Origin of the sequence: Methanosarcina sp. UBA411 (assembly GCF_002495725.1) — an archaeon.
Taxonomy (GTDB): domain Archaea; phylum Halobacteriota; class Methanosarcinia; order Methanosarcinales; family Methanosarcinaceae; genus Methanosarcina.
Genome location: NZ_DAGK01000015.1, coordinates 1 through 57,671, shown reverse-complemented (window position 1 = coordinate 57,671; position 57,671 = coordinate 1). Strand labels below are relative to the sequence as shown.

Genomic DNA, 57,671 nt, shown 5'->3' with positions numbered 1-57,671 from the left:
TGCCATTGAACTCAATGCTGTTGCGATTGAACGCCCTTCACCAATTGCAGGCGCGATAACTCCAATAGCTATCGTGATGCCAGAGGTAGCAATTGATGCCACCGCAATTGTAGTCGTATAAGTGTCCAAAGCCATAGTGTTTCCTCCTGTTGCTATTATTGTTGCTTCATTCACCTACTCCCTGATCAGCCTTCTTTTGCTCCTGTTTCGGCCTGTGCTTGTGCTCACGTGTAGCAGCTGCGATGTAAACTGTGGCTAGAACGCTGAAGATATAGGCCTGCACCGTACCAACGAGCAGACCAAGAACAGTCATGACAATTGGAAAGATGAACGGAGTAATAGTCAGCAGAATGGCGACAATCATCGACCCGCTCATTATATTACCAAACAAACGAATTGCAAGAGCCAGAGTGCGAGATAATTCGCTGATAATATTAAATGGCAGCATGATGATTGTCGGCTCTGTGTACGTCTTAAGGTAGTTACCAACTCCTTGCTCTTCTATGCCGAAAAGTGGCACTGCTACAAACACACATAATGCGAGCGCAGCCGTAGTTGAAAGAGATCCGGTTGGTGGTTCATATCCTGGAATAATAATGCAAAGATTAGCCATGCCAATAAACAGAAAAAGCGTGCCTAAAAAGCCTAGATACTTCTTCGGCTGATCCAGACCAATGTCTTCGATTTGTTCTAATATGCTTGTAACAATAATTTCCAAAATACTTTGCCAGCGAGAACGTTCCAGACCTGTGGAGAGTTTGCTTGTAATTATTTTTGAACCAACAACCATTACCAGCATCAGACCCCATGTGTATACAATCGTGGCATTGAGTTTGATAAATCCATACTGCCAGAAAACCAGTTCATCAGGACTAAGTCGCATTACTGGCCTCCTTTGTCAGTTGATTCGGATCTTCATCCGGCAGTCTGGTGAGTCTAACTACTACCTGACGCATTACAAAAAACCCAAACATGCATATTAGCAGCCTCTCCCAATGGCCGTCAGAAGCAAAGTAGAATCCAGATATGGCGATGCTGGTCCGTATCAATAGGCTGCCAAGGAACCAGAATGCAGGCCTTCTGGATGAAAGTCCCTTCTGAACTGTCCACCAGAGCCCGCCGAAGAAAGCAGCTCCAAGCAGAAAACCAGCTACCAGAGCCAGGAGAAGATTCAATATTTCATTCATTGTAATCCTCCTGTTCTTCTTGCATTTCCCTACGCTCCTTAGTCACCCAATGCCATGCATTCAAGCAGCCGATAAACAGGCCGATGATCAGCATTGTGAGTGTCCAGGAAAAACTTGCTGGATAGTGCTTATCTAACCAGAGCCCAAGTGCAGCACCAACTAGTGTTGGAACTGCTACAGACCAGCCTATGAGCCCCATCATGCCTAGACCAAGCCAGACAGTTCGGTTAACATGACGTTGTGCCCTGAGTTTGCGTTCAGCTTTTGTCCCAACCTGACGGGCCAGAGGAGACTCGTCCTTCAAAGGTTTCTCTGAGGGTCTGTCAGACATTCTGAAACTCCGCTAAGCGACGTATAAGCCCTATTTCCAATTTTGCCATTACTGAGCGAATTTTTTGCTCAGTCTCATCTAAGGTCAAAAACTCTTTTTCTACTGCCTCGTGCAGTTGGCTTAAGTCTGTTCCGAAAATAGCGTCACGTGCCGAGACAAGCACATCCTGACCAATCTTGATAAGTACACCTTCATCGACTGCCACATAAACCTCGCCCTCTGATTCGGTTTCGTAGGTTAGAATTCCAGGTTCCAAAGCCGCAACGCAATCAAGTCGGTGTGGTAAGAGTCCAAATGAGCCTTCGCGTCCCTCTGCAACTATACGTGATACGCCTTTCTTTTCGGCAAAGACCTGGAAAGGCAGAAGAATTGTAAGATTCATGAGTGCTGAATTCATGATTTGTCCCGGCTTGATTTTTTGGCTATTGCTTCGTCAATCGTTCCAATCATATAGAGGTCGCCTTCTGGGTAGTCTTTGAATTCGTCACGCAAGATACGTTCGCAGCCGTCGAGCGCATCTGAAAGACTTACGGATTTGCCTTTAATGCCTGTGAACTGTTCGGTAGTGAAAAATGGCTGCGTCAGGAAACGTTCGAGGCGGCGGGCGCGAGCAACTACATTGCGATCCTCCGGCGATAATTGCTCTAGGCCAAGCATTGAGATAATATCCTTGAGTTCTGAGTATTGAGCAAGCGTCTGCCGAATTTCCTGGGCAAGGCGATAATGCTTTTCGCCAATAATACCAGGTGTTGCCATTTTCGAGTTTGACTGCAAAGGATCAATGGCCGGATAAAGCCCTTCACTTGCTCTTTTGCGAGAGAGAACAATTGATGCTGAGAGATGTGAGAATGTGTGCACTGCCGAAGGGTCAGTGAAATCGTCAGCAGGCACATACACTGCTTGAATTGACATTATGGCTCCAGCATCGGTAGTAGATATGCGCTCTTCCAGTTCAGATAATTCAGTACCTAATGTCGGCTGATATCCCAGGCGTGAAGGCATCTGCCCCATCAAGCCGGAAACTTCTGAGCCAGCCTGAATAAACCGGAAAATATTATCTATAAGCAGTAGTACATCGCGGCGCTCATCATCCCTGAAGTACTCTGCCATTGTCAGTGCTGTATGACCTACACGAAAACGGGCTCCAGGTGGCTCGTTCATCTGGCCGAACACCATAACCGTATTCGGAAGCACACCCGCATCTTTCATATCACGATAAAGCTCTTCCCCTTCTCGGCAACGCTCGCCTATTCCGCAAAATATGCTCACTCCCTGGTGTTGTTTGACTACGTTGTGAATCATCTCGGTTAGCAACACTGTCTTGCCAACGCCTGCTCCTCCGAATAGACCCGCTTTACCTCCGCGCTCAAGCGGTACCAGTACATCTATAGCTTTGATACCAGTCTCGAATATTTCAGAAGTAGTGGACCGACGAATCAGCGGCGGCGGAGCTTGATGGATTGAACGCCACTGGACATTAGATGGAGGCTTACTGCGGTCTATGGTATCTCCAAACACATCGAACATTCGCGAAAGGATTTCCCTACCAACAGGAGCTTTCAAAGGTCCGCCTGTATCTTCCACTGCCATGCCTCGCGCAAGACCTTCGGTGGGGGTCAGAGCAATTCCACGAACGCGATGTGTGTCAAGCTGGGCCAAAACCTCTATGGCAATTTGACTTTCTTTTCCTGCACGTAGCAGTGTATATACAGCTGGCAAGTGTCTCTCGAACAATACGTCTACGATGCTGCCACGCACCGAGATGACTGTACCGAGATTTAAGGGACTATTTTTATCTTCCATATTGCCTTAACAGCTCCCCCATGCTTGCATCATATTCTGTTTTAGAGTTTCCTTTTGATGATGCCTGGTTCGTAAGAACTAAGAATGTAGTGAAAACTCCTTTCTACCCATGCCACAAAACCCACATTGACCAGGAAATGTTAAAGAAAAACTATAACGGCATAGAGTTTCAAAGAATAACTTCGTAAAGCAGTTTTTATGTTGGTTTATAAATCTTGTCTTACGAGTGAATCATTCTTCACTTGATTTCCCCTTCCCATAAAGAAATATATCATTTCCATATATTAATATGACTTTAATATATTTCTAATTTTATTACAAAATCTAATCTCAGGTCTTAAATTAGCTCTTAATATTAGGTTTTGAAATCAGAATTTAAAATAGGATTTTATGTTTGATCTAATTTTGAAAATTTATTATTAATTCCTGAGATTTTCCAGATTCCGTACGAGAAATCTTTTTTGTAATCATTCGGCCTGTTATCCTTCGGGAAAATGCCCAATATGGGAGAGTATCCAGTACATTCTACTCTAAATAGGTACTCTAAAGGAGTAGTCTGGAAAAAATACACTGCTTTCGCAGAACAAAATAGATAGGTAAAAATAGTAAACGGGCCCGCCGCGATTCGAACACGAGTCAATGGGTGTCTTCGTAAGTATCTTACTTCGAAGCCCATTAGGATATCCTGGCTACCCTACGAGCCCTCGGTGCAGCACTATTGATAGAAGCTATCCATATTAAACTTTTCTCTCAAAACTAAGGCAGCAGGAAATACAGGCCGATAGAAATAGGCTAGGAAGAAGGTAGAAGGTAAAGAAAAGTAGTTAAAGGGAACAGACGATAAAAGAAAGTAGCATAGAAACCAGAAAATAAAGAAAAGAGCCAGACGAGACTAAAAAAGTTGAAAAGAGGTTAAGAGAGGCAGAAACGAGTAAAAAAAGTAGAGAAGTACAACAAGAGGAAGAAATGAGTAAAAAAGACTAGAATTTGTAGAAAGTAAGCCTGAAAAAATCTGTAATGGCAGAAAAAGCTAAGAAAAGTACAGAAAGTAAAAATTTGAAACTTAATTACGTGACTTCGGAAAAGATCATCTGGAAATTCAGTACAGAAAGTTCAAATTGAATAGGATAACAAAAGAGTGAATAAAAATATATAGTAAGTGGGACAGAATTAGCAGTGCAAACTGGAATAATAAACTATAACAGATAAGCTTTCGTAAAGATTACTGTAAATCTAACGAAATATAATAGACGTTTCTTTAATTATAAACAGCTTCTAAATTTCAGGGTCATTTAGAGACTGTTCTAAGCCTTCAAATTAACATATATAGATTCATAGTGTGGGAATCTATAAGGGGAAAATACCGAAAGAGTGAGGATTTGAAAAAATGGAAAGGGTTTCAACAGGCATAGAGGAGCTGGACAGGAAGCTGAGTGGGGGTTATCCTGTAAATAAAGTTACACTTATTACCGGTATAGCAGGAAGTGGGAAAACAATCTTCGGAATTCATTTCATTCATAAAAACTGTTTTGAAGGCAGAAAATGTATGATTATCGCAACCGAGGAAACTCCTGAAGACATTATCTATCAGGCAAGCCTGCTAGGGCACGACCTTGCACCGTACTATGAGAGCGGACAGCTTATTATAGAAAATATCTTCGAGAGCCGTTCGGAAATAATAGCAAAGACAAGATACGGGTTCAAGCCTGAAAGCCTGGATCTCGAGATTCCGAGTCTTATAGAATTAATACGTGAAGGAACGGAATGCCTTGTTATAGATAATATAGGAACCTTTGTTCTCAGGATTTCCATAAAAAAGCTTAGAGACCAGTTTGACGCACTTAACTACCTGGTAAGGAAAAAAGGATGTACTGCTCTTTTAATCATGGACGAGTCCGCACACAATATGACTTACCAACTTGCTGAATACTCAGTATACGGGTCCATCCGCCTGCTGGTAAGGGAAAATTCATATCTCGGAAAAATGGAGCGCTACCTGAGTATACCCAAAATGCGTAGTACCCCAATTTCTCCTGAAATGTCTGTTTTTGAAATCACATCCGAAGGAATCGTAATTCGTGAATCTGGGGGATGAAGCCTTGCAGATTGAAAAGGGCAAACCTAAAATCCTGATCGTCGATGATATTCCTGAGAATGTAGAGCTTATAGAAGCTTACCTTTCAGTAGAGCCATATGATGTTATTACCGCCAGCAGCGGAAAGGAAGTTATTCAGAAATTAAAGGAAGAAAGGCTTGATCTGATCTTGCTTGATGTCATGATGCCTGAAATAAGCGGTTATGAAGTCTGTAAAATTGTCAAAAACGACCCTGAAACCCAGTTCATCCCGATTTTGATGCTTACGGCTCTTTCTGAAATTGAAGACAGAATAAAGGGGATTGAAGCCGGGGCTGATGATTTCCTTACAAAACCGATAAACAGGCTTGAGCTAAAGACAAGAGTTAAATCTTTGCTCAGGGTGAAATGTCTGCATGATCGGCTGGTGGCTGACCGTAATAGTCTTGAAATAAAAAATCGGGTACAGAGTATCCTTACTGCAATCATCCCAACTCTACTTCGGTGTGTTTCCAATGAGGAAAAGAAGGTCATAATTAACCAGATGACAAGCATGGTCGAAAAAACGCTGCTTGACATATACCACCTTGAGAATAGAGAATTGGACTTCGCTTATGCAGGCAATGTTTGTGCTGAGATAATGAACCAGCTGGGCGGAAACTTTTCCTCTGAAAAGGGTGAAAAAGAAAATTTTTGGATAATTAGGGGAACAAAATGCCCATGGAAAGGAGAAGAAGCGCGGAAAAACCCTATTTTGTGTACATTGACCCGGAAAATTTTTTCAGATATAATTTTAAAAGTGGATTCTGATTTCAGTGTAGAGGCGCTGAAGACTATAGGGAACAGGAATAATTGCTGTGAATTCCTAATAAAAGCAGAGTAAAATTCCTTTTTTGCCTAAAGGCCTGAAAGAGGTTTCTTCCGCAAATGTTGGGTTCAGGAAATAGCCAGAACCCTAAAGTGGTTTGTTTAACATTTTAGGTAGTTGATTCATACTGCTGTAGATCATTCATGCCTGTAATAATTCTCATTCCTTTAGGAGTAATATCGAACCGGGAATACTTGACCGGAACAGCCTTATCTCGCATTTTCTCGATGTAAAGATATTTTTTTGTCTTTCCGGAGTTGAAATTCTCCTGCGAGGTGAGCCGGATAAGCCCGAAAACCATATAGCCGGTAAGCCTGTGGGTAAGCTCGTAAGAATCCTCATCCATGACAAAAAGGCTTGTGCACCCATTTTTTAAAAGTATAATGCTGATTGAACTGAATTCATCGGCAAACTCTCTTATGTCATGATTTATGGCCATTACTCCTATGTTGTCGATAACTATGACATCAACTTCCGAAGATATGGAACTCAGATACTCAATTATGTCCGTGTCCACAGCGCAGAGCCCTTTCCCGAATTTGGAAGCACTTTTGATTTTGTTCATTTTGTCTTCAAAAATATTCTTAATACTTAGTTTTCCACTCTCCACAAAAGGCTTGAGGTCAAGGTTAAGGCTTCGGGATTGGCTGAGGATATCTTCCGTAAGCTCTCTTGTAAGAATCAATATGCATTTCTTACCTTCCTTGCAGCTCCTGTGCAGAAAGTGAATCCCGAGAATAGTTTTTCCGGCTCCAGGAGGACCCGTAACAAGAATACTTTTTCCTTTAGGGAAGCCGCCATCCATCAGCGTATCCAGCCCTTCGATCCCTGTAGACAAACTCTCCATACAATCACACCTTAAACGCAGATATATTTCGTAATTATTGTAATATGTCTTAAGTGATATACTCTTCATCAGAAAAATAAATAAGTTTCGAAAAAAGTTAACTTGGTTTTAAGCAAAGAGTTGAAGTTTCAGTATTTGCTCCAAAGTTTTTATTTTCGATAGTATTTGAGAGCAATACCTATTTTGTAGAAACTCGTTTGAAATAGGTCAAACATTTATAAAATATTAAAAACTTGTAAAATAAGTTAAAATGATAGTTGATCTCAAAACCAGCTTTATTTTTAATTGTTAAGAGTTTCAGAACTACTTATCACGATCAAAAACTTGGTTGATTATTCTGAAGATGAACCTTGGAAAAAGTAAGGTGGACTGAATTGAGGTGGACTGAATTGAGGTGGACTGTTTACTGCTGTAATTACATGCAACTAAAGAAACGGATTTTCCCGTCTCGAGGCAAAACTCAGGCGAGATGCAACTCGGGGCGGAGAAATCCTCTTATTTCTAGTTATCTTGCTTAAATTTTCGATTTAATTACTACTTAATTACAGTTTAATTACCATTTACCATTTAATTACTCTTTTTAATGGTATTCCTCTGCTGATCTCAGTAAACGCGACTTTCAATTGTGCTTTTCCTGAGGTAGGACTGCAGGGAAGTCAGAAGCATTCTTTTAAGGTTTCAGCTCGATTGTTTTTTCTGAATTCCCGATCTTTACAGTATACTTGCCTGCTGGCAATCCAGAAGTGGGGTAATTGAAATTAAATTTCCCTTTTTGATTAGTTTTCAGGGTCTGAGATGCCGTAACTTTAAGTTTTACAGAAGAGTGTTTACCTGGGGTACTCAGAGCATCACCACTAATAATAATCTTATATTTTAAGGGGGGGACATGTCCCTGAGAAATGGTTGCAGTTCCACCGGATGCATCAGAAGACAAGTCTATCCAGATTAATTTCTTTACGCTTAAGTTTAGGTTCTCTACTCCCTCACCTGTGACAGTAAAGAGGTTATCTTTACCTCTCGGGATCTTTATTTTTTCAAGCGAATACTGGTACCTACCCCCGGTAACAGGTAGATCCTTTACAAAAGAAACTTCGGCTATGAGCTTCTCTTCCGGAGAAGCAGTGCCTTTTACTTTTAGAGTATCTCCCACACTCGGATTAGAGGGAGAAATCTTCCAGTCAGTCTTAGCTGCTGCCGGAGAAATAAAGAGACCAAGCAAAAAAAACGCAGACAGCAACCCGAGAACAAGTTTTGTTCTTTTTGATTTTATAGATTTTGTATTGTTTACACAGCTTTTAGTTTTCACAAGAAATTCCTCTTTTTAAACCTAATAATTTCCAATTAAACTAAAATATAACGTTTTTATAGAATCAAGTTAATATTAATATTAAACTTAGACAAGAGATTGTTACCTTTATCTAAATTTTATATAATATATTCTTTTCATAGGGATTAACATTTATTATTAATAATCTTTTTGTTTTTTAGAAACAATTAATTAAATTAAATAAATTATCTATATTTTTGGTCTTGTTTATAATAATAAACTATTATTAGACTTTAAATATTAAAGTATGTAAATATACATTCTTATCCGCCATTTACTTGATTGTATAATCAGCTTTCTAGAGATTGAGAACATAAATGAAAATAGCAGACTTGAAATAATAGTAGGATATTGATAAAAACTCAAATAATACCATTAAAAGTAAGAATTAGTAAAGTCCTTAATTCGAAGCTGTAGACACTACCAAAGGAAATTTTGAAAACAGATTTGAGAGACTGATTCATTTTCAGAATTGAAACGTCTTTGAGAAGGAAAAAGGTAAACTTATTCGTCAGAATTGAGTAGGTTAAAAATTTCTAAATCCTAAATAGCTCCATATCACTATTTGTAAATAGAGCTTATCCCAAAATGAGTTTTAACCTCAAATCAATAAAAATATTAGAAATATTTTCTGTGATCAAAAACGTATCAATTATTCCAAGTTAGAGATTCAGAAAAATATATTTATAGACCATTTTTTACCTTTAACGAATTTTCGTCAGTTTCGTAAAAATTTCAATTAAATGAGTTTTTAAGTCCATTAAATAAGTTTTAAGCCCTTTAAATAAGTTTTAAATTTCTTAAATAAGCTCTGAGTCATTTAGCCAATATACCTTTCCTTAAACTCTGAAATCTGTTTGCTGCTTCCTACGACTGCAATAGTATCTCCTGCTCTTATTATTGTCTGCCTTTCAATAATGGTTATGACGAGTTTTCCACGTTTAATGCCTACTATGGTACACCCGATTTGTTCTTCGAGATCAAGCTCTTCTATTGACCTATTTTCAAGGAGAGAGCCCCTTTCAACATGGTGTTTTTCGATTTCTATTCCCTCGTAAAGCATTATGTCCTCATCTATACTACAGATTTTTCCCATGCAGTTTGCAGTCATTTTTGCAAGCATCTGGCCAGCCACTTATGGAAAGAGAACCTACGTAGTTAGCTCCTGCCTTGTAGATCTTGTCAATGGATTTTACGGAATTTGCCCTTGCCACAATGGTAAGTTCCGGGTTCATATTCCTGGAAATAAGAGTTGAGAAAATAACATTGGTATCATCATTAAGAGCTACAAATTCAATAGAAGCGGTTTTTACTCCGGCTGCAAGCAGTACGTCTTCATCCGTCCCGTTCCCGACCAGGTGCTCGAAATCAACATTCTCAAAAACCTTTTCATTAGAATCCACAACTACAAAGCGAAAAGGGCCTTCAGAGAGTATCTCAATTATGCTCTTTCCGACATCTCCATATCCAAGTACAATAAGATGTCCTTTTGGCTCCATTTTTGATCACAGACCTGTAAATTACACTCGCCAAGTTCAGCTTCGAGTTTTTATATTTAGATCTCGCCTTTTTACCAGTCTATACAGATAAATTTGTTATTATATCAGATAATCTGATAATTTCACCAATTTATTTCATGTTTAAATATTAAATTGGTATGTCAATTTTTTCAGCTTAGAAAGTTCCTCACGGCTTCCTATAGCCAGCAAAACGGAATTCTCCCGAACAATATCCTCTTCTTTGGGATCAAAGGTCAGAGTACCGCTAGTCCAAGTTCCTACAATCTTTGCACCGGTGAGTTGCTGACTGGAAATTTCCTTAAGCGTCTTGCCTATAAGAGGGCTTTTTGTGTAAACAGGAAACTCGACAATATTAATGCCTTCAAAAATTTCAGTCGCCTCCGTAATCCGACTCACAAGCCTGTCCAATGCCTTTTTTCCAATGAACTGCCCGAACATTGATTTGGGAGATACAACCGTATCGGCTCCTGCGTATTTTAGATATCTTGATTTAGATAAGTCCTCAACGATGGCAATGATGTTGATATACTGAAATTCCCTTGCAGTTAAAACGATATTCGCATTTCTTTTATCCGATTTATTTGCAATAAGAAGTTTGGCTCTCTCTATACCTGCGCCCATAAGGGTCTGCTTATCACTCGGAGACCCGAAAATCCAGGAAATGTTTTTATAAACAAGTTCCTTGATGAGCTCATCTTCATCCTCTACTACTACGAAGAGAATATCCTGCTCGGTCAATTCGTCTATCAAGGTTTCAACCAGTTGATTGTATCCGCAGATAATTATGTGGTCTTTCATGCTGGAGGGGACCTTTCTTGGAAGCCTGAACTTGATAAACCTGTCCATCCAGGGAGTAACAACATAGGTTACAAGAAAATCCGAAATCAGTATTATGCCTAAAACTTGCACGATTATAGTAAAAAGCCTTCCTTCCATGGAAGTAAAAACGACATCGCCATAACCCACCGTTGCAACGGTGGTTGTAGTCCAGTAGATAGCAGTAATAAGGTTTGCATTTTTAGGCTGGTTCTCAAAAATCATAAGAAACTCGAAAATCAGAATATATATGACAAACAGAAACACAGCCGCTGTTTTGTATGCAAAATAAGGATGCTTTTGGAGCACCTTCTGAAATCCTGTTCTGAAACCGACTTTCTTTATCCAGAAAGTGAACATTTTTGAAGTCCTGCCTGAATTTTCCTGATTAGATTAAGCTGAAGCGTCTTATAGTTGTTATTAATGAAAAATCTACGGTTATTACTGATAGATCCGTATACTCAGTTTTATAGAAAAGACTATGCAAAAGAATTTTATGAAATATAAATTTTTGAAGAATAGTTTTCGGGATTAAACATGAGAAATGGACTTAAAAGCTAAAAAGAAAAGGTAATTGAACTCTCCATTTGAACAAAAGATAGAAAAATGGAAGTAAACCCTAACCTTTATGATTTTCGCGATGGTCAGGGTTCAGTCTGAAGCTTCGATGTCAATCAAATCCATTGCCCTACAAAAGGCCCGAATATCATGAAGACAAACGAGAACAGAATCAACATCGAAAAGCTTGCTGTAATAGAGTTTGAGACCTTTTCCGAGATCGAATCATTCCTTGTAAGTCTGTATACAAGGGAATAGGTATAGTCCTTAAATACATGCCCTCCGTCAAGGGGCACGGCAGGCAAACAGTTAAACAGTCCGACATAAAAGTTCAGCCAGCCAATCCAGAGCAGGGTATTTGCAATCCAGAAAATCCCTATTCCCAAGGGTTCTGCCCAGCCCACGGGCTGATAAAACTGCATTATAGTACCTGAAAAGCCTCGGAATCCCTCACCTGCAAATCCGTAAATAGGAAGTCCGAAGAGAATGATCCAGCCTGCAGGCATGGTCAATAAGGATGGGATTTGTTTCAGGGCTTCAAGATACAATTTTGCCTGAGGCATCCATACTGAGATTCCAAGCATCGGAAATTCCATAACTCCCCTATTCTCATAAATAACTCCAAGGAAACCACGGTCATTTTCCTGAGAATTAGATGACAGTTGCACATCGAAAACAACAGTTCCTTTTTCAGTAAGGTTTCCTGTGTAGTTTTCAGAAGGGAGCAGTTCTACTTCTACAGTCTGGTTTGCCTTGGTGGTTTCCATGAAGCTAACAAAACTTGAAATGTTTTTCATTTCCGTATTGTTGATCCTTATCATGGTCATTCCGGTTTCGATCCCTGCAGCTTCTGCAGGACTTCCCGAAACAACACCTCCTACGAGCACTCCGCCAATATAATCCTTAGGTGCTGAGGTAACCTGTAAATCATGCACGGAGGATGTATCGTTTTTCACGGCGTGAACGCGAATAGTATCTCCGGGCTGGGTTTTTTCAAGGTATGTTTGCATATCTACGGCTGTTGTGATATTCGTATCATTAATCTGAGTTATTATCATACCTTTCTCAAGCCCTGCGTGGTAAGCCGGAGAACTTTCATTTACACTTAAGATCATGGCGTCACTTAAGGGCGCGATTGCCCCGAGTACAGGTCCGAAGAAGAGCAGGAGAGCGATAAAAGCTACACTGAAATTGGCCATAACGCCTGCCGCAAGAATCCGGGCTCTTTGAGTTCTTGTTGCACCTACTACAGGATCGGATTTTGATTCCTCAGGCCTTGCTTCTTCATTTTCTAGCCTTAGTTTTTCTTCCTTTTCCCATTCCTCGATTTCCTCGATCGTGGCTGTCAGAGGAAGTTCTCTTTCTGTTTTCTCTTTCGGCCCGAAAAGCTGTTCATCATCAGGCTCCGCAAAACCACCAATTGGAACTAGAGCATATAGGATGCCCATTGATTTGACTCTGATGTTTTCAACTCTGCAAAGAATTGCATGGGAAAATTCATGCACGACAAGCGTGACTATAAGGGCAATAACTCCCCAAGTCAAAGGAATGAATTCGTTTACTCCCGGAATAAGAAAGATATTTCTCAAAGAATTATATTTTCCCGGTTCCGGTACGTTTTTGTTAAGGAATGAAGTATACAGTGCAATGTCCGAGAGGGCTATGACTAAGAACATTGCAATCATGCCTGCAAACATCAATAAGATTCCAAGGTTTGCAAAGTTTCTCCAGTAAAACTTCGGACGGGCAAGTACATCCAGTAATTTAAGACCCTTAGTTGTCCTGATCATAAGGATGGGAAGAGGTCCGAATGTGCTTATGTTATACTTCTCCAGAATGCCTTTCCTGTCAAGAACAGAAACTGCGAACCAGTACAGTAAAAAAATACTTAGTACAATGCTTGTGCCATTCAAGGGGATTCTCCAAATTATTAAGCTGAACCAATTATAATAAGCTTAACCAATAATGGGTTAAGTATAACACATTTATGAATTAAGCTGGACCGGCTGTAAATTAACTTAAACCGGTATGAATTAAGCTAAATTAATATGAATCTTGACTCTGACTCTAGAAATCTAGGACTGTTAAGATCATACAGCTCTAAATTAAAACCTGTTGATGTTACAATACGCGTGATTCTGCGCCAATTAATTCGTTATGTTGGTTTTAAGTGCTTCATATGATATATAAATGTTATATGCACCTTATTACTTTAAATCGAGATATATTGCCATTCCTTTTAAAATAGACTCCTATTGCGAAAACGGTACGTAGTAATACATCAGAATTATATAAAAATATATATGGAAATTTAGATAAAATGCCTATAAAAGTTAAATTTTGCTTTCCTAAAAGCCAATTTTATAGCTAAGACCAAGAATTCTATAGCAAAGAGCTATAAATTCTATGGCCAAAAACGATAGATACTAGTCATATAGGAAGTAATGTGCTTTCATTAAATACATTGTTCACGATATCAGGTTTCCGTGAGGTGTCTGTTCATGCTTGGAATTGTGTATATAACGGCTGGAAATATGGAGAATGCATCACAGATCGCAAGAGAGCTGGTTTCAAGGAGGCTTGCAGCCTGCGTGAATATGTTTCCAGTATCTTCGGTTTATAGATGGAAAGAAAAGCTTGAAGAAGATAATGAGATTGCCATGTTTGTAAAAACCGATTCTTCACGCTTTGAAGAAATCACAAGGCTCGTAAAGTCATTACACACATATGAAATGCCTGCAATAGAATTCTGGGGAATTGAAGGAGAAAAGGAGTATCTTGATTGGATTCATGTTAACAGTTCAGGCGAAGGAGACTGAAAATCAGGCAAGGCTTAAATGCTAAAGTAATAAGAGATTTGCAACAGGAAAAACTGAAGCTAAAAAAATCTGAAGTCAAAAATCTGAAGCCAGAAAAATTGCAGGTTAAAAATCTAGCCACCAAGAGTTAAATCCTGAATAATATCTGGATATCTCCCTAAGTTTAATTCTACAGATAATTTACTTACAGGATTAGCTTTATATGCTAGTTCTATCTTTACCTAATTGGATTCCGTAAAATGCGGGAGTAACCAAGCGGTCAACGGTGGCAGACTCAAGATCTGTTCGTGCAGACGTTCAGGGGTTCGAATCCCTTCTCCCGCACTAAATTTATTAGAGTTTCTTTTTTCATTTGAGCGTTCGTCTTCGCTTAACTTCTAATCCTATTTATACTTCTTTTAAGTTGCGGCGAGGAGCTAGGTCATAAGTGCCAGATTCAGAGTATAAAGTAGAGGACTATATTTTATTAAAGAGTAAATAACCCAACATGCGAGAGTTGCCCAGCCAGGTCAAAGGCGATAGGTTCAGAGCCTATTCTCGTAAGAGTTCGTGCATTCAAATCTTACTTTTTGCATCAAACTTCTGTTATTCACTTTCTTGCGATTTTAAGCTGAATGAGCCAGATTATCTATTTCTGTCACTGAAAATCTCATAGTGAACTCTGTATTATTGTTCCTTTTCAGCTCAAGCTTGCCATATACTGGTCGACAGGGAAGTTACGAGCTGAAGCCACAGATAATCCACGTTTTCAATACCTATTTCTTCCATAATCCCTTTTTTGTTATCAGATATCAAGTAGCCATGTACGATTTTCTGTTCTTACATGAAGTCTCCCCCGGGGAAAAGTAAGGTTGTTTATATAATTTCAGAACAATTGCTGGATTGAGCAAGATGTTTTTAGTAGATCAGATTCCAATCGGTAAGTTTTCTTTCATGACCCGCCTCTCGCAAAAAGCTCTCAGGCTCTATGACCGAAAAGGGCTGCTTGTTCCGGAAGCAAAGGACCCTTTTACCGGATATCGCTACTACACTGTATCCCAGCTGGAAAGAGGAATGAAAATTAAGACCTTGTCCCTCCTGGGTTTTTCCCTCGAGGAGATTTCAAGGTTCCTGGATGCGGAAAATAAGGGAGACTACGAGCATATAGGGGCATGTTTAAGAAAAAAGGTTGAGGAAACTCAATTAGAGATTGGGAAGCTGCAAAGAATTGAAGGCATCTTGCAGGGCGCCTGCAACTATAATGGAACGAACGGAATGATTATGGAGTTATTTAAGATGTCTGTTACAGAACCTGTTATTAAAGAACTACCTGAAATGAGAGTAATTAGCAAGCGTGAAAAAGGAACTTTTGCCGTAACAATTGGAAGATTCATAGGCGAAATCTGTGCATGCGTCACCAGCCCTGAAAACCAGCGGAACCATATGAAGGTCACTGGCCCAATTATGTTTCTCTGCCATGATGAAGAGTATAAAGAAACTGATGCCGATATCGAGGTAGCACTTCCGGTTACTGGCAGGATTTCAATAGAAGACCCACAAATGGAGGTAAAGATCTTGCCTGCAGTTAGAGCAGTCTCTGCAGTTTATAGGGGTCCATATAGTGGAGTTGAAGCCGCCTACAGTAGGATCTTTTCATTTATAGAAGAGAATAACCTGGAACTTTACAGTCCGAGCAGGGAACTGTATTTGAACGACCCTGCAATGGTTCCTGAAGAGGAACTCATAACTGAGGTTCAGATTCAGGTCAGGAAAAATAATTAATAAACAAGAAAATAACCGATGTCCTGCTCCAGAAATCAGGAGCAACTAATTTTTTCCAGAACTAAGACCATCACTTTTCGGATAGGCTCAATCGACAATAGATCGAGCTACTCTGATTTGGATATAACACAAGATCACATTCTGTATCTGTGTAGAAGCGAACGCAATTATCCGTCACTTTAAGCATATCAACACGCTTTAACACTCCCAAGTCGCACCCTTCACGGGTGTGTGGGTTGAAATAAACTACATCCAGATAATGTTTATTTGTGAATGGTCGCACCCTTCACGGGTGTGTGGATTGAAATGTCAAGATAATACTCAAGATATAATCAGGAAGATTAGATAATATTTAGACTAAATAGATAATTTGGCAACAAGCGAGAGTAATCAAGCGGCCAACGGTGAACGACTCAAGATCGTGTCGCGCAGGCGTTCAGGGGTTTGAATCCCTCCTCCCGCACTAAATTTATTAGAGTTTCTTTTTTCATTTGAGCGTTCGTCTTCGCTTAATTTCTAATCCTATTTACACTTCTTTTAAGTTGCGGTGAGGAGCCAGGTCATAAGTGCCAGATTCAGAGTATAACGTAGAGGACTAAATGTCATTACAAAATTCAAGAGAAAAGATTTGAATAGGGGAGGAGGAACATATTACAGGAGACTTGACTTATTCTTAACCTCGCTGTTAAGTTTTTTGTAATAACCAAGGTATTAATTGAATGTGTTTTAAAAGTGCCTTGAATCGACCCTAAATTGTTCAGTACTTATTCTTGAAGGCGGAAATTTTAGAATATATTTTGAACCCGCAGTTTTGATGTTTTTTCTTCCTTCTTATTAAGTCTCACGTTGTTATACAATGAGTATATAGTAAAAAATTTATGGTAAGCTAAAATCAGTTAATTAAAAAAGAATAACTCGGAAAAACATAATTTAAAACAAAATGGAGCATTGCAATAAATACTGTTAATCAATTCATAAGAAATCAAATCTATGAATTAGGTTAAAAGTTTAAAAAATCAAAAGTTGCCTACAAAGCAGCAACCGTGTAAGTTCTAACTTACTTAATACAGTGTATGATTTAGTGCTATTGATTTTCCAGTTCAACCCCTTATTAAGTCTTAGTCCTAACAGTTATTATACTGGTTGTTGAGTTAATACCATTTCCATTTATTGCAGTAAGATTTACTGTGTAATTTCCTGCTACAGAATAGTTATGAGCTGGATACCGCTTAGTTGAATTAAATCCCTCTCCAAAATCCCATTTCCGATCAGTTGCATTTGTCGAGAGATCTGTAAATTGTACAACAAGAGGAGCATAACCAGTATTGACATTGGTGCTGAAGTTCGCTACAGGATAAACCGGTGTCACATTGGGATCATCAATATGGTTCAGCCCAACGTTCAAGTCATAAACTGGTGGTGGTATGTATACTACAGAACTGTTACTCAGTTCATATCCAGGCGCTTCTACATGCACTCTATAATATCCATTAAGAACATCCCAGTGATACATACCATTTTGGTCAGAGATTAATGGGTTTATATCGGGTTGACAAGCTGGTGGATTTTCGCCTGTTTTAACATTTTCCCATTCTCCTATACCATTAGGACGTTGCAGCCAAACAGACGCATTGGCTATGCGTGCTCCAGTATCAATATCATAAATGTATCCTGCGGGGTCAATGTAAATAACAGTACTTTTGTTTGAGTTGGAACAGTTATTTACTATATAAGTTACTGTTGCTTCTCCGTGGCGCGGAAAGAATGTTATATTAAAGGTCCATTTTGATGGTCCTCCAGTCATATTTCCAATGATATCTGAACCACCATCATCAACATGAATCTTTATGTCAACAGCCGTTGCATTCTGACAGCTATAATAAGTAAACATTGTAGGGGTTCCGAAGAAAATAGAAGGTATGCCTTCTTCTGTAAGATGATATGGCTGAATTTCAATGCCTGGCGGAAAATTACGATCACAAGCAGAAATTATTCCTACGCTTGATATCGCAATTAAAGCTGCAATCACAATCGTTATCATCCATCGCTTAATGTTGTGGATCATATTGCCCACCTCATTTTGTTTAAAGTACGATTCTTATATTTCATTGTGTGACCTCAACCTCATATGGTGATTTATCATTTATTTCAAAAACAATGAAAAATAACTGAAAAGCATATTTTTCGTGGAATTATTTACTGGGTTAAAATTCATTGAATAAATGAGTTTTACTCTCTTTGTGCATTTTCCAAGCTGAACAATCTTTTTCTTTAAATCAAAATAAACTACCAACCTCCTTTAAACTCTGATCTTTTTGAATAAAATCACAATATACAGAAAAGTACATGCAACATATTGTATTATTTTACACAGTAAATCGCCAAAACTAACTGATAAATCTTTTGGTTATATATTTGAATTTCACTATGAGCAGTGTTGCAAATTTGATATTATACATCGAGTACAGTTAGTAATCATATTTTTTTGATAACGTAATAATCGATATCATACGACTGATTTCAGGCAGGAATGGTAGTTACAAAAGTTACAATGTAAGTTTAAAGTTACTTTGACCATTATCCAGTTGTAAAAGTTGTTTGAATATTAGACACGTTCTAACAAAAAATTTATTAAGTATAAGTTAGTTAATCACGAACTTATTAAAAATAAGTATAAAGTTTTAGTCATTAAACAGTGAACATGAGTTAAAATGTACGTTAATAGATTGAGAATGTTCTATGTAATTATCAGCTAATCAAATTCGTAATAATATTTAGTATCAGGTATAATATGATTTCCAGCAAAAACGCTATCGTTTAAACTAATACTAAAAACAGGTTGCCTACAGAAAGCAGGTTTCATTTAGATTTTTCTAGGGTTTAAAACGTCAATAAGTATTATTTTTTACGCTATATATCTTAGAATTATTTTGGATAATCGGTATATTGGCATTCAAACTTGTGTATCAATTCGTTAATCAATGCTAAAAGAAGTAAATTTTCGGAAAATAATTCTGAGTTTTAGGATTTGAAATCTGTTACTGCTTAATGAAGAAGCACCAAACTATAGAAGAGATAATTATGGCCAAGGTTCAAATTCTCAATATAAGTTGTGAACGCCGATCTTTTGAGATTCAACAAATAAAAGAATTTTTTGTGAAGAATGGTTATTCTATCTCAAATAGATACAAAGATATTGATTCAAATGCAGATCTAATATTATTAACAAGTTGTGGGCGTACCAAATATTCAGAAGATCGGACATTTGAGACATATCATTTAATTAAAAAGAAAAAGAAACCAGAAGCGAAAATTATACTTGGTGGTTGTCTCACTGAAATCAATCCTGAAAGGCTGTCTAAAGAGTTTGACGGCCCATCATTTAGTTTTCACTCTTTATCTAAGTTGGATCAAATGATTAATGCAAAATATAAATGTAGAGATTGTAAGCGACCAAATACTTTTGTATCTAATCTTCTAAAGGTGTCAACAATTACTTGTTTACAACAGACATCTGATGTTTTTAAACAATTTGATGGCAACTTATCCGGACTGAGAAATATTCTCTATCGAATGAAAAATGGAATTGAGATAAGACAAAATCTTAATCAAAGAACTTATTTTATCCAAGTTGCACAAGGTTGTTCAGAAAGCTGTAGCTACTGTGTAACCCGAAAAGCCATTGGCCGTCTTAGAAGTAAACCGATTAAAGCAATTATTGACGAATTCAAAGAAGGCTTAGAAAATGGATTCGAACACTTCCAATTGTGCGGTGATAATGTCGGAAGCTATGGATTAGATTTAGGAATTAACCTGTCCCATCTTTTGGATAGTATTTCAGAAACTCAAGAGAAATTTGATTTGAATTTAGAGAATATTCCTCCTGTAAATTTTCTACAAAATTTCAATTCTATCAGAAATCTTGCTACTCAAAATAGGTTGTATGGACTTTATATTCCCATCCAATCAGCCAACAAGCGTCTGCTAACTTTAATGAACCGAGATTCTGATATTGACACAGTTAAAAAGATGGTTGTCGAGATTAAAAAAGTGGGATCCTTTAAAATTGGAACCACTTTATTGATTGGTTTTCCATCAGAGACCATTCCTGAACTAAATGAGACTATCAGGTTTTGTAATGAAATTGGATTTGATTGGATTGTATGCCATAGATTCTCTGCGAGGCCTGGTACTCCAGCAGCCTTAATGGAGCAGATACCTGCTGACGAGATTCTTAGGCGTGCTCATTATGTCAAGTCTCAGTTAATAAATAAATCATTTATTTATTTTCCAGAGAAATTACCAAAACGAACATGATCCAATGCAGTCAGATGATCAAGCACAAGCGAGCATGACATACAATATTTTGCTCCCGCCGGATTCCTCGTTTTACACCTTGGATAATCTACTGGCCTTAGACTTTCCTCTCGTCCTTTTTTGCCCTCCACGATAATGCCGTTTTTTTGAAGGATTTTTCTTTCAATTAAACTGTCCATCCAGCTTTCAATCTGTATGTAACAAATAAAGGAGCCTGAATGTTATCTCTGTCTGGATGCTGATTAAGCCACAGCTGCAAGTCTGGAACCGAATCAATTAGCCTGATTCTTCTCATTCTCGTTTTGCTTGATACGATGAGAGCGGCGCCATATTTGTCAAATGAAACATGGTTTATTTGACCCCAGAATTCTCCCCTATTCTAGAACCTGAATCCACAATAACATTACAAGGGCCCCACTCCTTTGCGTTTTGCAGAAGAATCTACAAGGAATTTAACATCTTTGGGTAAAATAAGCTCGTCTAAAGGCAAATTATTTTTTGGCTGCTTAGTTTTGATATTCTCTAAAAATTTTCAGGTAAATTATGATTCTTGCGTAGGAGATTGAAAAAGTTTTGGATAGCGATAAAATTGTTATGCGTTGTGGTCTGGCTTACTATCTGCCTCCTATGAGGGAAATAATCTTCAATTTCATTTTTAGTAATCTCATTGAACGGTTTGTTGTTAAAGAAATCTTTAAGAGGGACAAGCTGCCATATTCATTAGAGTTTATATTCTCTTCTTTTATGTCTTAATTCTAGAATCAGAATATTTCGAGAACAGTACTCAGGAAAAAAAGAGATAATATGACACTAACTGTATACATACAATTCACTAAATAAATAGCATTTTGAAATTGAGTTTCTTAGTTGAGGTTTCCTCAGGAAAAAGTACTTGCCGGGAAGAAGAATTGGAGGAAAATGCATTTCATTTATAAATTAAAGAGAAAAATATATTAACTATTAATTTTCAAGTTTTATGGAGATATTGGTATATTTCAGTTTTGATACTGGTGTACTTCAGTTTTTAGTGTGGATCTTCCTTTAGTGCTAATCTTATCTAGATTTACAAAACTTAGATATATTTGAAAACCTGCAGGCAGTCGATCAAGGTGCATGATATGGAAAACAATCTACTCGATCTAATCCTCCTCTCTGAAAAAAGAAAGAATGTGCTGTTGCTTCTGCTTGAAGGGCCAAAGGATATTGAAACAATAAAAAAAGCCCTTAGTGCAAGTGCAACCGCAGTCCAGCCCCAGGTAAAAAAACTCAAAGAGCAGCACCTGGTGGTCCAGGAAAAAAACCTCTATAAACTGAGCGAGATAGGCAGAGTTGTGGTTGAGAAAATGAAGCCTCTTGTAGATACGCTTGCCGTCCTCGAAGAGAATTCTGACTACTGGGCAGAACGGGAAGTGAACGAGATTCCGCCTTTTCTCCTGCGAAGAATTAACGAACTTGGTCACTGCACTATAATTGAACCTAAGATGGACTATATGTTTGAGCTGGTCCCGGAATATGTCAAAAATGTTCGGCTGTCAAAAGAGCTGAAGGCTGCAATTTCATATTTCCATCCTCTTTTCCCTTCTTTTTTCCTGGAAATTGCCGAAAAAGGAATCCCTATATCAATCGTTCTCCCTGAGCCTATCCTAAAAAGATGGGTTGAAGATTACAGGGAACAGACTGAGCAATATCTTAAAAAGGAAAATGCTAAACTCTTTGTCTGCATGGACTGTGAAAGGATCCCTGCTATTGTAGCAGCGGATAATTTCATGACAATGGCTCTTTTCCCGAAAAGTACGGTCTTTGACCGAAAGTATGTTATCTGCTTTGAGCCAGACTCGCTAGTCTGGGGAAAAGAACTCTATGACTATTATGAACAGCGCTCCGAACAGATTAAGGACATAGACAAGTACTCCTACATGTAATATAGCTAATCATAACTACTCCTACATGTAATATAGCTAATTATACCAGAGTGCCATCCTGACCAGATAAAATGAGAATTCCAATCCAACCTTTAAGCTACCTATTCAGGGAACAGCATTATTCTATTCCTTCCAACCGCCTCTTTAGAGATATTCCCCAAAACCTGCTTTCCCCTTTGCATAAGCATCGTGCCAGCCTGAAGGTACAGGTATTTTTTCATAAAGAGTTTTCCTCTGGGCCTCAAGGAGTTTCGGGGTCTTTCCCATAAACTCTGCAGCACAGAGGACTCGGGTTTCAACCTTTTCTGACAGCTCTTTTAACCATCTGTATCCTTCAAAAGACCTGAGAAGATGATGGTCCAGAATCAGAGTATCCACATGCCTGGCTAGAAGGAGAGCATTTTCCAAAGCCTCTTTTCCTGCTTCAGGGACACGGTGTGAAAGATAAAGAGGAGGGCCTGAGGCAAAAACAATTGTGGGTTCCCACGTGAGAACCTTAAGGACAGCTTCCCTGTCCAGAAGCTGAATGTCAGAGCTATGGACAAAAACCTCATCTCCCTCGCAGATTCGGGTCATCATGACAGTTCCAAAGCCCTTTTCCCTGGCCCCGTGAGGGACAGGAAAAGAAAAGTCCATATTGCCAGATTTTTTTCCTTCCGAAACCGGGAGAGGAAAACCCAAGAAATCCGAGAGTTCACGCCTCCTCTTTGCAGACAGGCCTGAGATATTTTGCGGGCCTTTGCACCAGAAATTTATCCCGTCAAGAGAAGGAAGGGCTTCCATCGGCAACTGATATGGATCTTCAGCCCTCATTGGCATATGGTCCCCGTGAAAGTGACTGATAACAACATCAGTGGCCTGTCCAAATGCAGAAAGAACTTTTTCTCTTATCCTGAAAGCAACAGCAATCTCTATGGGATGGGGAAGCAGGCCTGAACGTAAGCGTGCAAGTGCAACCCCGGGATCGATAAGAATCGTTTTTTCATCTGTCTTTATAACGCAGGCAAGAGATCTTGCCCCAAAGGACTCACACCCGAGTATTTCGATCTGCACATTTTTACTCCTTTCAAGAAATGTACTCTCTAGAAAACATCTGTACGGTTAGAACAAAGTAGGAGAGCAAAAGAGGGCCTATAACGATTCCTAGCAGCCCAAAAAGAGATACTCCTATAACAACCCCAAGCAGGGATAGAAACGGATGAATTTCTCCAACTTTTTTCTGGATAACAGGTCTGAGGAAGTTGTCAATAACACTTATAAAAAGCCCGGCTGCAAGTATACCAATTGCTGCAGTATAGTCTGCCTGGAAAAGCTGGACAATAATTGCAGGAACCCAGACTAGAGGTGATCCGACAACTGGCAAAAAGGATAGAATTCCTGCAATGAAACCCCAAAGGAAAGCTCCCTGAATATGAAAGATAAGAAATACTATGGTCAGGATTCCACCCTGAACAAGCGCGACTGCCCCACTGGCGATAAGAGTCGTCCGGACAATTTTTCTGAATTCATCTAGAAGAGTGGCTGTATTTTCTTCATTGAAGGGGACTGCAACAGAAAGCTGGCGCATAAAGTCCGAATCTTCTCCTGTAAAAAGGTAGTAGAGCATAAAGAACATTATTAATATACCAATGGACCTGTGGCTCAGGCTCTGGATCGAGCCCAGAATGAATAGGCTAGTGTAATTAACAGCTTGTGAAGCTAGTTCCATTGCTCTTTCTTCTATTTTTGTCTGGAATATATCAGTAGGAATATTCAGCCGTAATAGAAAATCAGTTAAAAAGTGAGCTCCAGACTCAATAGATGCGATAATGGATGCCTCATTAAGTAAAAGCTGTTCTATTTCACTGACAATCACGCTTAAAAGAAAATACAATGGTATCAGTACAACAAAGATGGACGTTATTATCACTAGTACGGCTGCGAACTGCTTCCGAAGCCTTACTTTTCTTATGAGAAAATGATAAAGAGATCGGAATATGACGAAAAGAATAAGAGCCCCAAAAATGTAATTTAAATAAGGAATCGTGGCATAAACAATGACCACAGTCAAGACTGAAATTATGAGAAGGGCCAGAGCCATCTTTACATTTTTTTTCATTGGATCTAAATTGGATATTCTATTATAAAATATATAAGTATGACAGTTTCAACTGTTGACATGAAAGCTTTTAGCTGCTTGAACACGTCGTTTCTAGGAGTTCTCGATCAAAAGTTTTCTCAAAACGCTTGCAGTTTCGCTCAAGACTTTTTTTAAAAGTCTTGTGTTAAAAATCCGTAATTAGGGATTGTTTTTCGCCCCTTTTTCGGAGTTTCGTAACCCCTATACCTACAAGCCTGAACTTTTGTCTTCCTAGAAATTCAGAAAGAAGTTGTATAGCTGTCCTTTTGATCACAAAAAAGTCTGAAGTCCAGATTGGAATGGTTTTTGAGCGCGTATATGTAGAGAAATCTTCAAAACGCACGGTAAGAATTACGGTTTTGAAAAGAAACCTGTTTTTAAGAAGGGAGCTATGCACACTTTCCGCAAGCATGCTTAGAGACTCGGTGATCTTTACAGGGTCACTGGTATCTTCAGCAAAGGTTCCGTGCCTGCTGATTGATTTTACACTTTCCTTCTCCCGAACCTCCCCGAAATCTAGCCCGTTTGCCAGTTGCTTCATGCGGAGCGCCATTTTGCCGAACTTTTCCGAAAGCAGCTGCACATCACAATTTGCAAGTTCTTCTACCCTGCTTAGTCCCATTGATTTCAGCTTGTCAGCAGTTTTTTCTCCTATTCCTGGGATTTTCGAGACCGGCAGCGGAAAAAGAAATTTCCTTGCATCTTCGGGCCTGACAACGATAAGCCCATCGGGTTTCTGGAATCCAGAAGCAATTTTTGCAATTAACTTGTTCGGTCCGACTCCGATTGAACAGGTAATTCCTTCCTGCTCTTGTACTTCGTCTTTAATCCTGAGAGCATAAAGGGCAGCCTCTTCAAAATTCCTAATCTCGGGACCTGGTACAAGGTAAGCTTCATCCACACTGACCTGCTGGAACCTATCCGCAAATCCTCTCAAAATTTCCATTACTTTTGCCGAAACGCCAGCATACAGTTTCATGTTCACAGGTAAAAAGACTGCATCCGGACAGAGCCGATAAGCTTGTGATATCGGCATTGCGGAATGAATCCCATATTTTCGCGCCTCGTACGAGCAAGTACTCACAACTCCCCTTCCTGGCCCTCCTTTCGGGTCAGAACCCACAACTACAGGAAGCCCTTTCAGTTCCGGCCTCTCTCTTACCTCAACTGACGCAAAGAAACTGTCCATATCCGCGTGGAAGGTAATTCGCCTTTCAAGAGCATTTATTTTCAAACTGGAGGCAGGCATTATCCTCAAATAGGGAAAATATGTAAAAAGGTTTGAGGAAGTAGGGTGAAAGTATTAACCTATTGTTTTTATTTAACCTATTGTTTTTATTTTAATCTATTGTTTTTATTTCAGCCCCATCTGGAATATTGAAGACAAACTCTGAGTCCGGAATTCCTGAGTTAACTTTAAGGTCGTAGATTTCGGTTCTTACTGTCAGGTTTCCACTACTGTCATATAGCTCGTACTTAAGGGGCATCCAGGTTTCTTTATCTATCCAGATTTTTGTGTCATATTGCGCAGCGTTTTCTTCGGTTTCTTTAGGAACCGCCTTCAACAGGTAAGTTTCTCTGCTGTCAATCTCCTCAAGGCCCAGTAAAGAGACATTCGTATCATTAAGGGTAATCCCTGCGAGAGTCAGATAGTCACTTTTAGTTAGTTCCGGAGTTTTGGAAAGCCTTGTTTTCATTACCGTGTTTGTATCGGGAGCGTACATCCACCTGAATTCTCCATCTGAAAGTACGAGTGTCTCTTCCTCCTTCCCGGGTTCCTGTATAAAGTTCTTAATCATATAAGGTTTCTTGTATATGGTTTTAAATTCGCTTTCTATGGCCTTTTCCCCGACGTAGTAAGCGGTGTGCATTGTATACGAGTAATCTTGAATGCTGTCCTGTTTCTCCAGCATCCGGCTTGCAATCTCTTCTGCACCCAGGTCTTTTTCCGTGCAGCCTGAAGCAAAAAGAGCCAGAGTTATGAAAGTGAGCAGGAGCATTGATTTGAGGATTTTCTTTATTCTCACGTTACTCATCCTTTCTTTATTTTTATTTGTTAAACTCGTATTTACAGGGTAACACTTCTGCTACTGGCTGATGTTATCCAGAAACATATCGGATATTTTATATGTTTTAAACAGTAAGGGCAAAAATAATATAAACTTTACTCTATTGTTTGAGAAGATATTTCTATAAAGTTGAGAAATATATAATTTAAAGATCACTTCAGTCCTGCTTTCCAGTTTTAAAGGGGGAAGTTTAAGAATATTTAAAACTGGAAATTTCATGAGAGACTATCTGGTCGGAGAAAGGACAAACTAACCGACCAAATGCGGGTGCTGGAAGTCAGAAAAAACAAATGGTCAACCTTTCCAGAGATTAAATCTGAATCTTTAGTATGAAGAGGACGGCTCATCGTGAAGGGCTCGCCGGAAGGACAGGATATCCGGTCCTCGGGCCGAAAAAATGTATCAGGGCCTAAAGTATCTGACGCAAAAAATTAATTCCAAGTAAAATGGTGGGGGAAATGAAGGGGACAAAGATAATATTAGGTTTTTTTGCAGTTATTGTACTCATTTTCGTAGCTTATGCCGCCATGAGAACTGTGCCGATTAGTGGATGCGGGGAAGACGAAATAGGGCTTGCCTGCATTAAGCTTCCGCCAGGTTTTTCTATCGATTATTATACTAAGAATGTCGAAGGTGCAAGGTCAATGACTCTTAGCCCCAACGGTACTCTTTTTGTCGGAAGCCGAGATGCAGGAAAGGTCTATGCGGTTCTTAACCGGAACAATGACAGTAAAGCCGACGAAGTGATTGTGATTGCTGAGGGCTTGGATATGCCAAACGGGGTGGCGTTCAGGAACGGCTCACTATACGTTGCTGAGGTTTCCAGAGTAATTCGTTATGATAATATCGAATCAAGGATGAAAGACTCGCCTGAACCTGTTGTAGTTAACGATAGTTTTCCGTCCGACCGCGCTCACGGCTGGAAATATATCAAGTTCGGGCCTGACGGAAAGCTGTATGTGCCTGTAGGAATGCCCTGCAACATTTGTAATAAGGAAGGAGAAGATGAGCGGTATGGCACAATCATGAGGATGGAACCTGATGGGAGCCAACTTGAGATCTTTGCAAGAGGGATTAGGAATACAGTCGGTTTTGACTGGAATCCTAAAACCAAAGAGCTATGGTTTACTGATAACGGAAGGGATTGGCTTGGAGATGATGCACCTCCGGATGAACTTAACCGGGCACCTTTAAAAGGAATGCATTTCGGATTTCCTTATTGCCACGGGGGAGATATTCCGGATCCGGAATTTGGGAAAGTCCGGAATTGCTCGGAATTCACGCCTCCCGAAATGAAACTAGGCCCGCATGTTGCTGCCCTTGGAATGACTTTTTACACAGGCACAACGTTTCCTGAAGAATACAGAAACCAGATCTTTATTGCCGAACATGGTTCCTGGAATAGAAAAGTCCCCATCGGGTATCGGGTCTCCCTTGTCAGATTGGAGAATGGAAAGCCCGTAAGTTATGAGCCTTTTGCTGAGGGTTGGCTTCAGGGGCTTGCAGCCTGGGGAAGACCTGTAGATGTCCTTGTAATGCCTGACGGAGCCCTGCTCGTTTCCGATGATAAGAATAACGCGATTTACAGGATCAGTTATAGCTTATCCAATTCCCGGATCCAGTAAACGTAATCTGGTAAATGTATTTATTATTATATACGCATATATGTAAACGGGGGACAAAATTGTTATCCAAAATACCCGTAGACATTAAAAGCATATCTGAAGGAGACATTGATAAAGAGATCCTCAGAGCTGCTATCGTTGCTGAGCTTGATGCTGTAAACCTTTATGAGCAAATGGCAAACTTAACAAAAGATGAGAATATAAAAGCTGTGCTTATGGATGTGGCAAAAGAGGAAAAAACGCACATCGGAGAGTTTCAGGCTCTTTTACTTCAGTTTGACCCTCAGCACAAAAAGGAACTTGAGGCCGGAGCTAAAGAGGCGGAAGAGGTATCATCCAAATAATTCCTCCTCTTCCTCAATCCTTGAATTTCCCAGAGAACTTTCAGGGAAATAAAGTGAATTCGTGCCCTTTTTTTCTGATAGTATTCGATCCTCTGCAGAAGTGAACTTTCACAGTTCTCAACTCTTTTAATGGCAATTTTTACTCTATCTTTACAAACCCTTGATTTCAGGTGTTATCAAAGTTAGCCTGATAAGTACTTAAAAAACTACTTTTCCTCTTTCTTGACTCAGCTCCCTTCTTTCCTGTAATTATGAATTTTACTCTTACTTAAATGGTTCTTGCAATTGATTTAGCCTAAAACCTTCGGTTTAAAGATTCATCCAGAGCACTAAAAGGAGGTGGATTCCTAAAAATGCAGGCACCAGAAATTTGAACATAGGCTTCTGGGTCTTGTGCCTGAATTGCTGCATCCCGAGCAGTGAACCGATCGGCCCAAAAAGAGAAACGATTAATAGGCTATTTTCGGAAATTCTCCATTTATCCTTTCTTGCCTTGAATTTATCTATTCCATACAGGGCATAAGAAACTGCATTAAGAACAGCATAAATAATAGGGAAAAGAAAATAAACAGTCTCTGTCATGAAAATAAATTCTTCCTAATAATAATTAAAGGCAGTGAAATTTATTCTATTACATTAAGCTGAGGAAGATCAATATAAATTACGGTACTAATTAGATGATTGCCAGAAATATAGCCAGATAAGAATGTTTGGGAGAAGAGAATCTTAAATGAGTATAATTCGGAATGAAAATAAATTAGAACAAAAAAATGAGAATAGTGCCCACAGAACTCTGTTATCTCCTCCACCTCTGGTCTTAAAGGTAGGCCGTTACCTTCCAACTCTTATCTTGATGGGGCTGGCTGTTAACCTAATTCTTCCGCAGCTTGCTTCGGTTGAAGCTTCCCTGCATGTCATCAAATCAATGGTTCCATGGGCTGTGATGCTGGCTGCCATTGCCCAGGGTGTCAGTTACTTGGGGGCCGGTTACCTTATAAATTCAGTCGTAGTAAAAGTAAAACAGACTATTCCGATATTAAGAGGAGTTATAATAGCACTCGGGGCTTCAAGTATAGGCATGCTTGCAGGAGGCCCATTCGGGAATGCTGCAGCAACTTATCAATGGGTAAGGAAATATGGCGTCAGCGCCGAGGGTGCAGGGCTTGCGGGCACTCTGCCCACAATTTTTAACAATACGATCTTAACATTACTGGCTGTAGCTGGAATTCTGCATCTCCTGTTAACCCACAGGCTTTCTTCTGTAGAGTTTTTTGCCTTTATTTTAATCCTTATATTACTTGGCCTGGGCTTTGCAGCAATAAAATGGGGAATAGAAAACCAGGCAGGTTTCACACTCATTATTGTCAGGATAGCGGCTTACTTTGCCAAGCTCCTGCATAAAACCTATGCACCTGCTACAACTGAAACCTCAGTAGGCCGGATTTTTGCAGCCCTTGAAGCATTAAGCAATAGAGGCTGGAAGCGTCCGCTTTTGGGATCTGTGATTTATACTGGTTTTGATATGCTGACTCTTTATTTCTTCTTTATAGCTGTAGGGTATCCGGTAGGGCCAGAGATTCTGGTTGTAGGATATGGGCTTCCTCTTCTCCTAGGTAAAATAGCCTTTCTCCTGCCCGGAGGAATCGGTGTTGTGGAGAGCACTATGGCTGCTCTCTATACAGGCCTCGGAGTACCTGGCTCAATTGCAGTCGTTGTCGTACTCAGCTACAGGGTGTTTTCTTTCTGGATTCCAACGCTGATAGGATTTCCAATAGCATTTTATCTGCAGAGAACATGAAGTTAAGATAAAACATGAAGTTAGAAATTCGTAAGATCAATTTTTACTTTTCTCTTTCGTTATCTTTTCAGGCTTCGAAGAATATTGGACGAAATTGCTGTTCCCATGCAGTTATTCAGCGTCACCGAGGACATAAGTCCTATTACCTTTCCTCCCTGCAGGATAGGCGAACCGCTATCCCCAGGTTCAGGCATATTAAGGCATGGAAAGCTCAGATAAACCAGTGAAGCCCCGGAATTAACGATTCTACACTGGATAACATGAGTCTCATTTATAAGCTCGGCTTGCTCTAGTACAGCCGGGACGCCAAATTCAGTTATTTCAACCGGGCTGTCAGGAGGAATCTCTATTAGGGCTAAATCATAGTCTTTCAAAATTCTCGTAACAGCGAATTTTATTCCATCAACTGTTAAATGATCTCCTTCCCCTTGGAATAGATGAGAAACCGTAACCATGTAAGGCAATCCTTTGAGCAAGATAACAGCGCCAATTGTACAGCGTGTTCCATTGCGAAAAAAAGAGCCACCTGATTTTATCATAAGCTTCGTCAACCTGTAAATTCTTTCGGGGCTGATTTATTGGATTTCCGTTTATGTTAAATTATGCCTCGCTATATTTAGTGTTACATATAGGTGGCACCCTACCAGGCTTTAGAGCTTTTTCTAGTTTTTAAAAATGGTAGCTCCTACAGGCTTTCTTAGTCTCTTATATAGCTTAAACGTACATTAGTAATTGAGGGGAGCTGCTACTGGAAAGCCTACCTATCTGACTATTCGGAAAAGCCCACAACAATACTTTGCTGTATAACTCCGAAAAGGTCATGAGTTCCAATTCAGTAGTCTTGCTCTTCTCTCTTTTCTATACCTGGGTACTCTATACAGATATTTATTTATTTTTTATTCTAATATCTATATTTTGGAATTTATATTACATTTGGATAAATCTGCTCCAAAAAATGATATACTCAAAAAATATATAAATTTATTTATTTATTTATTTATTTATTTATTTATTTATTTATTTATTTATTTATAAAAACTGTATTGTTTATTATTTTTCAAAGAAATAGGTAAATAATTGTGTTTGAATTCTTCTCATTACGCAAGCATTTCATTTCAAAGCAGAGGGACAAAATATGGATAAACAAACAGTTAAACATGCAATTATAAAGTTTAGTCATTTAATTGAGAGAAATAAAGAACAACTAGCTTATTCAGATTTTAAAGAAGGAATTAATAAAGGTCTAGATATCGCAAAGAATACTTTTGAGGATCATGTAGAAAAATTTGACATATCCAATTCAAAAGAGAATCAAACCATAAAGATACAGAATTTACAGAATGAATACAACTTACTTATAGACACGCTTAAGATAGGAAAGAAACCAAACTGTTCCACAGATTGTTTAGAGGGAATATATGAGGGACTTGAGAAATCTAAGGCATTATTTGGAGAATTTATAGAGGAATTTGTATAATCTTACTACTAGTTGATATCGGACTATGTGCTTATCGGACTATGTGCTGCTTTGAAGTTTTTAACTTAGAACCATTATTTTCTCAAATACTAGTTTTCATATTAACTTTAAAATATTAATCGTATGATAATAACACTTGAGGTAGAGAATTTTACTGGGCACTTCAAACGACAATCTCTCTACTTCTGCTGTAGTCAACCTCCATATAGAGCCATTGACTCCTCTTCAGGCAATCTATTGATAACAATTAGCTGCTGAGGGATGTAGTTAGTTGATTCAGCGGCTCTAATTTATTCTCTGCCATTTTTTCTTTTCACTGTTATAATCGAAAAGTATTGTAATCGAAAAAAAGAAAAATCACTTTTCAAATAGTTTTATAACTTCTTTTAACATTTCTTTTATTGGCGTCTTTTGTGGGCATTTCTCTTCACATTGCCCGCATTCAGTACAGTTTGAAGCCTTACCTTCAAGGCCACCATACAAAATTTTTTCTTCTTCTACCCTGTCAAACATCTCGGCGTTGTTCAGGTATTTAAAGCTCTCTGGAATGTTTACTCCTGATGGGCAAGGCATGCAGTAGTGGCAGCCAGTACAATAAACTCTTGTTTTTGATCTATAAATCTCTTTTACTCTGGAAATCAGTTTTTTCTCCTCTTCTGTCAAAGAATTAGAAAACCCTTTCTCTGCTAGCTCTATGTTGTTCTTTACCTGCTCTATATCTGACATTCCACTGAGGACAACATTTATTTCCGGATAATCCCAGAGATATTGAAAACCCCATTCCACAGGACTTCTTTTCGTTTCTGCAGAATCCCAGATTTCCTGAATTTCAGGAGGATTTGAGACAAGATAGCCCCCACGTAGAGGCTCCATAATAACAACCCCAAGACCTTTTGAGGCTGCGTACATCAAGCCTTCCTTTCCTGCCTGGAAATTTTCATCCATGAAATTGTACTGGATCTGGCACATGTTCCATGGATAAGAGTTAATAATTTCTTTAAACAGCTCCAGATTATCATGGAAAGAGAAACCTGTATATTTTATTCTTCCATCCTCAACAGCAGAATTAAGGAAATCAAAAACGTTGTGTTTTTTTACAAGAGGCCAGCAGTCTCTGTTTAGCGCATGAAGAAGATAGAAATCTATGTGATCGGTACTGAGCCGATCAAGCTGCTCGTTTAAGTAACGGTCCATATCCTCTCTGCTTGTAACAAGCCAGCTTGGAAGTTTTGTTGCTAGATACACTTTTTCCCTGTAACCGTCCTGAAGAGCCTTCCCAATAATGAATTCACTCATACCTTCATGATAGGGATAAGCAGTGTCAATATAATTGACACCGTGATCTATAGCATAACGGATCATATATGCAGCTTTTTCCTCATCGACTTTTGAGTCGTCACCCCCAAGAGTAGGAAGCCGCATTGTACCAAATCCCAGTATTGAGAACATTTTACCTGTTTGACCAAGTTCCCTATATAACACGTATTTTTACCCCCCGATATAAACAAACATTCTAGTCCACTTTCTTTATTACTGTTTTATAGTACCTGCAATTAATATTTTAAGTAATATTTTACGTGATATGAATAATTTTACGTGATATGAATAAGGATTAGTGATTTAAAATGTGCCAATTAAGGTAATAATGTCGTTTATATAGATATTATTATCTTAGCTTAATCATAAAAATAGACCAGGAAGATATTTTAAAAGCGAATTATTCTAATATTTAGATATTAGAAGAAATAAACTATTTATTTATATTTTATAAATTAAGGTTTAAATATATTTACCACAAGAATTCTATTTCCTGACCCTAAATTGAGAAAATGCTGGAGAATTGTTTTCAATAGCTGTTAAGAACATTGTACTAAGTAATAATTTTTTGTAGGCTAATTTGATGTCACTTCTCGTTAGAAGACTTAAAGCCAGATTTTTATCACCAGCCTCCACATTGTGTTTTGCTGTGCACATCTCAACGAATTTCATATATTCCTCTAAATCTTTTATAATCTCAGGTGGTACCCTACCAAGCTTTAGAGCCTCTTTTCCCGTTTCTAAAAGAGGATGACCCTTTACAGGTTTTCTTCTGTATGCAGCACTGTTGACAACGTTTTGATAATATATAGCACATGCCTGGCTACTGTATGCAAACGGATATTTTAGGGCAATTCTACCCCACATATCAATATCTTCTCCCCACCAAAAACCGGTCTGAAAACCTCCAATTTCTGAGAATATTTTTTTAGGAACTGTTACTGAAGACGTATAAAATATATCTTTATGTGATACATCTTTCAGGTTTACTAAAATAATTTAATATTAATCCTTCATCTGGAATAAGCTTCCTTAACTCTTCATCTTTATCCATTAATACGTTATCAATAAACTCAGTTTTTATTGAAGTTGCGTACAGGCCTGCGCATGGATATTTCTCCCTCAGCCTCAGGATTGTCTCAAGATAATCTGGCATCCACTCGTCATCCGCATCCAAAAAAGCTATAAGTTCGGATTTAGCTTCATTAATACCTCTATTACGAGCTACTGAGACACCTGCATTTTTTTGATTGATCAATCGAATTCTAGTATCACTGAAATTCTTCACTATATCTGCACTTTTATCTGTTGATCCGTCATTTACCACCACTATCTCAAAATCCTGAACTTTTTGGCTTATGACAGAATCCAATGCTCTCTTAACATGTGGCTCTTTATTGTAAAAAGGAATAACAACTGAAAATTTAACCAGAATACCGTCTCCTTATAATATCCAGTTTTCCTTATAATATTCAGTTATACGAACCTCTGAAGAAAGGGAAAGGTAGTTCACTATTACGATTTAGAAAGCCTGCAGTAGCCATATTTTCTAAAAACTACTACTTGTAATTCCCCCGTTTCTAAGAAGAATTTCTTAGTAAAGGCATATAATATTACATATGGGAAAATACTCTTACTGTATCTGGTACGATACATTTTATCTAGATATTTTAGACATTTTCAAGGAAAATGCCCGCATTCAAAACAAAATGTGAATTTATTTTTTGTTAAAGTTTCGCGTATTTTTATTTTGAATATGACTGGAGTAACAAGTTTGTTGACCATAATTCTACAGCCGGGACATTTATTCTTCTTACTTAAGTAAGCCATGCAAATGCAACAATTCATTCCGCAGGGGCAATGAGTAGAGTTTCATTCAATAATAGCACACTCCTTATATGCTGCATGTCTGTCCAACAGTAATGTCCATAAAGTTTACATATACACTGACCTCAACATAAGTCCCGTTTCCGCTGTCAAGTCGTCTTTTCTATATGTAGTCGGAGAATTGATAAAAAGGCTTAACTTTCACAATTATCTCTTCAGCTTTAGAGTTAAGAGATATTAAACTCTTTGAAATCTTTTTAGGAATTTTACATTTTTTAAACTACTGATTCTACAGTTATCCAAACATAATCACTTCTTATCTTATGAGAATACATAACTTATAATCAATTTACATATCTCTTAACATCTTTATTCAGAGAAGGCTTGTAGTCCTTTCTTTAATGCCGCAATTTACAGTTATCGCCACTAAAAATACAGCTAAAAAACAGTACTTTTGAACAGAACTCCTCGTATATCTTTGCAAATTCTCCATAGGTTATGCTTTTTTCGCCAATTGATACTGGTTAGTAATGCATAAAGCTGGATGTTAATCAAACTCTTTACCGGTTTCCTTTAACCTGGGAATTATCCTGTGAACCCTCTTTTGGTACTCTCTGTATTCGTCGCCAAACTGTGCCACCAGCCTTGTTTCCCAGTGTAGAGACCCAATAAACAGATATACGGTAGTCAAAAGGTATATGACAAGCAGATTGACGGTCATAATGGGAGTAAGCCAGATCATTACCAGGCCTGAGAGCAGGAAGGGGTCCCTTATCCATCGGTAAATTCCCTTAATGTTCAGGGAACCTGCTTCAGGAGTCTGTGGGGCAGAGAGCTGCGAGCGTATTTTGAATCTGTGCGGAGCATCCCGAAAAGCTTTGGGAGCAATAAGCGCAGCAATTAACTGTCCGCCGACCATCAGCCAGCGCCAGGGAGAAGGTATTCTGTAAAGAGTCCGTCCCGGATTTTTGTAGAGCAGATAAGCGAGAGGTGATATCGTCAGAACTGCAACGAGGCTGTATGCTGGCATATATAACCTATCTGCCCTGGAACCCAAGCCCCTCACGAGGAGGCGTTTGAATGGAAGGCTTGCAGTAAGGCTGTGAATAACTGCAAACGCTGTAAGAGAAAAAACAGGGATAATTTTAGACGAAACCAATTTCAATAGCCCCATAATTTATTCAAATAGCTTATATTTCCACACCAGTATGAAAGGTTTACTTGTAGTACCTGATAAACATTGGAAGTTCAAGCATATAGAGCACATGGCACAGAAGACAAGCTTCAATCACACTTAATGGATAATGCTGAATTTGGCTGTCAAGTCAAGTTTAAGGAAATAAAATTACAAGCAACCAAGCTAGCTCTAAATTATAAAAGCAAACCTGAAAGTCCACATGTTTAAAAAATGCTTTGAGGAGTATTGTTCTAATTGCTAATTTTTATTTAATACACAATAAAAACAATTATTAGATTCCATAAACCTTTAAAAAACAATGATGTTAATATTCAATAACTGTGCATGAAAATTTGACTTACCTATATTCCCATAATTTGATACTAGAGAAGCCTCCTAAATTTTCGACCTCCCCAACTCAAAAAACACTTCCCCTCAACAATATTTATATCTGTGAAGGATTACAGTACATCTGATTTTTCCGAACGTTTTATATTACTCATAGGATTATTTAATATATCATGACATGTAGAGACATGGCATTCATGCGTTAAACATTATAACCTGAGAACGGTTTCACAAATAAAAAAGAAGGTTCTGTTAATGAAATACTGGCAGCCGAAATACGAAACAATGAATCCCGAAGAAATGAAGAAATTACAGCTAAAACGCCTTCAACACAGCGTAAAGCTGGTCTATGACAATGTTCCTTTTTACAGGCAGAATTTCAAAGCCGCCGGAGTTACTCCCGAGGACATCAAAACCCTCGAAGATGTCCGTAAATTGCCTTTTACGCGGAAAACCGACCTTCGGGACAACTATCCTTTCGGGCTTTTTGCTGCCAAAAAAGAAGACATAGTACGTATCCATGCCTCCTCAGGCACCAGTGGGAAGCCTACAGTCGTCGGGTACACGGCAAAAGACATTGAGACCTGGTCGGACATGACCGCCAGGAACCTCACAATGATAGGGCTTACCCCAAGCGACACGATCCAGAACTCCATGAATTACGGGCTCTTTACAGGCGGCCTGGGCTTCCACTACGGAGTAGAAAGAATGGGCGCAATGGTCGTGCCGGCCGCAACCGGAAATACCGCCCGACAGCTCGAGATGATGATCGACTTCGGCGTAACTGCAGTCCACTGTACCCCCTCTTATGCTTTTTACCTTGCCGAGACGGCTGAAGAACTCGATCTTATAGACAAGCTCTCTTTAAAAGCCGCAATCTTCGGCGGAGAACCCTGGTCGGAAAACACGCGGAAACAGCTTGAAAAGCGGCTCAACCTCAAGGCCTACGACTGCTACGGTCTTTCCGAAATGTTCGGGCCAGGAATCGGTTTCGAGTGCCAGGAGCAGGATGGCCTGCACATCTGGAGCGACAATTTCCTTGTCGAGGTCCTTGACGAAAACGGAGAACAGATCTCTGAAGGTGAAAAAGGCGAACTCGTACTTACTTCCATCAACAAGGAAGGCTTCTGCAACATCCGATACCGCACAGGCGACATGACAAAGCTTCTTGAATCCGAATGCGAGTGCGGCAGAACAACAACAAGAATTTCCCGCCTAATGGGCCGGGCCGACGATATGCTGATCGTTAGAGGCATCAATGTTTTCCCTTCCCAGATCCAGGACGTCATCTCCCGTATTCCACAAGTGGGCGATTACTTCCAGCTCATCCTTGACCGCAACAAACACATGCTCGACGAACTCACAATTGAGGTCGAACTCCAGGATAACGCCTTTACCGGCGACCTGAAAGACCTTAAAGCCCTTCAGGAACACGTCCAGCATGAACTAAAAGCCGTCCTGAATATCCGCACAAATGTCGAGCTCCTTGAAAAAGGCAGCATCGAGAGGACCGGAGGAAAGGCAAAGAGAATAATCGACAGGCGTGCGCAGCTCTGAGCCCTGTACAGCCTTTTAGTAGAATTACTGTTTAGTAACTTAAATGATCAGGGAATTTTTTATTCTCTGATTCTCTTTAACTCTTTTTTACGCCCGCTAAAATGAATTTCAATTTTTTCAACAGCAGTTACGTTGAAGATATTGTTTATTAGAACCCCGGATAGCTCCACACTCGACGAAGGAGAGCAGCCTTCTAAAAAAGAAACAATAAAGCTAAAATTAAAAATTAGGTGGTGCATTAGTATCTGGTTGATATTTTGTCTTTGAGTGTTTTTGCTTAGTTTCATCTGTTTTCTAAGCTTACCTGTGTACAGGAAATTGAGTGCACATAAAGCAAAAAATGAGAGCGGAATGCTAATGTGTGAATACTCTGGAAAATACCAACTGATTGTTGGTGGACCACCAAAAATAGCTAAAACCTGAAAAAAATGAAGGAATGTGTTTGTAGGTAACACATTCAGCCAGAGCTTGAATTTGCCTTAATATCCCGTTACTTTTTTACCTTAACTCTTTGGATCGAACTTTATAGCCCTATCGTATACGATCTCTGAGTAGGATGGCCCGGTTTTTGTAGAGTTTTCCATGTAGGCCCTCCAGCCAATGAAAAGCGGTTGATCCAACTCTATACCATGAGGTCCCATACCATAAGGAACCTCATAGCAGTATGGTTCACCTTCGCTGCAATTCCTGGCAAGCTTGTAGACATAAAGGTATTTCGCATTAGGATTGTCAGGGAGGTATTCCTCAGCAGATCCATTGAAATCTGCATCTGTGATAGCTCTAACACCGTTCCACACATCTGCTCCATATATTGCGAAGTTCGAGTACGTCGCCTTTCCTGTGGCTACATGGTTGACACCATAGACAATTATGAATTCATTTGTATTGTTGCCCAGAGTAATTGCCGGGTCTCGCAAGAAAGGATAGTACTGCGAGGTGTTAAAGAACGGAGGTGTCGGCGAAGAGGCAGTCTGGTTTGCTGTCCATAGATAGCATGCATCGTTGTTGGGACCTACGCCATTGATTCCTCTCTGAATAGCATCACTCCCTATCGGAACTGCCTGACTTGTCGGAAGCTCTGTGGCACTCGACTCATTATATTTGTTGAGAATCGCAGTCCTTAGCTCTTTGAGATCATCCGTAAGCTCGAACTCTGTTTTTCCAGTTCCGCGAGCTCTTAGCTCCGGATAATCATAAGGATCCAGTTCCGTAGTGTTGTTGGGAGTAATCCGGAAAACAGTTGCAGGTGTATTGTTGATGTAATCGTCACCAGCCTGCGTGTCATTGAATAAGGCTGGGCGGACAAATGCAGCAAATGTATCGGAGTTATTCTCCAGGCCCATGTTTAACATGGTTGAGGGAAGCACCTGGGTGTTAATTATATTGTCCGAATACCCTGCTGATTGGGCAGCATCTCGGATGCGTTGATCAATGCCTTTATCTGCCGTAATGATTATTACCGTGGTTTGATTGAAAGGATTCCCAGGCTGTCCATCTGGTGTCCCTTCTGTTTTTATAACCAGGTTGTTCACTGTATCTGCTATGTTGGAAAAGAGCCATCTCCACTCGTTCCCATATGTCCTGTGCATTATGTAATGATCATAGCTGAAGTACCTGCATTCCGGCGGTGTTCTTCCTACAAAAACAACGGCTTCATCAGGACGAAGGTTCCAGATTGGAGTTGTATTCCCGCTCATCCCGAGTGCACTTGTTAACCTAGAAACACGTTCATCTACTTCAGAGCCAGTTGTCGCTGGAACGAAATATGCTACATATTTTGTGGTGGGATTGTTTCCGTATGCAGAAGGTAATATTCCTTTCTCTAATAACCCGATTAAATCAAAGTAACCCAATTCACCTTCCTGTACGGTGAATCCGTCCTGTTCTAAAGCCTGTCGAAAAGCCTCCGCATCGTATGTTTTCACATTTTCTGCGAGGGCAGTTCCTGTTAACGATATGAATAAAACACCAAGTATTATAACTAGTATATAATTTTTCATATATAACCCCCAAGTTAATTTATTATTTAATATATTAGAAACCTCGTTAGGACATTAACTAAATTTGGACAGTCGATCAGCTAACAGTTCGTATCATTCCTTACTCTCACCATGTTTTGACTTATCTCTATTTAGTGAAAATAATGCCGCAGAAACACTTAAAAAATATAGCAAATTTGTAAAGTTTATTTTCATGTTATACTTTAATAACCGGTTGTGAGTACTGCTTTTCAGAACCCTGGCAACTTCACGCTCGACGCAGGAGAGCGACCTTTTCCCTGAAGTCTGCAAAAAAGCTGAAATTTTCGAATATTATCAAACGAAGCCCTGGAAAAAGTTAAAACCTGTGAAATTTTTATTCTAGCCGTTATAAATAACAAAATTTATTATACTGACCTCTAATATCAAAAAGAATTCGGAGGAGTTTATGGATCCAGCCGCTTTTACCCAGCTCGCTCAGCAAGCAACAAATATCCTCGCTCCTGCCTTGTCTGCCCTGTGCATTGCAGGAAAACCTGCAGTTGACAAAGGAAAAGAAGTTCTTGTGGATATGATTTATGAAAAAGCCTTTGAAAAACTCGGTTCTGAAAATGGGAGAAGAGCACAAGCTCTGCTGGAGAAAATAAGCCATAGAATGAGTGAATCCCTCGAAAAAGCACTTACAAAAGTTCTCAGAAACTCCCATGATCCAAAAGCAAAGGAAGAACTTCAGCAGGAAATCCTGAAGTTGCTGATGGAAAATCCAGATCTTGCTAGAGAGATTGAAATCATTGTGAACATAAATATTGACATTGACTTTGTCAAACACCTTATTTTCGGCAATGGTAATATAATCCTCAATCTTGAAGACATAAAAGGCGAAGAATTTAGAAAAATTATGGAATACATGGATTGGAAGAGGCAAGAAGAGCTAAAACAGACAGTCCTGAAAAGTTATAGTCCTTCTGTCCTGCCGGATTATTCCGAAAATCTAGTAAAGTTTGTCACTGAAAATAGGGCAGAGGAGCTGTCTTCAGCTCTCAAGCATCTTCAGAAGAACAAAATCCTTCTTTTTACTGGTTGCAGGTGTCGGAAAAACTACGCTATCACGAGTCCTGATAAACTTTAGGCCGACAAGTGTTCCAGAACCCTTCTGGTTTAACTTTCACCATAATAGAGATGCAAAACTCGAAGATGTGCTTGAAGCGCTTGAAGCCTATCTGGAAGCCCCTGAAATCCTGAGCTTCAAAGGCAAGAGACAAGCTGGAAATTCCGATATAAACAGACTTACTGAGGAATTGAGGAAAAGAGACTCTTTATGGCTGGTTTTTGATGATCTGAGTTACATAATTGATGAAAAACAGTACTTCACAGATTCAGGGCTTGGCCTTTTATTTAAGGCTCTTAGAGATAATACTCATAATGCAAAGATTATTCTCACCAGCCGAGTTATGCCATTGCTTGATAACGGAGAATACCTTATAGATGAGCTTGAGGATGAAAACAAGCAACAAATAAGAGGTCTTAAACAAAACTTTGCTATAAGCTACCTGAAAGAAAATGGCTTTGAAAGCGTTGAATTAAAAATTCTGGAATTCCTCTTAACAAACATAGGCGGACATCCATTCTCATTAAAACTTCTTGCCGGACTCGCGAAAAAACATACAGCAGAGAATATATTAAAAGATCTCAGTCCTTTTAGAAAGCACCAGAAAGACCGAATTAAAAGTGCAAGGTTCCTCTTTGACAAATTGGTCGGCGGAGAAAAAGAATTACTTGAGCGCATTGCGGTCTATCGTCAGCCTGAACCTCTGGAAGCAATCAAAATAATGTTTACAGACAGCGTTCCCGTTGATTCTGTTGATACTCTATTAGATAAATCCCTTCTCGAAACTGACCGTAATGGAAACTATTGGCTCCATCCTTTAGTCCAAGAATTTTCCTATGAAGACCTGAAAAACAAAAAAGAAGCTCATATGCTTGCAGTGAAATACTACCTTACTCTCCAACTACCGGAAAAACCAACCAGAAAAGAAGACGTCCAATCTCTGATAGAAGCTCATTATCATGCCTGTAATGCAGAAAGAATCGATCTAGCTGCAAAAATTCTTTATCACTCCAATCTATGTGGACAGTTGGAATTTTGGGGAAACTTCAAAATTATAGTGGAACTCTGCACTCCTTTATTGCCACATATTTCCCTTGAAAGAAGAATTATTCCTTTAGAATGTCATGGGTATTTTCTTGGAATTCTTGGAATAGCTTGTTTCAAACTTGGATTCGCTGAGGAAGCCATTATACTTATTGAAGGAGCGTTAAAAATTACAAGAATAAGAGGAAACAAAAAAGGAGAAGCAAACCAACTTGGAAATCTTGGTTTAGCTTATCAACGACTGGGAAATCATAAGAAATCAATTGAATATTATAAACAAGTAATAGAGATTGCAAAGGAAGTTGGAGATCAACGTGGAGAAGGAAACAGTTATGGAAACTTAGGTAATGCGTATTTAGAGTTGGGAGAAACAGAGCAAGCGATAATAAATTACAAAAATGCTGTGCAAGTACTGGGAGACATAGGAGATAAAAGAGGAGAAAGCAGTTATCTTTCAGACTTAGGCATCGTATATTCTCAGATTGGAAAGATGGATGAGGGTATCTATTTCCTTAAGCAATCATTAGATATTTTTAAAAATATTGGAGACAAGATAGGAGAAAAAAATCAACATATGAATATGGGAATAGCTTACAAAAATGCAGGAATGTTGGAAAAATCTATAGAATGCTATAGAGAAGCTCTAAAAATTTCAACTGAATTAGAAGACAAGAGCGGTGAAGGAGATTTGTTAGGAAACATTGGTAATCTCTTTCTAGTTTTTGGGCAACCAGAAGAAGCGGTTATATATTATAAACAAAGCTTGATAATTGATCGGGAAACCAGAAATAAAAAGGGAGAAGGTATAAACCTTGTAAGTTTGGGAATGTCTTATATAGCTCTTGGGCAATTAGAAATAGCAATTGAGTTTTTGAAGCAATCACTTGCTATCGGAAAAGCGATTGAAGATCCGAGGATAATTAGCTTTTGTGAAAAGAAATTGAAAGAGCTTGAAGGATCTGACTAATAACTAATTCACTTCTTTTTCAATGAATTTTGTATTTCTAACTCAAAAGTAGACTTATATTAATGGAAATTTCTCTATCCAAACAGAAATAGAATCAGACGCCAAAACCAAAAGCTATTATATAATAGCTACAAACCTTAACTGTTATTTTTACCTAATTTTAATTTCTTAACAATCATATTTTTGCTCAGCCAGTAAAGGTGGAACTATGCCTCATATAATGGAATTGCTTGGAAAAACAAGAGTAGTCGTAAAAGACGGAAAGGTTATCGAAGTCGGAGAGCCTGAAGTCAAATGGTGCCCCCTCTTTGCCAAGATACGTGGGATCCAGAAGATCACCCCTGAAGAAGTCAAGAAGAATATGGAATTCAGGATTAGCGATTTCGGGATGTTTACCGATAAGCGCCGGCTTGAACTCGAGGACTTTGTTGGGTTTGGAGCATCCGAAGTTATGATGACCGGCCTGAGCCGGGGTTTACTTGACACAACCGTGACCGCCTGTGAAGGCGCAGGAACCGTTATTTCCAATAACCCTACTCTCGTTCAGGGCATGGGTGGCAGGATGTCCGGCCTGGTCGAAACCGAGCCAATCAATGCCATCATAAACGGGATTCAGGAACGTGATGGAATCGTGCTCGACCCTTCAACTGCAAAAATGGACCCTGTTGCAGGAGTTAAAAGGGCAGCCGAACTCGGGCACAAAAAGATTGCAGTAACCGCAGCTTTCGCTGAAACCGCAAAAGAATTACGGAAGCTTGAAGCCGAACTCGGGCTTGATTTGATAGTAATTGGAGTCCATGTTACAGGTTTAAACAGGGAAGAAGCCCAGAGCCTGGTGGAAAATTCAGACATTGTAACCAGCTGTGCTTCAAAGCCTGTCAGAGACCTCGTAAAGCCTCTTGCTCAGGTAGGAACCGCAGTTCCGCTTTTTGCCCTTACTCAAAAAGGAAAAGAACTTGTGATTGAGAGAGCAAAGGATATCAAAAGCCCCATTCTTATCAATACCATGCCCCTGCCTGTGCTGCCTGAAAACAAGCAGCCAAGAGAACTGAAGTAAAATTAGGATTGAAGTATAACGAATGAAAACGGCATAGAAACCGTTATTATTTTTTACTCCGTTATTTTTTTACTTAGTCTTTTCCTTCTTAGAGGATGAATGAAGCTTTCTATTTTCTACAATAGATAAGCTGATAGATAAACTACCTCTTTTAGGGAAAAGTTCTGGCAGTTTTAGGATAATGAGGGCATCCGTTTTTGGGAGGAGGAATGGGGATAGATTGGAGGGTATTTATAAGAAAAGTTCACAGATGCCCTATCCCAATATAATATTTACAAATATATAAAATTTGGTTTATACTGCTATCATATAGGATTTTCTGGAAATATCTCAATTATTTTCTGTAAAAACTTCCTTCACTTGAACTTTTATGGAGTTTGAGATCGGATTTTCATCTACATTAAAAAACTCGTAAGCTATGGTCCCTTCTTCCGGACCTTTTCCTTTTAAAAGAAAACCATTCTTTTCCAGGACTCGAATTGAAGCTTTCATGTGAGGGTATGTATAAGCTATAATTCTGTCTCTTTTGAGGCTGGAAGAAGCCCATTGTACCATCGATTGAACAGCTTCGGTTGCATATCCCCTACCGTGATATTTGGCAAGCAAAGAATATCCTATTTCAAATGTCCCATTTTTATGAGCAAGAAATCCTCCATTTCCTATCAAAATAGATTGTTCAGGATCTTTCTGGCGGAGAATCCAATAAAAACTCCAGATTTTTCGTTCTCTTGCCTGAATTCGCCCGATAAAATCTTCGATCACTTCAGGTGTTATCTGGTCAGGTGGCCATTCTTCAGGAACATGAGCATTAAGAACTGAAGCAAAAACCGGGAGGTCGTGTAACTCCAGAAGATACAGTTTCAAGGTAGCAGGGAGCAGGCATAAACGCTTGGTATTGATAGGAGGTAAGAGTAAAGGCATGTATCGGAGTTGGAGTTACTTTTATATAATCTTTTTTAGGATATAATTTTAAAAGAACTTCTAGTCTATGATACTAAGAGGGAAATACAAGATTTATACATGAAATTAGGAACTTAGTCAATATATATTTGATAAAATAATTACAAAACAAGAAAAAAGATTAGAAAGATAGAAAGATAGAAATATATCAAAAAATTGGATTGATTTTAATTAACAAAATTGAAGGGAGTAAGGCATCTGATATTGGGAGGTGGTTTGGGATTTAGGGGGTATAAAACTAGTTGGGTATATAAGAAAAGCGCTTATCAGATGCCTATATTATAATATTAATTGATAATATATAAAATTATTGATATAATATAATTTTGTTGAATTCTATTTTATAATCTCAAAAAAGCCAATTATATTAATTAATTTCATAGATTTTTGCAAAATCAAGGATTAAATATCAGTCTACAGCTTAAATCTTGAATACTAATTAAGACCACAAAATTCCAAAATAATAAAAATAATATAAAGACGAATTCTGCCTGTATTTATTTCATTTATTGTAAAGACTGCTTCTTAGCAGAAAACTAGAGGATATTATGTTTTGTAATCCTGTTGAAGTTGAGAGCCTCTTGCCTTTGAGTTATTTTTGAGATGTAATAAATTTCTAAAATTACTGCAGGGCTTTCAATTAATTGCTATACCCAAATGCCTATTCTCCAGATAATGGGGCTTAACGTGAATATTTAACAGTTTTTCAATTCTGCGAGCATGTGGAAAACCTGATGTGCCTGGCTTTTACTTCAGTATGATGCGAATAAAAATCAAGCATATTAAAACGAAACATTATTCAAAATGTCACGATTTTACTAATTTCTAATTTGACCAGGCAGAAATCTCCTGCATTTAACTTCAAGGAATCGACAAATTGTGCAGGTACTTCTGCGGTCAGGGTTTTATGATGTTTAGTAAGGTTGACTATAATCTTTTTCTTTGGCCCTTTATTGATAATGCTGACGACATGTGCCATATAAATGTTCTTATCCTGATCTTCATGGCCTGGAGGGAGAAAAGTTATGTTCTCAGGATGGACTCCCCAAGAGACCATATCTCCGGGATTAAGTTTCAGAGAAGGTACCCTAATCTTCATGTCTCCACTCATTAATATTGTACTTCTGGAGATTTCATCATGTCCCACAACCCTAGCATCGTCAAAAAGATTTGACAGGCCGATTAGCTTAGCTACATGCAGGTTTTTTGGGTGATAGAATATTTCATCCAGAGTACCAAACTGCTGTACTTTTCCCCCATGCAAAACAAGAACCCTGTCAGCCAGCATGAAGACCTCTTCAAGGTTGTGAGTAATGAACAACAATGGGATTTTGAGCTCGTGCTGTAAACTCTTTATTTTTTCAATAAGCTCGGTTTTTATTTCTTTGTCAAGTGCAGAAAAAGGTTCATCCAACAGTAAGAGTTCTGGTTCTGGAGCCAGGGCCCTTGCCAGAGCTACTCTCTGCTTCTGCCCGCCTGAAAGCTGAGATGGATGACGTTTTTCTAGCTCCTCTATATGAAGAAGGCTCAGCATTTCCATTACTCTTTTTTCCCGACTTTCTTTATTCCAATTCTTGAGACCGCACTCTATATTTTTTCTTACGTCCATATGGGGAAATAGGGTAGAACTTTGGAAAACATAGCCCAGATTGCGCTTCTGGATTGGCAGATTGATTTTTATTTTTTTATCGTAATACACTTTACTATCCACGGTTATATTTCCATTATCAGGCTCCGTGATTCCCGATATGCATTTGAACAGTGTCGTTTTTCCAGACCCTGATGGCCCAAAAAGTACGATAAGTTCGTTTTCCATTTCAAAGCTGACATTAAGCATAAAAGCTTTCTTGGCCCCGCTTTTTTTACTACTTCCAGCTTCATGATAGCATTTTTTAATGTTAACCTTGATACTCAAGCTTATACCTCTAAACAGTCAAGCTTATACCTTTGATTTTCCTCTGCTTGCAATTTTTCCAGTAAGAGCAATGGATATCAGGGACATAAGGGTAAGGACTAAAACAAGTACGTTGGCAAGTTCGTTATTCCCTGCTTGAAAAGCGCTGTATATTGAAATCGACATCGTATTCGTTTTTCCCGGGATATTTCCTGAAAGCATGAGAGTGGCTCCAAATTCTCCGACAGCTCTTGCAAAACTTAGTACCAGGCCTGCCAGTATGCCCCTTTTTGCAAGGGGCAGAGTTATCAGGAAAGCAGTTTCAATCTCGCTTTTCCCTAGAATATAGGCTGCATATTCAAGTTCTTTATCCACGGCTTCAATGGCTGCTTGTGCAGTTCTCACCATAAGAGGTAAAGAAACCGTATAAGCCGCAATAACTCCAGCTTGCCAGGTAAACATGATTCCAGTGCCTGTAATGCTGTAAATCAATTGTCCAATAAATCCGTTTTTCCCTAATAGGATCACCAGAAAATAACCGATTACCGTAGGTGGAAGTATCAGAGGAAGTGTTATCAACAGCTCTGCAAGCTCTTTTCCCCGGAAATCACGCCTTGCAAATATATAAGCCAGGAATACCCCGCTACATAATACGAGAAAGGAAGAGATGGCGGCTATCCGGAATGTAATAGATATAGGAAACCATATCTGGTCAAGCATTGGAGTCATATTTATTCCGTTATTCGGATAATGCCATGAATCCGTGTTTTTCCATTGTTTCCTGTCCTTCTTTTCCTGTCACGAAATCAATGAATTCCTGTGCGTCTTCTTTATGTTCGGAAGAAGAAACAATGGCTATCGGGTAGTTTACAGGAGTATTAACAGACACATTTGTAACGATTTTGATGGTTTCTGGTGCAGTCATTGCGTCAGTCATGTATACAAAACCCGCATCTACTTCTCCTCTTTCCACGTATACGAGTACCTGTTTGACGTCTTCAGCAAGTACTACTTTATTTTCGAGCTGACTCCACAAACCTGCTTCAGTCATTGCGGTACGTGTATAATTTCCTACAGGGACTGTATCAGGATTTCCGATGCCGATTTTCTTAACTTTAGGGTCAGTCAGATCTTTCACACCAGTGATATTAAGGTCACTGTTTGCAGGGATAATAAGTACAAGTGAATTCTTGACAAAATCCTCTCTTGAACTGTTGTCGATAAGGGTTTCATTAGCAAGGATGTCCATCTGATTCTCATCAGCTGAAGCAAAAACATCCGCAGGAGCTCCTCCTTCAATCTGCTTACGCAGGTTACCTGAACCTCCAAAATTGAAATTCACATCTACGCCAGGGTTTTCGGCTTCAAACTTGGGTTCCATATCCTTAAAAGCTTCGGTAAGGCTGGCAGCTGCAGATACTGTAACCGTTTCAGGATCCTGTTCAGAAACTGGAGTTTCTTCTGTAACTGGGGTACCCGTTTCTTTTGTAGCTTCACTTCCATTATCAGTACATCCTATTGCAAGGAATACACTTAGTAAAATTAACAGAACTATCAGTCCTTTTTTCATTACTTCACCTACACAAAACATTTTTATAATTACTTACATAGTTGAACTTAGAATTGAGAATAATAAACCTTAGGCATACAAGTCACTTCTTTATTTTTCTAGTATTTACATTCTCTGACAACAGCAATATTGTGTTATAACTCGGGTTATAAACGAAGCGTTATGTTTGATTATACATAACGCTTTTCTTCTTTTACTCTAATAGTATAAGAAGATTCCCGGTGTCAATCTCAAGGAAAGTTTTACAGTTAGGGGTATCACTCTTCAAAAAAATAATATTAACCATGATTTCAAGGAAATTAAATAGCAAAAATAAAACAGCACACAGTATTAAAGAAAATTTAGACCTTGTTTACATAGGAAAAGTCCTAAGATTCTGAATATATTTTTGTGAACTCAGCCCCAAGCGTAATCATAATTGAGGAATAATAAAACAGAAGAAATAACCCTATAATGGACCCTATTGCTCCATATATGCTTGTGGGGTTACTGTATGCAATAAAAAATACAATCGCGTATTTTCCTATTGTTACAAGAACTGCTGTTACGATAGACCCTACAAAAATCGATTTCATGTCAAAACTTTTATCGGGAAGGACTCTATACACAAATATGAAAAAAAGCACAAGAATAAGGAAGCTGGCTATTGAACCTGTATAATCAATAATCAAAGGTGAAAATAGTAGAAATTGTTGGAACAAGTTTGAAGCCGCATAAAGAAGACCTTCAACAAGTATGCTCAGTACGAGCAGCCCTCCAAAAAATATAACTATAACAAAGGAGATGGCTGTATTCCTTGTAAAATTTTTAATTCTATTGGATTCGGTGGGTTTGATATCCCATGCTTTCTCAAGGAAATTCTTCAATTGTCTGAAAACGTTACTCGCACTCCAGAGCAGTAGAATAAGACTTATTAATGCACTTATTGACAGGGAACTGAGATCCGGAATTTGCTCAAAAAGTAATATTATCATATTTTTCATTGCCTCATCTATGATCCCATCCAGGTGATTGAGTATGGTCTCCTGAAGACTTTTAGACATTATAAAAATACTACCTATTGATACCGAAAGTAACAGAAGAGCAGGAAGACTTAATACGAAATAATATGCCAGCGCAGCGCTGTAAGTCACTGCATCATCTTCCAGCCATTCCTTTATTGTTTCGGTAATAAGATCTCTTACGTACCCCCGGCTCATATTTCCCAATATATAATATATTGCACTTTTATTAAAGAGTTCTTATTAAATTTTTGTGTAACTTTATTTTCTATCTCAGAATGCGAGAACAAATAATTAAAATGGATATAAAGGACTTAGATATACTTGAAGACACATTAACTGGTTAAGAAGAATAAAGTGGCTAAGAGGAGTAAACTAATTAAGAGGAGTAAAATAGCTAGAGGGGTAGGCAGTTGATTCGAGTAAAAAGAGTTTACGAACCGCCATCCGATCAGGATGGATTTAGGGTACTTGTGGATAAACTCTGGCCCAGAGGACTCAGGAAAAGTGAAGCAAGGCTTGATCTCTGGATAAAAGAAATAGCTCCTGAAGACAAACTTAGAAAATGGTTTTCCCATGATCCTGAAAAATGGGAGAAATTCAGGGAATGCTACCTTAAAGAACTGGAGCAAAAAGAAGAGTATATAAGAAAACTTCTCGAAAAAGCGAAAGAAAATGATCTTACTCTACTTTATGCTGCAAAAAGTGAGACTTTTAATAACGCTATAGTTCTAAAGGAATACCTTGAATCAAAGGAATAACTTGAATCAGAGGAATAACTTGAATCCAGATAAAAAAGAAAGTAGCTTTGAAAGACTGAACTTAATCAGTCAGTAAGATAGGTAGCAAACTTTTTACAGGTGAATTCTGCACCGTTAGCTTTGTTTTTCAAGTAAATTCCGTAGTCCAGCTTCAGTTTTTTCGAAAATATTATTTTTTTAAAATGTTTATTAATTCTTTCAAAAATATTTGTAATATTTGGACCTGGAACTTTCTACTGAAAACTATAATAAGAAAGCTGCCGGCACCTTCAAAAAGGGGTTGCCGGCTATTTTCCTTCACCTAGACCAAATTTCCTCTGCCAAGACCAAATTATGATGCAAGGGCCTTGAGTGCTTTGGGGATGTGGAGGCGAATGTTGTATCTGAGATTCTTCCGAATTTCACCTATCATCTTTATTTCAGTATTATCCAATATTTTTGCCCGATGGACAATCAGGAAATACCCGACTATGAAGATTACGTACTCCCAGGTTGCTCCAGTAAGCAGATGAGCATTCTTGGCTGCGAGCATGGATCCGACTATCAAGATAACTATCAGAGTCAATTTCTTGTACATCGAAGTGAACGGATGCATATTCTGCTTCCTCCATGCCCTCAAAGTCATAGAGACTTCGATTGTTGAATAGGATATCGCAGTCCCTATAGCTGCACCTATCATGCCATACTCAGGTATAAGCAGGAAGTTGATGACAGCATTAATGCCTGCACTTGCTACTGAGCATTTCATAAGGAAATCCGAGTCTCCGGAGGCTAACAGAGTGTGATAGTTAAATCCAAAGTACGAGTTTGCTATGAATCCCATGGCAAGGATACGCAGGGCCGTGGCACCACCTACGTATTGAGCCCCGTAAAGTTTCGTAATAAAGTATTCAGGGTAAACGAATATCAGTGCAAAGAGAGGGAATGTAAGTAGGAAGCACCATTTAGTCATTACCGAATAAATTGAGCCAAGTGGTGCAGTATTGTTTTGACCCCATAGCTTGGAGGTTACAGGGACATATACATAGCCCATGGAAGCTATTACTAGGGATAGGAACCCTACAAGAGGGTATACTGCGTTGTAAATCCCAACGACTTCAGCTGACTTGAAGTAACCTAGCATTATTGTGTCTATCCAGCTCATGAGGTTGAGCAGAGTTGCAGTTATCAAAAGCGGGAATGAGTATCTTATTAACTGTCTGGTTGTATCACTGAATTGAATTTTCCTTTTCTGCTTTGTCTCCCGCTTGATTGGCGGCCTTTTTATAAAGTACACAGCCATTATACCGAAGGTAAAGATCATTGAAAGCAGATCCGCAAACACAACACCGTTCAGAGAAGACCCAATTAATACGGCAACTATAGCAAAAACAAGCAGAGAAGCCGGCCTTATTATGTTGTAGAAGTACATATTAACACTTGTACGACCGAATCCTCTGTAGACTGCTACTGTCAGGTTCAGGAGTATTGTGAACGGAACTGCAAGGATTAGGATCCTTACTACGGGCAGGATTTTGCCCTCTGCATCGAATCCATTCCCGGCCAGACTATGGAACAGAGAAGGAGAGACCAGAATTGAAAGCAAACCTGCAATCAAGCCCATAAGCATGGCTGAGATTATTAACTCAGGTAACTTCTGATCTTCGTGCCTGCCCCTGAAGAAGGCAATATATCTTGGTACGCCTTCATTGAGTCCAAGGGTTGCAAATGCACCTGTAATTGAGATCACAGTAAGTGCAAGGGAGTATGTACCAAAGTCTGCTGGCGCAAGTTGGGATGTGAGTACTTTTTTAGTGAGGATGTCAAGAAGCATTCCTATGAAGGTTCCTGCAAGTATTACACCGGAACCTGCCACTATCCGGTTGACCGAGTCGTTAACTGACATGTTAATACCGTTTTATTGCGGTTAGTTCCCGACTTCCTGGGTCAATGGGCAGGAGCAATATTCGGTTGCCTTGCCAGTGACTGCTTGTAATAAGTCCTCAGTCAACTGCAGACTAGAGCTTGATAGGCTTTTTTTTGCAGTTTGCAGGAAAGCTAAACCTGACTCTTGAGCCTTGCAGATATTACCAGATAGGGTACTGGTGTTGTATTTGATAGAAAATCTCATTTTAGGGCTTCGGGTTTCAAAATTTACTGTTTCAAATTCCTTAAAACAGCTGAGAATTTTAAATTTGTTTGTATTGCTGTCTTTTTGCTGAACTTCTTGTCTGGCTGCCCCTTTGTGAGCTTTCAAGACAAGGTCTATCTTGGGTTTCTTGATAAGCTGCATGATTTCTTACGACCTTTAGGATGGATCGGAGCTAAATCTTCGATTGGATTTTGGGGCCAATTCCGGGTTGGATCAGGGTTGAGTCCTGGCTTGGTTCTGACTGGCTCGAGTGAGGATTTTGGGTTAATCCTCGATTGGGTTCCGAGTATTCGAGGCTGGACTATGGGTTGAATTCGGAAAGACCCCTATTGGATCGCAGGTAGGTTTGGGTTGGATCTAGAGGGTAAAAACCGTGGATCACAGGTTGGGTTTTGGGTTGAATCCGATAGAACCCCTGTTGGATCACAGGTGGGTTTGGTTGGATCTAAGAGGGTAAAACCTCGTGGATCACAGGTTGGATTTTGGTTTTGATCCCGGGTAGGATCTCTTTGAATTTTAGAGTGAATCTGGGTTAGATTCAGATTGGGTTATGGAAGGCAGGTCTGGGTTTTACCTACCTTGTGTAGAATATTGATGCGCTTCGGATTCAACAGGGATTTTAGCTGCATTTTGAAGCTGGGAGTATGTTTTTGCACTCTTAGATATGCTTACGAAACTCGTAGAACCTTTTTCCTTTTTAACTCCACAAGTTCGTAGTCGATTTAACTGTTTCAGTAGTGACAAAGCAAATTCCTGACTATGCAGTTTTTCTGAAACCTGAAGAAGGATAAACTCATTGAATATTTTTTAAAGCTCCCCCCAGATTTCTATGGAGTACCACCTCGACTTGATATAAAAGCTTTACGGAATCATTCCGGACTTATCATAATGAGGTTAGATAGCTTCCTGAAAAACTGATTTGAGACTTCCTCTGTCAGGGATCTGGCTTGATATTGGCATTCAGCTTTTAACTATCAGCTTTTAACTATCAGCTTTTAACTAACCTGATGCGGTTCTAGGGCAATCAAAAGCCTAGAATTCTGGAAATAACCTTAAAAAGGGTTTGAATAACCTGAAATTCCTATTTACCCATTCAGGATAATCCCAATTTCCTTCATTCGTTGAGGAGTGGCCTGATGCAGAGGAGTTTTTGCTTATACAATCATGTGCATGCGGGGCAGAGGAGCCATTTTCGGAGGTAAGGATAAATTGAACAGAAACTTCAAAATATCGTTATCACATTATAATCATTTTTATAATTTCTCCGAAAATTATTCATATGACCCATGAGGGTATTGTAATATAATTCTCATATAAATATTTTGCTTATCAATAATAGAAGGATAAAATTTCATCAATAAAAAGTAAATAAGAGTTTATAATAGTCTTTAATTTACCCTTAAATGGAGTATAAAAAAGGAAAATGAGGGCTTAAAACCTTCATTTTGCTATTTAATTTAATTTAATTTAATTTAATTTAATTTAATTTGACTATTTACTTCTATTGATTCAGTTTCTGTTTTTTTGATTTAATTTGAGTTAAATAACTCTATAAAAGCTCATTCAAAAGCTCACTGAGAAACTCCCAATTATAATTTGAATGAAACTTTTAAACTGGGGCTGAAGTAATTTATAGAATAAAATTTTAATAAATTAAAAATTAGCTTAAAAATTCAAGACATTCACTTAAAAATAGAAAAGTAGTTGTAATAGCGAACCGGTTAATAAGAAATTCCTGAACTGGGATGAAAAATAAACAAATTAATTTCTATGTGCCTGTGAATATCAGAAAAAAGTATAAGGAAAAGAAAACCGGTTTTGATCTCTTGATTATGGTTTATTACTTGTCCATCCTCCCTATTTATACAAGAACCTATTATGAATCAGCGTTCGCTTTGTAAAGGCTGCCGTCATAAAAAGAACGAGATGATTGCAAGTATAATAAAGATTATAACGAGCCACTTTGCAATCTCCATTGAAAAACCGGCAACTCCCCGCGCGCCCAGTATATATGCGATCAATGCCAATATTAGAAAGGCTACAGCAAGTCCTATCAAATCCGGTATATTTCACTCCCCCAGTGAGTATTTAGCTAATAAATTAATTATTAGATTAAAGGTATTTATAATTTGACTGTCAAATTAAGTCGCTTTGTTATAAATGGAGATCTTTTTTTAATTGAAATCACTCCTTTTAAGATTACATATACGTATTCTAAATCCTTCCTGTTTATTACAATTAAACGGCATCGAGTTCTGTAATCAGACACAGAAATGAAATTAAGCAAAGGTAATTGAATAAATATCAGGATCTAATACTTCATGAAAACACACTATATACCTTACTGTTAAAATAAAACAATTGGGTATTATACAAATATATAAAATGAAGATAAAGAAATGTATAGAAAGATAAAATAAGAAAATAAATGCAGAAGTAGACAAGGTAAGATAAAGGAAAAGAAAGGAAAAGAAAGGAAGATTCAGGAAGTATAAAAAGAAAATTGAAAGAGTTTACATGACAGATAAGATTATGAAACAATCCTTCTGGCTTCGATATAATATCTCTTCTCATTTTCCTTTCCAAGGGAAAAGGATTTCCTTGGGAGAACTCCCTTCTTTTTAATAAGAGGAAAGAAGTTGCTCTTTTTTAATGGGGGAAGGAAGAAACCAACATTACCCTGTTTTTTTCCAAGTTTTTCCACGACTTCAGGATCATGTTCATATTCAATTGAATAACTGTCAATTATCTCATCAAGGGTCTCGACCTCAAGATCGTACACAGGATTATCAAAAACCAGCACACCAGATCTATCTTTTGTAGTAAACCCTATTGAATGTCCTGCAAACGGAAAATCGGCATTTAAAGGACAGCCCTTAATTTCTTCGATCCTTGCATTGAATCTTTTAAGTAGCTCTTCGGGCTCAATTCCACTGACAACTCTGTGAATCGGCTCAAAGGAAAGCCCAGGATCATGAACATTTACAAGCTCAACCATTGCGTACCTTGCAGGATGATCGGCCTGTACGGTCCCTTTTATCTGTTCCCAGAAACTCTTTGCAGCAGCAAGGCTGTGATTTCCATCTCCAACAAGAAGGGGTCCAAGACTAAGGATCTTCTCCGAAATTTCTTTAATTACCTTTTCATTATTGATCCTGTAACCCGTAATATGGCCACCCTTTTCCATCAGATCAAAATCATAAACTTTATCATCTTCACAAACGGAATCATCCAGATTTCTTGTAACTGAGAAACAGGGATCATCGTATAATACTAAGATGTGAGAAAGTTCCAGTTCCGCATTTTCCCTTATCCTCACTCTTGCTGGAAGCCTTTCTTTAATAGTGCCTTCTGTTGGCTTAATAATCGAGTCGGACCCGTTGAACTGATACTCTTCCAGATCAACTGCCACCACAAGCCCTATTCTTTCCTTACCTGAGACCAAACGTCTTACAAGAATAAAGCAGGGGCCATGGTCAATAAGAACTTTTTTGTAATCACTTAGAGATTTATGAATCTTACTTATTCTATTCTCATCTAAAGGAAGATATATTTCCGGACAAATTAGATTTAACGTAGAAGGAGCATTTCCAACAAATTCTTCAACTCTTTTCCAGTATTCCAGATCCTGAGTGTGCTGATCACAGGCAATCACTGCCCACTTATCCCAATTATCTTTTGGAAGAAGAATGCGAGGAACATGTAAAACCATGGTAAGTTAAAATAAGAGAGAGAATATAAAGATTTCTAAACCCCTTTTCTGAGTGTGCAGCTTAAAGAAAGTTGGGGAAAAAAATAAGCTTATTTTACTATGTCATATCCGGCACTTTTCCATGCAGTCATGCTACCAAGCACATTATATACGCTATTATAGCCATGCTTTTTCAAAATTGAGGCTGCTATACTGGAGCGCTTGGAACTATCGCAATAAATGATTACCGGAGATTTTTTGGGGATGCTGTCCAGATTTTTCTCAAGCTCGCCAATATATATATGTCTAGCTCCTTGAATGTGCCCTTCGTCCCATTCTTTCTTTTTCCTCACATCCAGAAGTGTCATTTCCTCTTTCTTTTCCAGTTTATTCTTCAGATCATGGACAGACATAAAATTAAATCCATCTACGGGTAAGGCTTTCATGTACCAGGCTGCAATTCCACCATTTAAATACCCCGTGACATTGTCATAACCCAAGCGAACCAGATACCTTAAAACGGTTTCAAGCGACTCTTTTTCCTCCAACACGAGGAGTATTGGTTTATCATAGGGAAGCACCCAGCCGGCAAAGGAAGGTATTCCTCCGAGCCAGATACTGTAGGAGTTTCTTATATATGCTCCTCCAAAAGAGTGGGGCATGCGCGTATCCAGGACTATTGCCCCTTTTTCCATTTCTGCTCTGAATTGCAAGGGTGAAAGCAACTTCGGAACTGGCAGACCATGCAGCAGAGTAGGGCCCTCCCGATTGTATTGCTCCATCTTCTCAAAGTAAGGAGGAAATTCGAGCTGCTCTTCAAGTTTGAACTTGATAAATTCTTCCTTGTCGGTTTTCTGCAGAACAGGATTCTGGATACGCTCAAGTCCAAGAGTACTGTAGTCCCGTTTGGCAATCGCTCCGCCGCAAACCGAGCCTGCGCCATGCGCAGGACATAATATAACTCCATCTCCCAGGGGAAGGATTTTGTTAAAAATGCTGTCATAGAGGTTTGATGCCATTCTTTGGGCTTCCTCCGAGCCATAAAGATCAGTTCTTCCCGTATCTCCTACGAATAGGGCATCTCCTGTAAAAACCATTACAGGCTCTTTTCCTGTATAAAGGTCTGTCAAGATATAGGACATACTCTCATCTGTATGGCCCGGAGTATGCAAAGCAGCCAATCTCATTGAGCCAAAATCAAACTTCTGGCCTTCAATTAAATAGTTTCCATATTTGAACTCCACTCCATGACCGTGGTAAATCTCTGCATCTGTAAGCTCCTTCAATTCCAGGGAACCTATTACATAATCCTCATTTCTGTGAGTTTCAAAAATATATTTTATGTTCATACCCTCTCTTCTGGCAAGATCGACATAGATCTGACAGTCTCTTCGAGGGTCAATAACTATGGATTCATTTTCCGAGCCAATAAAATAAGAAAGATGAGCCAGACCTTCCGATTTAATGCGTTCGAATTTCAAGCTAAACCCCTTCCCCAGTTATATTTATGAGAATTCTGTACTATTGCAGGTTTCTCTCTATCTAATTAGAGCCGCATACTTCATATTTCTTATGAAAAATTACATTTTCCAGAAAGCCATTTAGAGTAAAATTCTAATATTAAAATAAAACAGAATAATAATAATAATAATAATAATAATAATAATAATAATAATAATAATAATAATATGAAATTTTAG

At 38.8% G+C, this 57,671-nt stretch carries 50 protein-coding genes and 2 tRNA genes (1 of these 52 running past the window's edge); 16 read left to right on the top strand and 36 right to left on the bottom strand.

The features are described 5' to 3' along the window. From BP861_RS06160 to BP861_RS06130, 7 genes are all read right to left on the bottom strand, one after another. Positions 1–135: the 5' end (the start) of a F0F1 ATP synthase subunit C gene (locus BP861_RS06160; protein ID WP_292373568.1), read on the bottom strand. 141 nt of this gene lie to the left of the window's left edge; 135 of the gene's 276 nt are visible here — the first part of the coding sequence; the start codon lies at positions 133–135; its stop codon lies off the left edge, out of view. A 31-nt stretch (positions 136–166) separates the two neighbouring features. Continuing rightward, positions 167–883: a F0F1 ATP synthase subunit A gene (locus BP861_RS06155; protein ID WP_292373566.1), complete on the bottom strand. Its 717-nt coding sequence runs from the start codon at positions 881–883 to the stop codon at positions 167–169. Beyond that, the gene (locus BP861_RS06150) at positions 873–1,187 is read right to left on the bottom strand and encodes an ATP synthase subunit I (RefSeq protein ID WP_292373564.1); all 315 of its coding nucleotides are present in this window, start codon (positions 1,185–1,187) and stop codon (positions 873–875) included. Before BP861_RS06150 ends, BP861_RS06155 begins: the two co-directional genes overlap by 11 nt. Further along, entirely contained in the window at positions 1,180–1,518 is a 339-nt protein-coding gene (locus BP861_RS06145) for an AtpZ/AtpI family protein (protein ID WP_292373562.1), read from the bottom strand. The genes BP861_RS06150 and BP861_RS06145 overlap by 8 nt, the downstream gene beginning before the upstream one ends. Further along, positions 1,511–1,915, bottom strand: a complete 405-nt coding sequence (locus tag BP861_RS06140; protein WP_292373561.1) for a F0F1 ATP synthase subunit epsilon — start codon at positions 1,913–1,915, stop codon at positions 1,511–1,513. The genes BP861_RS06145 and BP861_RS06140 overlap by 8 nt, the downstream gene beginning before the upstream one ends. Next, entirely contained in the window at positions 1,912–3,321 is a 1,410-nt protein-coding gene (atpD, locus tag BP861_RS06135; protein WP_292373560.1) for a F0F1 ATP synthase subunit beta, read from the bottom strand. Before atpD ends, BP861_RS06140 begins: the two co-directional genes overlap by 4 nt. Positions 3,322–3,931: 610 nt before the next feature. Continuing rightward, positions 3,932–4,025 (bottom strand) — tRNA-Arg (locus BP861_RS06130). Positions 4,026–4,708: 683 nt separating this feature from the next. On the opposite strand from BP861_RS06130, the gene BP861_RS06125 reads away from it, so the two are divergent. Together BP861_RS06125 and BP861_RS06120 are read left to right on the top strand one after the other, a co-directional pair. Further along, a complete protein-coding gene (locus tag BP861_RS06125) occupies positions 4,709–5,416 on the top strand; it encodes an ATPase domain-containing protein (protein ID WP_292373559.1) in 708 nt (235 codons plus the stop codon). 4 nt (positions 5,417–5,420) lie between these two features. After that, positions 5,421–6,278 carry a methanogen output domain 1-containing protein gene (locus BP861_RS06120; protein ID WP_292373558.1) on the top strand — a complete coding sequence of 286 codons (858 nt, stop codon included), beginning with the start codon at positions 5,421–5,423 and terminating at the stop codon, positions 6,276–6,278. A gap of 94 nt (positions 6,279–6,372) precedes the next feature. On the opposite strand, the gene BP861_RS06115 is transcribed toward BP861_RS06120, so the two are convergent. The 6 genes from BP861_RS06115 to BP861_RS06090 all read right to left on the bottom strand — a co-directional run bounded on the left by BP861_RS06115 (position 6,373) and on the right by BP861_RS06090 (position 13,244). Continuing rightward, a complete protein-coding gene (locus BP861_RS06115; RefSeq protein WP_292373557.1) occupies positions 6,373–7,110 on the bottom strand; it encodes an RAD55 family ATPase in 738 nt (245 codons plus the stop codon). Positions 7,111–7,780: 670 nt separating this feature from the next. Then, positions 7,781–8,416, bottom strand: a complete 636-nt coding sequence (locus BP861_RS06110; protein WP_292373554.1) for a hypothetical protein — start codon at positions 8,414–8,416, stop codon at positions 7,781–7,783. A gap of 841 nt (positions 8,417–9,257) precedes the next feature. Further along, entirely contained in the window at positions 9,258–9,533 is a 276-nt protein-coding gene (locus BP861_RS06105) for a cation:proton antiporter regulatory subunit (RefSeq protein ID WP_292373553.1), read from the bottom strand. Continuing rightward, a complete protein-coding gene (locus BP861_RS06100) occupies positions 9,517–9,936 on the bottom strand; it encodes an NAD(P)-binding protein (protein WP_292373551.1) in 420 nt (139 codons plus the stop codon). The genes BP861_RS06105 and BP861_RS06100 overlap by 17 nt, the downstream gene beginning before the upstream one ends. Positions 9,937–10,077: 141 nt before the next feature. Continuing rightward, positions 10,078–11,133: a potassium channel family protein gene (locus tag BP861_RS06095; protein ID WP_292373549.1), complete on the bottom strand. Its 1,056-nt coding sequence runs from the start codon at positions 11,131–11,133 to the stop codon at positions 10,078–10,080. Positions 11,134–11,447: 314 nt separating this feature from the next. Next, positions 11,448–13,244, bottom strand: a complete 1,797-nt coding sequence (locus tag BP861_RS06090) for a site-2 protease family protein (protein ID WP_292373548.1) — start codon at positions 13,242–13,244, stop codon at positions 11,448–11,450. 588 nt (positions 13,245–13,832) lie between these two features. Between BP861_RS06090 and cutA the strand changes: the two genes are divergently transcribed. From cutA to BP861_RS06075, 3 genes are all read left to right on the top strand, one after another. Next, positions 13,833–14,150, top strand: a complete 318-nt coding sequence (gene cutA, locus BP861_RS06085; RefSeq protein ID WP_292373547.1) for a divalent-cation tolerance protein CutA — start codon at positions 13,833–13,835, stop codon at positions 14,148–14,150. Positions 14,151–14,391: 241 nt separating this feature from the next. Continuing rightward, a tRNA-Leu gene (locus BP861_RS06080) sits at positions 14,392–14,474 on the top strand. 567 nt (positions 14,475–15,041) lie between these two features. Beyond that, complete coding sequence (locus BP861_RS06075) at positions 15,042–15,911, top strand: MerR family transcriptional regulator (RefSeq protein ID WP_292373545.1); 870 nt, start codon at positions 15,042–15,044, stop codon at positions 15,909–15,911. 1,111 nt (positions 15,912–17,022) lie between these two features. Here BP861_RS06075 and BP861_RS06070 read toward each other — a convergent pair. Continuing rightward, the gene (locus BP861_RS06070) at positions 17,023–17,976 is read right to left on the bottom strand and encodes a PKD domain-containing protein (RefSeq protein WP_292373544.1); all 954 of its coding nucleotides are present in this window, start codon (positions 17,974–17,976) and stop codon (positions 17,023–17,025) included. Positions 17,977–18,992: 1,016 nt separating this feature from the next. On the opposite strand from BP861_RS06070, the gene BP861_RS06065 reads away from it, so the two are divergent. Both BP861_RS06065 and BP861_RS06060 read left to right on the top strand, forming a co-directional pair. Then, on the top strand, positions 18,993–20,228 hold the full coding sequence (locus tag BP861_RS06065; protein WP_292373543.1) for a radical SAM protein: 1,236 nt from the start codon (positions 18,993–18,995) through the stop codon (positions 20,226–20,228). A 1,118-nt stretch (positions 20,229–21,346) separates the two neighbouring features. Continuing rightward, a complete protein-coding gene (locus tag BP861_RS06060) occupies positions 21,347–22,150 on the top strand; it encodes a helix-turn-helix transcriptional regulator (RefSeq protein ID WP_292373542.1) in 804 nt (267 codons plus the stop codon). Between the two features lie 144 nt (positions 22,151–22,294). Here BP861_RS06060 and BP861_RS06055 read toward each other — a convergent pair whose 3' ends face one another. From BP861_RS06055 to BP861_RS06040, 4 genes are all read right to left on the bottom strand, one after another. Next, entirely contained in the window at positions 22,295–23,203 is a 909-nt protein-coding gene (locus BP861_RS06055; RefSeq protein ID WP_292373541.1) for an MBL fold metallo-hydrolase, read from the bottom strand. 13 nt (positions 23,204–23,216) lie between these two features. Continuing rightward, entirely contained in the window at positions 23,217–24,248 is a 1,032-nt protein-coding gene (locus tag BP861_RS06050; RefSeq protein ID WP_292373540.1) for an AI-2E family transporter, read from the bottom strand. A 166-nt stretch (positions 24,249–24,414) separates the two neighbouring features. Beyond that, complete coding sequence (gene dinB / locus BP861_RS06045; protein WP_292373539.1) at positions 24,415–25,518, bottom strand: DNA polymerase IV; 1,104 nt, start codon at positions 25,516–25,518, stop codon at positions 24,415–24,417. 91 nt (positions 25,519–25,609) lie between these two features. Further along, positions 25,610–26,305 carry a LolA family protein gene (locus tag BP861_RS06040; RefSeq protein ID WP_292373538.1) on the bottom strand — a complete coding sequence of 232 codons (696 nt, stop codon included), beginning with the start codon at positions 26,303–26,305 and terminating at the stop codon, positions 25,610–25,612. Between the two features lie 491 nt (positions 26,306–26,796). Between BP861_RS06040 and BP861_RS06035 the strand changes: the two genes are divergently transcribed. Both BP861_RS06035 and BP861_RS06030 read left to right on the top strand, forming a co-directional pair. Continuing rightward, positions 26,797–27,963 carry a PQQ-dependent sugar dehydrogenase gene (locus BP861_RS06035; RefSeq protein ID WP_292373537.1) on the top strand — a complete coding sequence of 389 codons (1,167 nt, stop codon included), beginning with the start codon at positions 26,797–26,799 and terminating at the stop codon, positions 27,961–27,963. A gap of 59 nt (positions 27,964–28,022) precedes the next feature. After that, positions 28,023–28,307, top strand: coding sequence for a ferritin family protein (locus BP861_RS06030; RefSeq protein WP_292373535.1), 285 nt, complete (start codon positions 28,023–28,025; stop codon positions 28,305–28,307). 309 nt (positions 28,308–28,616) lie between these two features. On the opposite strand, the gene BP861_RS06025 is transcribed toward BP861_RS06030, so the two are convergent. Continuing rightward, complete coding sequence (locus tag BP861_RS06025) at positions 28,617–28,889, bottom strand: DUF1294 domain-containing protein (RefSeq protein WP_292373534.1); 273 nt, start codon at positions 28,887–28,889, stop codon at positions 28,617–28,619. A gap of 148 nt (positions 28,890–29,037) precedes the next feature. Between BP861_RS06025 and BP861_RS06020 the strand changes: the two genes are divergently transcribed. After that, positions 29,038–30,105, top strand: coding sequence for a lysylphosphatidylglycerol synthase transmembrane domain-containing protein (locus BP861_RS06020; RefSeq protein ID WP_292373533.1), 1,068 nt, complete (start codon positions 29,038–29,040; stop codon positions 30,103–30,105). A gap of 59 nt (positions 30,106–30,164) precedes the next feature. Here the strand turns inward: BP861_RS06020 and BP861_RS06015 are convergent, their stop codons facing one another. Next, positions 30,165–30,644, bottom strand: a complete 480-nt coding sequence (locus BP861_RS06015; RefSeq protein ID WP_292373532.1) for a serine protease — start codon at positions 30,642–30,644, stop codon at positions 30,165–30,167. A 596-nt stretch (positions 30,645–31,240) separates the two neighbouring features. Between BP861_RS06015 and BP861_RS06010 the strand changes: the two genes are divergently transcribed. Then, positions 31,241–31,582: a hypothetical protein gene (locus BP861_RS06010; RefSeq protein ID WP_292373531.1), complete on the top strand. Its 342-nt coding sequence runs from the start codon at positions 31,241–31,243 to the stop codon at positions 31,580–31,582. A 357-nt stretch (positions 31,583–31,939) separates the two neighbouring features. On the opposite strand, the gene BP861_RS06005 is transcribed toward BP861_RS06010, so the two are convergent. The 4 genes from BP861_RS06005 to BP861_RS05985 all read right to left on the bottom strand — a co-directional run bounded on the left by BP861_RS06005 (position 31,940) and on the right by BP861_RS05985 (position 35,885). Continuing rightward, positions 31,940–33,064 carry an aldo/keto reductase gene (locus BP861_RS06005; RefSeq protein ID WP_292373529.1) on the bottom strand — a complete coding sequence of 375 codons (1,125 nt, stop codon included), beginning with the start codon at positions 33,062–33,064 and terminating at the stop codon, positions 31,940–31,942. A 321-nt stretch (positions 33,065–33,385) separates the two neighbouring features. Continuing rightward, the gene (locus tag BP861_RS06000; RefSeq protein WP_292373528.1) at positions 33,386–33,766 is read right to left on the bottom strand and encodes a hypothetical protein; all 381 of its coding nucleotides are present in this window, start codon (positions 33,764–33,766) and stop codon (positions 33,386–33,388) included. A 97-nt stretch (positions 33,767–33,863) separates the two neighbouring features. Beyond that, positions 33,864–34,310, bottom strand: a complete 447-nt coding sequence (locus BP861_RS05995) for a glycosyltransferase family 2 protein (RefSeq protein WP_292373619.1) — start codon at positions 34,308–34,310, stop codon at positions 33,864–33,866. Between the two features lie 963 nt (positions 34,311–35,273). Further along, complete coding sequence (locus tag BP861_RS05985) at positions 35,274–35,885, bottom strand: methyltransferase family protein (protein WP_292373527.1); 612 nt, start codon at positions 35,883–35,885, stop codon at positions 35,274–35,276. Positions 35,886–36,506: 621 nt separating this feature from the next. Here BP861_RS05985 and BP861_RS05980 point away from each other — a divergent pair. Beyond that, positions 36,507–37,808, top strand: a complete 1,302-nt coding sequence (locus tag BP861_RS05980) for a phenylacetate--CoA ligase family protein (RefSeq protein ID WP_292373526.1) — start codon at positions 36,507–36,509, stop codon at positions 37,806–37,808. Between the two features lie 59 nt (positions 37,809–37,867). On the opposite strand, the gene BP861_RS05975 is transcribed toward BP861_RS05980, so the two are convergent. Both BP861_RS05975 and BP861_RS05970 read right to left on the bottom strand, forming a co-directional pair. Next, entirely contained in the window at positions 37,868–38,263 is a 396-nt protein-coding gene (locus tag BP861_RS05975) for a hypothetical protein (RefSeq protein WP_292373525.1), read from the bottom strand. A 48-nt stretch (positions 38,264–38,311) separates the two neighbouring features. Beyond that, positions 38,312–39,733 (bottom strand): hypothetical protein, encoded by a 1,422-nt coding sequence (locus tag BP861_RS05970; RefSeq protein ID WP_292373524.1) that lies wholly within the window; start codon positions 39,731–39,733, stop codon positions 38,312–38,314. A 502-nt stretch (positions 39,734–40,235) separates the two neighbouring features. On the opposite strand from BP861_RS05970, the gene BP861_RS05965 reads away from it, so the two are divergent. From BP861_RS05965 to BP861_RS05955, 3 genes are all read left to right on the top strand, one after another. Then, a complete protein-coding gene (locus BP861_RS05965; RefSeq protein ID WP_292373523.1) occupies positions 40,236–40,916 on the top strand; it encodes a hypothetical protein in 681 nt (226 codons plus the stop codon). 67 nt (positions 40,917–40,983) lie between these two features. After that, positions 40,984–42,906, top strand: coding sequence for a tetratricopeptide repeat protein (locus BP861_RS05960; protein WP_292373522.1), 1,923 nt, complete (start codon positions 40,984–40,986; stop codon positions 42,904–42,906). A gap of 208 nt (positions 42,907–43,114) precedes the next feature. Further along, the gene (locus BP861_RS05955) at positions 43,115–43,963 is read left to right on the top strand and encodes a methanogenesis marker 8 protein (RefSeq protein ID WP_292373521.1); all 849 of its coding nucleotides are present in this window, start codon (positions 43,115–43,117) and stop codon (positions 43,961–43,963) included. A gap of 330 nt (positions 43,964–44,293) precedes the next feature. On the opposite strand, the gene BP861_RS05950 is transcribed toward BP861_RS05955, so the two are convergent. From BP861_RS05950 to BP861_RS05930, 5 genes are all read right to left on the bottom strand, one after another. Further along, the gene (locus BP861_RS05950) at positions 44,294–44,884 is read right to left on the bottom strand and encodes a GNAT family N-acetyltransferase (RefSeq protein WP_292373520.1); all 591 of its coding nucleotides are present in this window, start codon (positions 44,882–44,884) and stop codon (positions 44,294–44,296) included. Between the two features lie 838 nt (positions 44,885–45,722). After that, positions 45,723–46,838, bottom strand: coding sequence for an ABC transporter ATP-binding protein (locus BP861_RS05945; protein ID WP_292373519.1), 1,116 nt, complete (start codon positions 46,836–46,838; stop codon positions 45,723–45,725). Positions 46,839–46,862: 24 nt separating this feature from the next. Beyond that, complete coding sequence (modB, locus tag BP861_RS05940) at positions 46,863–47,546, bottom strand: molybdate ABC transporter permease subunit (RefSeq protein ID WP_292373518.1); 684 nt, start codon at positions 47,544–47,546, stop codon at positions 46,863–46,865. 10 nt (positions 47,547–47,556) lie between these two features. Beyond that, the gene (gene modA / locus BP861_RS05935) at positions 47,557–48,387 is read right to left on the bottom strand and encodes a molybdate ABC transporter substrate-binding protein (protein WP_292373517.1); all 831 of its coding nucleotides are present in this window, start codon (positions 48,385–48,387) and stop codon (positions 47,557–47,559) included. Between the two features lie 368 nt (positions 48,388–48,755). Next, complete coding sequence (locus BP861_RS05930; protein WP_292373616.1) at positions 48,756–49,586, bottom strand: YihY/virulence factor BrkB family protein; 831 nt, start codon at positions 49,584–49,586, stop codon at positions 48,756–48,758. A gap of 215 nt (positions 49,587–49,801) precedes the next feature. Between BP861_RS05930 and BP861_RS05925 the strand changes: the two genes are divergently transcribed. Further along, positions 49,802–50,149, top strand: a complete 348-nt coding sequence (locus tag BP861_RS05925) for a DUF488 domain-containing protein (protein WP_292373516.1) — start codon at positions 49,802–49,804, stop codon at positions 50,147–50,149. 331 nt (positions 50,150–50,480) lie between these two features. On the opposite strand, the gene BP861_RS05920 is transcribed toward BP861_RS05925, so the two are convergent. The 5 genes from BP861_RS05920 to BP861_RS05900 all read right to left on the bottom strand — a co-directional run bounded on the left by BP861_RS05920 (position 50,481) and on the right by BP861_RS05900 (position 57,452). Then, on the bottom strand, positions 50,481–52,034 hold the full coding sequence (locus tag BP861_RS05920) for a flippase (protein WP_292373515.1): 1,554 nt from the start codon (positions 52,032–52,034) through the stop codon (positions 50,481–50,483). 21 nt (positions 52,035–52,055) lie between these two features. Continuing rightward, positions 52,056–52,421 carry a hypothetical protein gene (locus tag BP861_RS05915; RefSeq protein ID WP_292373514.1) on the bottom strand — a complete coding sequence of 122 codons (366 nt, stop codon included), beginning with the start codon at positions 52,419–52,421 and terminating at the stop codon, positions 52,056–52,058. A gap of 1,769 nt (positions 52,422–54,190) precedes the next feature. Further along, a complete protein-coding gene (locus tag BP861_RS05910; RefSeq protein WP_292373614.1) occupies positions 54,191–54,301 on the bottom strand; it encodes a DUF1328 family protein in 111 nt (36 codons plus the stop codon). Positions 54,302–54,810: 509 nt separating this feature from the next. After that, complete coding sequence (locus BP861_RS05905) at positions 54,811–55,992, bottom strand: DUF1015 domain-containing protein (RefSeq protein ID WP_292373512.1); 1,182 nt, start codon at positions 55,990–55,992, stop codon at positions 54,811–54,813. An 89-nt stretch (positions 55,993–56,081) separates the two neighbouring features. Beyond that, entirely contained in the window at positions 56,082–57,452 is a 1,371-nt protein-coding gene (locus BP861_RS05900; RefSeq protein WP_292373511.1) for an MBL fold metallo-hydrolase, read from the bottom strand. Positions 57,453–57,671 lie beyond the last annotated feature (219 nt).

Excerpts from the sequence above, each read along its gene's own strand:
- dinB (WP_292373539.1), bottom strand. The coding sequence starts at position 25,518 with ATGCCTGCCTCCAGTTTGAAAATAAATGCTCTTGAAAGGCGAATTACC.
- atpD (WP_292373560.1), bottom strand. The coding sequence starts at position 3,321 with ATGGAAGATAAAAATAGTCCCTTAAATCTCGGTACAGTCATCTCGGTG.
- BP861_RS05955 (WP_292373521.1), top strand. The coding sequence starts at position 43,115 with ATGCCTCATATAATGGAATTGCTTGGAAAAACAAGAGTAGTCGTAAAA.
- BP861_RS06000 (WP_292373528.1), bottom strand. The coding sequence starts at position 33,766 with ATGTGGGGTAGAATTGCCCTAAAATATCCGTTTGCATACAGTAGCCAG.
- cutA (WP_292373547.1), top strand. The coding sequence starts at position 13,833 with ATGCTTGGAATTGTGTATATAACGGCTGGAAATATGGAGAATGCATCA.
- BP861_RS05980 (WP_292373526.1), top strand. The coding sequence starts at position 36,507 with ATGAAATACTGGCAGCCGAAATACGAAACAATGAATCCCGAAGAAATG.
- BP861_RS06155 (WP_292373566.1), bottom strand. The coding sequence starts at position 883 with ATGCGACTTAGTCCTGATGAACTGGTTTTCTGGCAGTATGGATTTATC.
- modA (WP_292373517.1), bottom strand. The coding sequence starts at position 48,387 with ATGAAAAAAGGACTGATAGTTCTGTTAATTTTACTAAGTGTATTCCTT.
- BP861_RS06095 (WP_292373549.1), bottom strand. The coding sequence starts at position 11,133 with ATGTTCACTTTCTGGATAAAGAAAGTCGGTTTCAGAACAGGATTTCAG.
- BP861_RS05950 (WP_292373520.1), bottom strand. The coding sequence starts at position 44,884 with ATGCCTTTACTCTTACCTCCTATCAATACCAAGCGTTTATGCCTGCTC.
- BP861_RS05905 (WP_292373512.1), bottom strand. The coding sequence starts at position 55,992 with ATGGTTTTACATGTTCCTCGCATTCTTCTTCCAAAAGATAATTGGGAT.
- BP861_RS06050 (WP_292373540.1), bottom strand. The coding sequence starts at position 24,248 with ATGAAAAAAAATGTAAAGATGGCTCTGGCCCTTCTCATAATTTCAGTC.
- BP861_RS05930 (WP_292373616.1), bottom strand. The coding sequence starts at position 49,586 with ATGAGCCGGGGGTACGTAAGAGATCTTATTACCGAAACAATAAAGGAA.
- BP861_RS06060 (WP_292373542.1), top strand. The coding sequence starts at position 21,347 with ATGGAAAACAATCTACTCGATCTAATCCTCCTCTCTGAAAAAAGAAAG.
- BP861_RS05965 (WP_292373523.1), top strand. The coding sequence starts at position 40,236 with ATGGATCCAGCCGCTTTTACCCAGCTCGCTCAGCAAGCAACAAATATC.
- BP861_RS06070 (WP_292373544.1), bottom strand. The coding sequence starts at position 17,976 with ATGATCCACAACATTAAGCGATGGATGATAACGATTGTGATTGCAGCT.
- modB (WP_292373518.1), bottom strand. The coding sequence starts at position 47,546 with ATGACTCCAATGCTTGACCAGATATGGTTTCCTATATCTATTACATTC.
- BP861_RS06010 (WP_292373531.1), top strand. The coding sequence starts at position 31,241 with ATGGATAAACAAACAGTTAAACATGCAATTATAAAGTTTAGTCATTTA.
- BP861_RS06140 (WP_292373561.1), bottom strand. The coding sequence starts at position 1,915 with ATGAATTCAGCACTCATGAATCTTACAATTCTTCTGCCTTTCCAGGTC.
- BP861_RS06150 (WP_292373564.1), bottom strand. The coding sequence starts at position 1,187 with ATGAATGAAATATTGAATCTTCTCCTGGCTCTGGTAGCTGGTTTTCTG.
- BP861_RS06125 (WP_292373559.1), top strand. The coding sequence starts at position 4,709 with ATGGAAAGGGTTTCAACAGGCATAGAGGAGCTGGACAGGAAGCTGAGT.
- BP861_RS06040 (WP_292373538.1), bottom strand. The coding sequence starts at position 26,305 with ATGAGTAACGTGAGAATAAAGAAAATCCTCAAATCAATGCTCCTGCTC.
- BP861_RS06075 (WP_292373545.1), top strand. The coding sequence starts at position 15,042 with ATGTTTTTAGTAGATCAGATTCCAATCGGTAAGTTTTCTTTCATGACC.
- BP861_RS06115 (WP_292373557.1), bottom strand. The coding sequence starts at position 7,110 with ATGGAGAGTTTGTCTACAGGGATCGAAGGGCTGGATACGCTGATGGAT.
- BP861_RS06145 (WP_292373562.1), bottom strand. The coding sequence starts at position 1,518 with ATGTCTGACAGACCCTCAGAGAAACCTTTGAAGGACGAGTCTCCTCTG.
- BP861_RS05915 (WP_292373514.1), bottom strand. The coding sequence starts at position 52,421 with ATGCAGCTTATCAAGAAACCCAAGATAGACCTTGTCTTGAAAGCTCAC.
- BP861_RS06100 (WP_292373551.1), bottom strand. The coding sequence starts at position 9,936 with ATGGAGCCAAAAGGACATCTTATTGTACTTGGATATGGAGATGTCGGA.
- BP861_RS06035 (WP_292373537.1), top strand. The coding sequence starts at position 26,797 with ATGAAGGGGACAAAGATAATATTAGGTTTTTTTGCAGTTATTGTACTC.
- BP861_RS06020 (WP_292373533.1), top strand. The coding sequence starts at position 29,038 with ATGAGTATAATTCGGAATGAAAATAAATTAGAACAAAAAAATGAGAAT.
- BP861_RS06105 (WP_292373553.1), bottom strand. The coding sequence starts at position 9,533 with ATGGGAAAAATCTGTAGTATAGATGAGGACATAATGCTTTACGAGGGA.
- BP861_RS06065 (WP_292373543.1), top strand. The coding sequence starts at position 18,993 with ATGGCCAAGGTTCAAATTCTCAATATAAGTTGTGAACGCCGATCTTTT.
- BP861_RS06025 (WP_292373534.1), bottom strand. The coding sequence starts at position 28,889 with ATGACAGAGACTGTTTATTTTCTTTTCCCTATTATTTATGCTGTTCTT.
- BP861_RS06015 (WP_292373532.1), bottom strand. The coding sequence starts at position 30,644 with ATGATAAAATCAGGTGGCTCTTTTTTTCGCAATGGAACACGCTGTACA.
- BP861_RS05920 (WP_292373515.1), bottom strand. The coding sequence starts at position 52,034 with ATGTCAGTTAACGACTCGGTCAACCGGATAGTGGCAGGTTCCGGTGTA.